Source organism: Aquimarina pacifica, assembly GCF_000520955.1.
GTDB lineage: Bacteria > Bacteroidota > Bacteroidia > Flavobacteriales > Flavobacteriaceae > Aquimarina > Aquimarina pacifica.
Genome location: NZ_JACC01000050.1, coordinates 1 through 47,733 on the forward strand (window position 1 = coordinate 1; position 47,733 = coordinate 47,733).

Sequence of the window (47,733 nt, forward strand, 5' to 3'; positions counted from 1 at the left end):
TTAGTAGTGTTACTGCTCCTTTAGGAGTCACAAGGGCTTGTGTTTCTTTAGTATATGCTTTCATTGTATTTATATTTTTTATTTATTATGCTTTTTTTGGTCGTAATTGAAAAAATTCGATATAACTCTTCGGATTTTCTATGGTCCCTCGCTCAGAAATTAATTGAATGTCAATATTTCTATTTGCGGCTTTTTCTGAAAAATCTTCGAGAATCTCAATAATATCATTATCTAGATATCTTGTTTTACGAACATCTAAAGTCAAGTACGAATCTTCAGGAAGTTTATCTAATTCTTTTAATATTGCACCTTTATTAAAAAAGGTTACCTCTTCTGCCAAGGTCATATTAATTTTGTGTTTCCCATTACTTTTATCTTCAATATGCAGAAAATGTGAATTTTGATAACTTTTAATTAATATAACTACGATACCAACCAGTAAACCAAGACCTATACCTACCAAAAGGTCAGTAAATACAATCCCAACTACAGTAACGGTAAAAGGAATAAACTGTTTCCATCCTAAATCATACATTTTCTTAAAAAGTGATGGCTTAGCTAACTTATACCCCACGATTAATAGTATTGATGCTAATACTGATAACGGAATCATGTTAAGTAATTTAGGAATTATTATTACAGAAATTAACAGTAAAAATCCATGAATAATAGCAGACATCTTTGACTTTCCTCCAGATTGAATATTTGCAGAACTTCGGACTATTACCTGTGTAATTGGCAATCCACCGATCATACCCGAAATTACGTTTCCGGTTCCTTGTGCCAATAATTCTCTATTGGTAGGTGTTACATTTTTTTCTGGATCCAACTTATCAGTTGCTTCTACACAAAGTAAGGTCTCTAAACTTGCAACTAATGCAATAGTAAATGCAGTAATCCATACATCTATTTGAAAAATAACTGCAAAATTCGGAAAACTAAATTGCCCTAAAAATGAAGAAAAGTTATCAGGAATTGGCACACTTACCAAATGATCTTTTGATATTGCAAGACTACCATGATTTTGGGTTACAATAAAGAAAATAATTCCTACGGCAACAGCAACCAGTGGTCCTTGAATAATCTGAAATACTTTTCCCTTTTTTGACAATACGTTGTTCCATAATATCAATATAGCCAAACCAATAAGAGCAATTAATGTCGCTCCTGGGCTTATAAAATTGATAGAATTAATGATTTCTGAAAATGTATTTTCGCCATCTACCTGAAAAAAGGCAAAATCTCCTTCTGGGTCTGAGTCATACCCAAAGAAGTGAGGGATTTGTTTTAAAATTATTATAATTCCTATTCCTGTAAGCATTCCTTTAATTACAGAAGACGGAAAATAATACCCAATAATTCCTGCTTTCAGAACTCCGAATACTATTTGTATTAAACCACCAAGAACTACAGCTACTAAAAAGTTTTCATATCCTCCCAAAGCCCCAATAGATGTCAATACTATCGCGGCTAATCCTGCTGCAGGACCACTTACTCCGATTTGGGATCCACTTAGAGCTCCCACAATAATACCACCGACAATTCCGGCTATTAGGCCCGAAAAAAGAGGTGCACCACTGGCTAGCGCAATACCAAGACACAATGGTAAAGCAACGAAGAATACCACAATACTTGCAGGTAAGTCATTTTTTAAATTCTTAAAAACACTCATAACTATATAATTTTTTTAATGCTCATGATAGATATCAAAGTAATATCTAATAAAAATTGATTTTAAAATATTTGCAATCTAAAATACTTGTAACTGATCAAAGGCTTTATCGTAGTGATTACCTTTATAGATTTTAATTAATCTAATTTTTAAAACTACGAATCTATAACTCTAATTAGCTATCTATATCGTAGTATTTATGGAACAACTTCTCAAAGAATATATGATAAAAAAACCAAGATGACCTATGATTGTCGAAGGATGCTTCTACTAAATTTTATCAAAAATTAATGAAATCAATTACACCAAATTATATTGGGGTGGAGGGGTTATGTGATCAAGATAAATAGACATATTGTATACATAATGTTCTGGATATTTCTTGACCACTATATTAGCCAAAACGCTATCATTATTGTCATAAAACTCTGAAATTTTATCCTTTTCCTTCTGATCATCTTTTTCTGATGTCTCTTTCTCTTTTTTTTCAGAATTTTCGGTTTCATCTAACACAAGAGTAGCCTTAGAGTCACCTGTAAATATACAGACCAAATTCACACTGTTATTGGCCAAATTTAGAAGAAAGCCCAAAACAATTAGAATCTTTAATATTTGAAGTCTTGTAATCACTAAAAGATTATTTTTCACACAAAAGTAATAGTATTACTTTCAATAGTTGTTAAATGAATGATAAAATTCTTTGAAAAATCGCATTGATAGTTTATATGCTACTCAGACATTATAATTCTTTGAGATCAACCGCAGGAATCCAACCTATTTTTCCATCAGAGAGTTTAATTTTCTTCCAATCATTAACCGTCTCCATTACTTTAACCTTGGTTCCTTCGTGTAATTCAAAAACCTCTTCACTACGTAGGTTAGGTTCGCTCTTTATAATTGTTTCTTCTGCAAAAATAATGGCATATTGGTTATTTTTAAAACCATTATACTGTCGAAAAGCAAAAAACACACTAAAAATTCCAAAAACTAAAAACAACCATGAACCCAAAAAAAACAACCTCTTCTTCACAGAAGTTAAAGAGGTATAATATCCTATAAATAAAAGCACAAATAGCACAATACAGATCACAGAAAACCACGCCCATCCATCAAAATCAAAAGTATTGGTCACTCCATTAAATGCTCTAGAGACAAAGCCTTCGGGAATGACATCTATTGCATCGATAGTGGCTTTTTGAGCAAAAGTCAAGTTGTTTTTTATGTCTTGATCATTGGGTGCTAATTTTAGTGCTTTTTCATAATAATATATACTTGCTCCTATATTACTAAGTTTGTATTGAGCATTTCCCAGGTTATAGTACAATTCTGCTGATTCCTGATGGTTATCCAAAATCGTTTTATATGCATCTATAGCTTCATGATACTTTTCTTGATTATAAAGTGAATTGCCTCTCTGAAACGCTTCTTCTCCTTGCGAAAACCCAATTGCTAAAGTGAGAAATGCACATATATGAACTATCCTTTTCATCTTCATACTTTGTTATAATTGTTTATCTATAGTTGCAATTACCCGTGATGCCTTATCATAATCCTGTTGCATTGCGGTACTTGAAGAAGGTGTATATCTTGCAAATTCACAGCTCTCTAATAGCGCAATAAACTCTATAGATACACTTTCTTCTAGCCCTCGTTCCTTTAATAATCGTTGTATCCTATCTTTGCTCATATCACTGGTCTGTATATTAAGCTTTGCTTTTAGGTAATTGTGCAATGCTTTTTCCATTGCGATATAAAACTCTTTTTGAGCCCCTAAATTCTTCTTAGCTTCAGAAAGGTATTTTCGAGCTAATTTATCTGCTTTTCTTACTCTATTCCCGCGAACATCATTTAATCGCTCTTGGCGCTTTTTACCGAAGAAAAGGAATAAAGGAATGGCTAGTAATGGAGTCGTTAAAAACACCCAATAAGTTGTAGACTTAAAAAAATACTCTTTTTTTATTGGTTCTAGATTTGCCTTCAGCTTAAGAAATCTGAACTGATTACCTATTTGTGTAACTAACTTCTTACCTGCGCTCTCTGAACCTGTATTGGGAGCATTAGCGCTTCCATCAGGACCGCTTTTTACATTAATAACAATTTCATCAGATGTGATTCTTTTATAAGATTCTGTTTTAAGATCAAAATATGAGAATGAAATCGAAGGTATAGGATATTTTCCCTTAAACTGAGGAACCAGGGTATAGACATCAGAAATATTACCTCCCATACCTGTCAAATTAGTTCTAACCTTTTCGCTATGTTGCGGTTCATATTGTTCTAATCCATTAGGTACATTAAGTTTTGGCAGATCAAATAGTTTAAGGTTACCTGTACCAGACACTAATACTTTTGCATCTAGAGATTCGGTAGCATCTAACTCTTTTTTGTTTGTAGTTACTTTAAAATCAAATGCTCCAACAGCACCAGAAAAATCATCGGGTTTTCCTTCTGTTGGCAGTGCTTTTACATTTATTACCCTATTACCCGCAGCAACAGTCTTATTTACCGTTGAATACAGTCTGCCGCCAAAAAAATCTCTCCTATTTGTGGGAACATCAACTGAAACCGTAAGGGTAAGTGGTTCAATATTGAGTTTTCCTGTTTTCTGTGGATATAAAACTGTTTTACGTAAAATCACATATCGATAGGGCTCTCCTTTATACTCGCCATTTTCAATCTTAAGTTGCTTCATATCAATAGCCTGACTCCAAAAGTCGCTGTACTTAGGACTATCTAATTCTCTCCAGTTACTCACACTGATTCTTGGACTAACATATAGCTTGTATACTACCGTTATTGCTTCATTGAGATAGGGGTTAGCTTTAGAAACCTCTGCTACCAGATGTAAATTTTCACTTGCAACAAAATCACTGTTATTGCCATCCTTTGGTTTTTGGACTGCTCCTGTAACTTCAATTCTTATAGGTAAGGTCTTATATGTCTGACCACCTATCTCTATTCTTGCCTGCTTAATAGTAAACTTACCTCTGGTTGTTGGCTCAAGAAAGTAACTATAGGTTTTGGCATAGGATCTCTTACCATTCACCCATGAATTACTAATCGACTGATTTGGACCACCGACTACCGTAAACCCCGAAAAAGACGGTGGTGTAAAATTGTCCCCGTCTTGATTCATTTCAAAATCTACTCGTAATCGTTCGTTTACACCAAGTTTTTTCTTGCTTACTTTGGCTTCAAACTTGACCTGAGCCATTGAAACTTGTGTAACCGCCAGAAGTAATGTTATAAAAATTAGTTTTAACTTCATTGAATTCTATATTTTACCAATCTTTATCTGTTCTTATTTTTGAGCCTTGAGCCTTTTTTGCATTTATTTTGTCCTGAACTTTCTTCTCCTGATTGTTCATTGCCTCTAACAAACTCTTAACTTGTTCGGGTGACAATTGACCTTGCACCTGTTTTTGATCTTTAGGCTGTCCTTCTTTTTCATCTTTCTTATCATCATCTCCTTCGCTTCCTTTATCTTTTTTGTCATCTTTAGGATCTTTTTCTTCCTTATCCTTTCCTTCTTCTTTTTCATCTTTCTTATCTTCCCCTTCATCTCCTTTATCCTTCTGATCCTCTCCCTTATCCTGATCCTTATCTCCTTCATCACCTTTCTTATCTTCCTTATCATCTCCTTCTTTCTTATCCTCATTTTCCTGATCCTTGTCTTGATCTTTATCTTGATTTTTATCGTCCTTGTTTTGTTCGTTTTCTTTCTCTTGCTGTTCTAACATCTTCTTTGCAAGTGCCAGATTATATCTTGTTTCATTATCCTTAGGGTTATTTCTAAGAGCATTTTTATAGGACTCAACTGCCTCTTTATATTTTTTTTGCTCCATGTAGGTATTACCTTGGTTATGAAAAGCCTTATGCTTTTCTAACTTGGTAGTGGCGTTTTCAGCCGCTTCTTTATATCGCTGTGTTGCTTCGTCATACTTTTCAGAACCATAATATGCATTTCCCAAATTATATTTTGGAATAGCATCTACTGGGTTTTTTGCTATAGCCTTTCTATACTCACCTTCGGCCTTAGGAAAATTACCATCTGTTACCAATAAATTATTCGCAATAGAGGTATATTGATTAGCTTCTTTACTTGATTTTTCGAGATTCTTATCTTGAGAAAAAACAATTCCAAACTGCAAGCACAAAATAATAACTCCTATTTTTTTCATTTCTTTTACTTTATTTAGCCAAAACTATAGTATACATATGGCCTAAACATCTATTATTCTTCATTAAACAGGTTTAATTTTTTTACCCAAGATGTTTTTCTTTCTAATAGAAAAACATCTAATAACAGTAATAATAACCCTGCTACCAAAAACCATTGAAATCGATCCTTAAAATCTGCAAATTGCTTTGCTTCAAATTCTTTTTTATTCATTCCCTGTAAAACCGTAGTAACTTCATCGACTACGCTTTTGGTGTTTTTACCATCTATATATACACCATTTGCCTCATTAGCTATTTCCTGTAAGGTTGCTTTATTTAGCTTAGTGACTACAGTACCACCTTGACTATTTTTCTTATAGCTTTGCACAATACCGTTTCTTTTTATAGGAATAGGTGCTCCTTTTTCGGACCCAACACCTATTGTAAAAATCCTAATACCTTCTTTAGAAGCTTCTTCTGCAATCGTTCCTACATTACCTTCATGATCTTCTCCATCACTAATAATAAACAGCACTCTATTGGTTTGTTCTTCATCATTATAATAGGTTTTTGCTAATTCTATTGCTTCATGAATAGCAGTACCTTGTGATGATAGCATATCTGTATTCATCGACTGAAGAAACATTTTTCCGGAAGCATAATCTGTCGTAATCGGTAACTGAGGAAAAGCACTTGCTGCATATGCAATAATACCAATGCGGTCACTTGCCAAATTGTTGATAATTTGGGTAACTAATTGCTTTGATTTTTCTAGTCTATTAGGAGCTATATCTTCTGCAAGCATACTTTTGGATACATCAATAGCAAAAACGACATCTACACCTTCTCTTTTTACTGTTTCTAGCTTGGTACCTACTTTTGGATTTACCAATGCCATGATAAGACAGGCAAACGCTAGACTAATTACCATAATTTTTAGAATAGACTTAAACACAGATTGATCCGGGCTTAATTTTTTAAGCAAAGGTGCATCTGCAAATTTTTTCTGTGTTGCTTTTTTCCAGACCAAAACCCCTACAAACACTAAAATTAGTAATGGGATAACCAATAACAACCAAAAATATATTTTCTCTTCTAGTAAATACATATATAAAATTATACTTCTACATTAATACGTTCAACTTATATTCTAAACATCAAATAAAGCTTCTAAACACTGTATATCTTAGTAAAAACTCGATGAAGATTAATAATCCTGCCAAAAGCACCAAAAACCTAAATTTTTCTTCATAATTATAGAATTTAAATTCTTCGATATCTGTTCTTTCTAATGTATCAATTTCCTTGTAAATCTCTTCTAATTTTTTGTTATTTGTTGCTCTAAAATACTTTCCTCCTGTTACAGATGCAATTTCTTTAAGCAGTTTTTCGTCTATTTCAACTTTTCCCATGCCATACTGAAAAGATCCATTAGGCAATATAGCTACTGGTGTTAATGCCATACCATTGGTACCAATACCGATCGTATATGTCTTAATCCCATATTCTACTGCCAACTCAGAGGCAATTTTAGGGTCTATAAAACCTGCATTATTAGAACCATCTGTTAGTAAAATTATAACTTTACTTTTAGCCTTACTATCCTTCAATCTATTTACAGAAGTAGCAAGTCCCATACCAATTGCAGTTCCGTTTTCTAAAACATTATCATACTTTATATCTTTTAGACTACTCAAAACGATTGATTTGTCACTAGTAATTGGTGTTTTGGTAAAACTTTCTCCTGCATATACCACCAATCCTATACGATCACTTACTCTATCTCTAATAAACTCTGCTGCTACATCTTTTAATGCTTCTAATCTATTAGGTTTTAGATCTTTTGCAAGCATACTAGCAGATACATCGATTGACATTACTATATCGATTCCTTTGGTGGTTTTCGTTTTTGTAGATACGTCTATTGTCCTTGGTCTTGCCAATGCAACAATTATCAGTGATAATGCAATGAGTCTTAAAACAAATAGCAATGGTTTTAATTTTGCTAACCAACTTCCTGAGACTTTAAATCCTGAAATGCTAGAAATTTTTAAAGCAGGTTGTTGTTTGTTGCGTTTCCAGACATACCATGCTATAACCAACGGTATTAACAAAAACAACCAAAAAAATTGTGGATTCTCGAATGTAAAATTTTCAAACATTATTATTCGCCGCTTTTAAGTTCTACTGAGTTGATTATTCGTTCGGCAACTCCCTTTGCATATCGATCCTCGATATCGTATACCAAAGTTATTTGTTGAAACCCTCCATTTTCTGCAAAATTGAGCATTAAATACTCGTTCTTTTGTGTTTTCTTGGTTACTTTATTTTCTACTTCAAGGTTTCCAAAAACCTTAATTCCTTTCGCTCCGCCTAAAGTTTCATACTCTTCATCTTTTAAAGAGATATTCTTAGCTCCCATTTTTTCAAAGGTTGTTACAACACTTTCTACAACTTTATCCAAATCTACTTCGGTAGGTTGATTATATTGCATCGTACTTACAACTACATAAAAACTACCTATGAGACTTCCGTAGACGAAGGTTTCATTACCCTTTAGGATTTGTTTTTGCTCCTCAGAAAGCTTATAATTATTACGAATTAAAACCTTTGGAGTTGCAATGGTCACTGGTGGTGATCCGTAGGCACTAGTAATCCATTCGGTTTCTGCTAATTCTTTTGTCGGATGACCTAATAATGTATCTTTAACGACATCATACCCTTTGACCAATATAAAAATGAATAGCGTTAGTGACACTATAAGAACAGCTCCTAAACTACCGAAAAGAATAGTTTTTTGTCGTTTTTTTTGAGCAACAGTTCTTCTATATTCTTCGTCAGCCAATAGTTCTTCTTCTGTGGGCTCGGGTATCGCGTCTTTTGTCTTATGAATTACTTTTTCGATAACATTACGATCTGCTTTTGCAGTAAGAATATCAGGCCTAGATTTGGCAAACTTAGCCATATCCGCAGTTTTTAAAACACTTTTTAGCTCTTCGATTGTGTTTATATCCAAATTAAGGCTTCCAGATTTTATTTCTTTATCTAATCGCTCAATCAGCTCATCGGTTGTACTTTCCATGGCATGATCATAGACTTCTTCGTCAATATATTTACGTGCCGTGTCACTTAGTTGAGAGTAATATTCTTTGTGAGAATCTTTTTCTAATAGGTCTGAATTATCAATTCTCTGTAGTGCAAGTATCGCTTTTTCATAAGGTGGCAACTCATTTTCTTTTTTAGAAATGCGTTTATTCCTTCCAAAAACAATAAGTGCTATCACGGCGATTAATACTAATGGAACTAGAATCCACCAGATCCATTTTTTCCAATCAAAAAAAGAAGCTTCTACCTCGACCAATGGCTTTATCTGATACATCTTCTGCTTAGTAGTATCGACTAGGATATCTCGAACTTCAATCTTTAGAGAATCTGTAAGAAAGACTTGATCTCCTACCATTACTTTTTGTTGGGGTATGGTATAATGTCCCGAATCAAATTGAGTCAATGCATACTCTTTGGTCAACTGAAAACGTTTCCCGTTTTTTGCTGTATCAATTTTTCGGGATTCTATTACCTCAAGAGGTGTAAACGTCTGCCCCTCAGGAAAAACAACGATCTGAGTTGAGTCTGCTTCAATCATCATTTTGTATCGAATCTCACTTCCTATCACGATTGAAGTCGAATCAATATCAGTTGTAACCTGTGAATATCCATCAAATCCTATAATCAGAAGTGCGATCAATACTAATGATCTAATATTTATCAATTTTATATTCTTGATTTGTAATTTATGATTTTTCATTCGTGCTGCTACTACCCTCTTCTTTTAAAATAACCTAATAACTTTTTTACGTAACTTTCATCGATTCTGCTACTTAATGAGCCAGCTCCGCTTCGGGTAAAACTATCTCTAAAATAATCTGCTCTCTCCTTATAAAACTTACTATAGTTTACTCGCGTTTTCTTAGAACCTGTATTCACTAATAAGAGTTCACCCGTTTCTTCATCCTCCATCTGCACCATTCCCAAATTAGGAATCTCCTCTTCTCTCCTATCATATATTCTTATACCTGTAACATCATGCTTTCCTCCAACTATTTTTAGAGTATGTTGATAATCATCAGCAATAAAATCAGAAAGTATAAAAACTATAGCTTTCTTTTTCATAACATTAGACAAAAACTTAAGAGCTTCTGTAATATTAGTTTTCTTACTTTTTGGTTCAAATTCTAATAACTCTCTAATAATTCTTAATACATGAGATCTTCCTTTCTTAGGAGGAATGAATAGTTCTATTTCATCGGTAAATAATATCAGGCCTATCTTATCATTATTCTGAGTCGCAGAAAATGCAAGAGTTGCTGCAATTTCTGTAACCATTCCTTTCTTAAATTGTTCCTGTGTACCAAATAATTGCGATCCAGAAACATCTACCATCAACATCATTGTTAGTTCACGTTCCTCTTCAAAAACCTTGACATAAGGTTCATTATACCTTGCAGTCACATTCCAGTCTATATTACGAACATCATCACCGAACTGATATTGTCTTACTTCACTAAAGGTCATCCCTCTACCTTTGAACGTAGAATGATACTCCCCGCCAAAGATGTGATCACTAAGACGACGTGTCTTAATTTCTATTTTCCGAACTTTTTTTAATAACTCTTTGGTATCCATAATTTTGTATCAGATGTATTCAGCTTATCAGGATTTCAAGTTTCTTTGCACAGAATTTGAAATCTATAACTTCAAACAATAAACGACTATGGCACTTCAATTTCATTCACTATTTTATTTATAATATCCTCTGAAGTAACGTTTTCTGCTTCGGCCTCGTAAGTAATACCAATACGGTGACGAAGTACATCAAGAATTACGGCTCTAACATCTTCAGGTATTACATATCCTCTGCGTTTTATAAATGCATAACATTTTGCCGCAGTTGCCAGGTTAATACTTCCACGAGGTGACGCTCCAAAACTTATTAATGGTTTTAATTCTTCTAGCCCATATTTCTCAGGATAACGAGTAGCAAAAATAATATCAAGGATATATTTCTCTATCTTTTCATCCATATACACTTCTCTTACCGCTTTTTGAGCACTAATGATCTGCTCTACAGAAACTACTGGATTTACTTGCTCAAATGATCCCTTGAGATTTGCTCGAACTATAAGTTGTTCTTCATCTAATTTTGGATAATCTATTACCGTTTTTAACATAAAACGATCTACTTGAGCCTCTGGTAATGGGTATGTTCCTTCCTGTTCAACTGGATTCATCGTTGCCATAACCAGAAAAGGTTTATCTAATATGAATGTCTCATCCCCAATAGTAACCTGCTTTTCCTGCATTGCTTCTAGCAGTGCACTTTGTACTTTTGCGGGAGCACGGTTGATCTCATCTGCCAAAACAAAATTTGCGAAAATCGGACCTTTTTTTATGGTAAAATCGTTTTCCTTCATATTAAAAATCAGTGTCCCAACTACATCTGCTGGCAACAAATCTGGTGTAAACTGAATTCTGCTAAAACTACCTTGAACAGCTTTAGAAAGGGTATTAATTGCTAATGTTTTTGCCAATCCGGGAACCCCTTCAAGCAAAATATGCCCTTGTCCTAAAAGTCCAATTAATAGGCGTTCTACCATATGTTTCTGGCCAACAATTACCTTGTTGATTTCCATAACCAGTAAATCTACAAAAGCAGATTCTTTCTCTATTTTCTGATTAATTGAAGCGATATCAATAACACTATTGTCTTCCATCTAATTATTTTTTAAAGGCGTGAATTTAATATTCCTAATCCAACAATGCAAATTGTCGAAATAAATTTATTTACCCCTGTTAATTCTGGGTTAAAAGTAATATTCATGATTAATTTTAAACACAAATTTTATTATATCTTTAAACTATTTTTCTAAAAAAATAGGCATACGTAGTCTTATCGTTTTTACGATGATATTATCAAAAGACGTATTAATAAACATCGTGTTGCATTTTTTTTATATTATATTTCTTTTTTATGAAAACAGCATTAATAACAGGAACTACCAGCGGAATCGGAAAATCTACCGCCATTGAATTATCAAAACATAATATGAACCTAGTCCTCTGTGGTAGAAGAGAAGATAGGCTTCGCCAACTCAAAGAAGAATTAGAAAAAAAAGTTAACGTTCATATTCTTTGTTTTGATGTTAGAAATCAGAAACAAGTATTTTCTTCATTATCAAACATGCCTCCTCCGTTTAGCACTATTGATATTCTTATTAATAATGCCGGCAATGCGCATGGTCTAGACCCTATACAAACTGGTAGTCTCGAAGATTGGGATGCGATGATTGACATTAATGTCAAGGGACTCTTGTATGTATCTAAAGCAATAATACCAAAAATGGTTGCTCAAAAATCTGGTCATATTATTAATATTGGTTCTATTGCCGGTAAAGAAGTTTACCCTAATGGAAATGTCTATTGTGCTAGTAAACATGCCGTAGATGCCATAAACAAAGGAATGCTAGTAGACCTTAATACGCATGGCATTCGGGTAGGAGCCATTCACCCCGGCTTAGTAGAAACTGAGTTTAGTAATGTTCGTTTTAAAAATAATGATCAAAAGGCTAATAATGTTTACAAAGGTTTTGATCCTCTCACTCCCGAAGACATTGCAGATATCATCGCATTTGTAGTTACTAGACCATACCACGTTAACATTTCAGATCTTATTGTATTACCCACAGCACAAGCAAATAGTACTGTCGTTAACAAAAGTTTTTAATTTCTTTATAATCAATATATTGTTGACCCAATAAAAATAGTTATGTTTATATTTAAAAAGTGCCCCGTTCTAATTTTTGTTAAAATTTAGACGTTAGTTTTTTGGAATAAAGAAATAACAAAACCCTGTCTTTTTGGAATGTAATTAAAAAGGTCTTGATTTTTTAAAAGATAGAATCAGACTCAAAGGCTATTTGCTAAAGGAATGATCAACAAACGTTTACTTATAAAAAATCTGCTCGCACATAACGACGAAAATAGTTTTTATGACAAAAAACGTAGACTAAATATTGGTGAAAAAGAAGGGAAAGCTAAATTTCTGAAGCATATATGTGCGCTAGCAAATTCTAATCCAAAAAACAACTCATATATTGTTATTGGTGTAGAAGATGAAGATAATGAAATTATAGGAGTAGATTTCTTTGATGACAGTAAAATTCAAAATCTTGTAAATGCATACCTATCAAACCCGCCACTTGTTGCTTATGAAAACATTCCTTTTCCGCATTTATCAAGTGACAAAGTTGTAGGTTTGGTTTCAATACGGCCACAAGGAAACAAAATATGTTCCCTCAGAAAAAACATTTGGAAATATTATGGCGGATCTGTTTTCTTTAGAGAAGGTAGTATTAGTATGCCTAAGGTATTTGATATTGAGATAAAAGATATTAACTCTGAAATCGTCAGTTCTATCGAGAGTCATGCTCAAAACAACATAGAACTTACCTTAGACGGTGTTTTTGATTTTATGAATTCTCGAAAAGACTATAATCCCAATTATAAAGTTTTTAAAGAATACTTTGTTGTTTGTTGGGCAGGTAAAGAAAAGAGACAGAATGGAGCCACCTATTATTCTAGAGTAGATATTGAGCTTGTAAATGAACACGTAAAACTCTTTTATTCTGAACTAGATGAAGTCAGTATATCATTGACGGATGATCAATTCAAAATAGTTGAATATGTGCAATTAGGAGTACAAGATACCTTCTCCTATTATCCCCTAGAAGAAGTTGTAATTACCTTTAAAAATAACGGCAGCTATGATATCGAAACAAAACTCATATTCGACCCTCCCCAATTCGACCGTAAAACGTTGCATCATTTATACAATAGCAATAACGCCCTATTAGAAAAATTAAAAAATCAAATCCCATTATCCAAAAACGACACAAAAGATATTATTAACCTACCTGCGACTTATTTGTTATGCTATTTTAATAATTTTATTGATGCAAAAGAAAAATTAGAGGAAGCAAAACCATATCTAAAAAAATATAATGACGCCACATATTTACTATGTAAAGAAAGTATTAGGATACTAAGAAAAGTAAAATACAGTTAATATGTAGTTGCAAGAGAACCAAAATTAAACATAAAACAAACCAACACCAAAAACCAAATATGGGCAGAACCTTAGTAATAGGAGATATACATGGTGCATTAAAGGCACTACAACAAGTTCTTGATAAAGCAAACGTAACAAACAGTGATACTCTTATTTTTCTAGGAGATTATGTTGATGGTTGGAGCGATTGTGCAGAAACCATTTCTTTTTTAATTAAACTAAAAGCATCTCATGATTGTATTTTTATACGAGGAAATCATGATGAGCTCTGTTACACTTGGTTGACGCAAAAGACCAACAATCCAGAGTGGGTAAAACATGGTGGCCAAGCGACTATGGATTCATATGCTAAATTAGCAGACTCAGTACTCAATACCCATTATGAGTTTTATGAGAATCTCACTAATTACCATATCGATGATAATAACCGTTTGTTTTTACATGCTGGTTTTACAAATCTCAATGGTCCTGACAGGGAATTCTTCAGCAAGCTGTTTTATTGGGACCGAACCTTGTGGGAAACAGCTCTATCAATAGACCCTAACTTAAAAAAAACAGACATAAATTACCCTAAAAGACTTTTACTTTTTAACGAAATTTATATAGGTCACACTCCTGTTACACGCATCAATAAAACGACGCCTGTCAAGGCTACCTGTGTTTGGAATTTAGATACAGGAGCAGCTTTCAAAGGACCTTTAACAATAATGGATGTCAATACCAAGGAATTCTGGCAAAGCGACCCAGCCTATACATTGTACCCGAATGAAAGTGGAAGGAATTAAAATTAATTTTTCTTCTACCATTTCTATTTTGTAGCTTTAGAACTCGAATTTTAAAACCAATTCATCAATGGGAATTTTTGACGAAATAAAAAAGAAACTTAGCCATGAGTTTATTGACATAATAGAATGGTTAGATAATACCAACGATACAATCGTACATAGATTCGAAAGGTATCAAAATGAAATAAAAAATGAAGCTAAACTTATTGTCAGAGAAGGACAAACGGCCGTTTTTATTAACGAAGGGCAACTTGCTGATGTTTTTACGCCCGGAACCTATACTTTAAATACACAAAACCTACCTATTTTAGCGACATTAAAAGGCTGGAAATATGGATTTAACAGCCCTTTTAAAGCTGAAGTATATTTCGTAAACACTCATCTTTTTACAGATGAAAAATGGGGGACTAAAAACCCAATTACCCTCAATGATGATCGTTTCGGATTAGTAGAAATTCGAGCTTTCGGAACCTACGCTTTCAAAATTAATGACCCCGGCAAATTTATTGTTGATATTGTAGGTACTGATGCCAACTTTACCAATTTTGAAATCAATGAACATCTCAAAAGTTTAATTGCAACACGATTTACAGATACGATAGGAGAAGCCAACCTGCCCATAGAATTGTACGCAGCAAATACTAGTGAATTATCAGAAACATGTCTCGATGTAATGCAACCTGAATTCAATAGTGTAGGAATTTCGTTAGAGAAATTCTATATCGAGAATGTTTCTATGCCGGAAGAATTAAAAAAAGAGATTTTTGAATATAGCAGAATTGACAAACTTGATCTTGATAAATTAACAAAATTCAAAACCGCAAAAGCCATTGAAGCTGCCGCCGCCAATGAAGGTGGTACAGCAGGTGCAGGAATGGGTATGGGAATGGGATTTGTTCTTGCCCAACAAATGGGTGGCATGATGAACCCAATGGCAGGGCAACCACAACAAATGCAACAAACTACACCGGTAACACCACCACCTATGCCAATACAAGTGCAGTATTTTTATGCGCTGAACGGTCAGCAATCTGGTCCCGTGTCATTTGACCAACTTAAAGCTTTATTTGCCAATCGAACTATTAATAAAGAGGTCTTAATATGGAAACAAGGAATGGCTAATTGGGCCGCATTAAAAGAAATTGAAGAATTAAAAATCTTTCTTGGTGGCAGCACTCCTCCCCCATTACCAGGAGCATAAATTTATTTCGTTTACATTCATGTAAAATTTTTGATAAGAATTATTTATCAAAAAACCAGAAATGATACTCGTATATGCAAGAAGAAAAAGCCGTTTCGGAACAAAAAAAATCCTGTGTTAATTGTGGTGCAGAATTAAAATATAAGCCTGGTACAACCACCATAACTTGTGAGTATTGTAACCATCAAGAAACTATTGTACAAGATCAAAATGGATTTAAAGAGTTAGCTCTGAAACCCTATCTGACAGAAATGGGATCCCAATCTCATTCTGAAGAAATTATGATGTTGCATTGTAAAAATTGCGGTGCAAACCAACACATTGAAGAAAATTATAAATCCTTGCATTGTGTTTATTGTACAATGCCCTTGATAATTGAAGATGCATATAAAGAAGATTGGATTTTACCAGGAGCCATCCTTCCTTTTCAATTTGATCAGAAAAAATCACATCAGATATTTTCGAAATGGGTTAAAGGATTATGGTTTGCCCCTAATAACTTAAAAAAGGCAGCATTAGACCCTCAAAACACCAAAGGTTTATATTTACCATATTGGACTTTTGACGCTCAATTATATGCAGATTATACAGGAAAGCGTGGAGATTATTATTACGTCAATGTTCCTTACAAAGCAACCGTAAATGGTAAAACTGTTACTAGAACCCGTCAAGAACGTAGAACAAGATGGACCTCAACCCGAGGAAATATATCAGGATTTGTAGATGACACACTTATTAAAGCGTCTCATCAACGAAAAAATCATATTCCGACCAAGATATCAAACTGGAATTTGAAAGCATTACAACCTTTTAATAGTAGCTTTTTAGCCGGCTTTGTAACTGAAAAATATACAATCCCTTTAAAAGACGGACATCTGTCCTCTACCAAAGAAGCAGAACATATTGCAAAATTATGGGCAAAAAGAGACATCGGGGGTGATACACAGCGCATAAACTCTATACAAATGCGATTAACAGATGAAACATTTAAACATATTTTGCTTCCCGTATATATCAGTGCATATCAATATAGTGGTAAGAAGTACAATTTTTTTATTAATGGTCAAACAGGTGCAATATCAGGAAAAAGACCATATTCTTTTTGGAAAATTTTCTTTTTTATTCTACTTATTTTGATCGTCGTAGCACTACTATTTTGGCTTTCTGAAAAAAAATAGTAATCCATAAATATAAAAAATTCTTAGTCTAATATCTTAAAAGAAAAGATCTCGTACAATTTTGTACCCATATCATCAGAGCAAAGGTTTTCTCTAGCCATAAAAGAAACTTCTGTGGCACTTTTTAATGACTCCAAATTTTTAGGAATTACTCCTATAAATCCCATTTCAAATTCCTGATCAGTTGAGAGCGCATTAACAATACCTGATCCCGTACTGGTTATTTTTCCTACTCTTATGATTGCACTAACTTTATAGTTTTTGCTACAAATAGTATTATTTTTTTTCAACTCTTTTATTGCTCCCAAAAACCCTACCGTATTTGGCGCTAATTGAACAGGCATTTTAGTAATTTCATTATCTCTGGGGTCACCAAATGCAGGTCTTTGTATTTTGCTTTTATTCAACTCTTCAGGTTTATCTGCTTCTTGCGCCACACTAGTTGCTTTACAAGATAATAAAGATACAACAATCAAAATGTAGAAAAAGTTATTCATCTTATTATATTAAATTGCTTTTTACTATTACTAGCAATGATTATGCCCAATTACTCCGAAATTAAAAATCATTCTAAAGTCACTATCAGAACCTATCATTATTTTAAAAACAAAAAAGGAGTTGAAATATTCAACTCCTTTTTATGATATATTTGACTACAAAATTATTGTTTTACCAATTTAAATGGCTGCATATTTGCACCATCAATCTGAAGGATATAAACCCCAGATACCAAATTGCTGGCATCCCAAATAACTGTAGATCTTTTCTCAACATCTGATTGTGTAAACACACGTTCTCCCAATAGGTTATAAACATTCATTGAAAGTGCTTTATCTGTATCTAAATCACCTATAGTAACCTCGAAAGTACTCGAAGATGGATTGCGCCCTACAGAGATTCCTTTTGACTCATCTAGTACCAGTAGTGGCTCATCGAATGCAGCAGAACTTGTATCGGTTGATTCGCTACTTATAACACCAAACACCTGAAATATCTGATCAATAGGTGGTCTTCCGAGTGATAAAGAAGCTGGAGTCCAATCAACTGCTCCTGTACCAAATAAATTTAAATTATCTCTAAAGAATGGTTCCTCTCCGATGCCTCCATTTTGAGAGGACCAAAACCATTGTGTAGCATCTGGGTTAAATGGCAAATTAGCATATACTGATAACCAATAGGTCCCTTCTTCTAATTGCGCTGCCTCATTTAATAACAAATTCAAATTCGTATCTGTAGCATCAGAAATAGGAGCAAGTTCTCCACTATTATATACTTCTTCTCCAGGTGCTCCCAAATTATCTTGATAAATTACTACGGTTGCACTGGTAAAAGTTGGTGTATTATTTGCTACACCAAATGCAACAATTCTTTCTATAGTCCAAGTATCACCTTCTGCTACTGTAAAATCGTCTGCTGTTTGGGCTAATCCACCAAAATCAGTAAAAAGTTGAGATGGCATTACTGTAATCGAAGCATCATTTTGTTCATACACTGCCTTCTCAGAAACACTAATAGTGAATCCTTCGGCAACTGTTTCTTCTCCACTTGTTGCCACGAGACTAATCGTTGCTTCATCTCCTATTATTAGTCGGTTATACACCAATTTTATTGTGTTCCCCTCTAAGGTTGCTGTTACAAAGTCAGGATTAGAATTTGAGAACTCTATATCAATCGGAGCCCCCCCAGAATGAACAAACAAATCAGTTATATCAATTTCTGCTTCTGTTTCTTCAGAATTTTGAAATAATGTAATATCAGATAGCAAATATGCTACACTTAATTCTGATTCTGGTAATTCATTGAACAATGGGAATTTTGCACTATACAAACCATTACCATGAGAAGCAACAGCTATAAATCCATCTTTACGTGTTTTTACCTCATCAGTAACCGCAGTACCGATTACAATATTTTCTTTTCTCCAAACGGTGTTACTTCCATTTAATCTAGTGGTATAGTAAAGACCAGTACTCGTAGCAGCATAGATTCTTTGTAATCTCGCTCCTAATACTCCTTGACTTCCTCCAAAAAATGCAGTGCTACGTACAGAAGGGCCATTACCTGATCCATCAGCATTTTGCTCTAAGTTACCACTAATATTCATCCAAGTATCTCCGCCATTTTCAGTAAGAAATAAACTTATCACTCCATAATTAGAAAAGGTAACAATCACTCTATCAGAATCAGATGGATCTACATTGATGTCATTTATGAAAGCTGCTGGCAATCCTTTTCCGGTAGAAATATCAATACCTTCCTGACCGTCAATATTTGCATTATCCATTTTGTAGATCTCTCCTGTACTCGTACCATAATATAATCTGTTTGCAACCGGATAGGTAGAAACATCTAATGCTAAAATAGCAGTTCCAACTGGGGTATTCCCGTTAGACAAATCTGTCCAATTTACTGTAGTACTTGCATTAGAAAAAAGTGGAATTTCATCTAAATTCCTATTTCTCCACATTGTATTACCTGCCGGCATATACATAATATTGTCGTTATTAGGATCAAGTACAAATGGTGCTACAAATGAAAAGCCACTTGCTGCAGCAGGCTGTACACGAGTAAATGATTGAAACTCTCCAGCTTCATTAAAATTAAACCTATATACACGTCCATTTTGTGAAGATACGTACCTAGTAAGTCCTCCATCTGCTATAGCATTATACGAACCATCACCTCCAAAATCTTCTATCCAAGCATCTGTAGTGTTTGTAGAAGAAGTAAACCAAGTACCATTATCCTGAAAACCTGCAACTAAATCATCACTATTAGCTTCTGGATCAAAAGAAACGTGGTAAGGTTGCGTTGTAATATACCCATTATTCAAAGAAGTCCAGTCTACTGGTTCTATATCATCAAGTGTCATTGTTATATCCTCAGTAACGAATACTCCTCCATCATTTCCTGATAGTGCTTTGTTTGGATTTGATGGATAAAAAATTAATACGTGCTGATCAGGGTGCTGATCAGTGTATACTGAAACATTGTTTAAAGGAGAGTATCCTGCAATCCAGCTTTCCTGACCTGCTGGCGTAGTAAATCCTGTGGTAGATCTATATAAGTTTGTACCTCCTACAAACATAAGGTTAGAATCTGCAGGACTAACTTCTATTACCATATTGTATTCTCCTTGTAAGTTAAGGTTTCCTACGCTACCGCCTATTGATGATAATGGTAAATTAGCAGTAAGGTCTGTCCAAGTATCTTCTGGTGTTGCTGCCGAAGCATCGTACTTACTTAACACTCCAGAACCTGCAGCATCACGTGTAAGAAAATATACAATATCTTCATTTGACGGATCTATTTCGATAACCGTTCTTCCGTAATCAGTACCAAAATCCGCTGGTGTAATATTTGTCCAAGTATCTCCATCTGTAGAGGTAAAAAAACCTGCGGGAGTACTACCAAAATCCATAGTGGCATATATTTGACCTGTTGAAGAAATTGCTACTTCTGCTTTGGTATCAAAACCACCTGGCAATACCTCGGTAAAAGAATTTCCTCCGTCTTGTGACCTTAGAACACCCGTTAATGTACCTAAATATAAGTCTCCATTAGTCGGATCAATGGCGATAGAATTTACAAGATCAAACGCAGAATCAAAAGAACCTGGAGTTTGGTTTACCGTTGAGTTAAGAAGTTCCCATGTACGCCCTCCATCTTGAGATTTATACACACCTGATCCTTGATAAAATGCTCCACCTGCCGAAGCTGAATTACCATATCTTTCTCCAGAAACATAATACCAAGTAAAACTTTTTGATGATCTAGGGTCTTGTATTATATCCGTAATACTTGGATCCTGAAAAGATCGTGTTACTTTTGTCCAAGATTCACCTCCATTTTCAGAACGCCATAATCCACCAGAAACACCTCCTGCTAGAATTACATTTTCATTAGTACGGTCTATTGCCAACGCTCTGGTTCTTCCTCCTACATTATAAGGACCTCTGTTTTGCCAATTAGAATATGTACTTGCTTTAGATGATTTTGCAGCAATGGCAAGTGACTTTTGAGAATCGTCTCCTGTACCTATTTTAGAAGAAAACTCAACCTCTGCTTTTCTAATTCCGTCAGGAATTTTACCTGAAGGATCAGCCAGTCTCATAAATTCAAAAGAACTACGGTCCTGAGCATTGTCAGGAACACGTTCGGCCTTTTGTAAATTGTCATATAACTTGGACATTTTATACACCTGATGTCCTTTATTATGGGGTGTTGCAGCATGATTAGCTGTGGGTTGTTGTGCACTAACTGACGCGGTAGCTACAACAAGAGATAATGCACAAACATTATGTTTGAGATAAAATAAAACTTTTTTCATTTTCTAAGTTGATTTGTGAGTAATTCACAAATATAACTTAAAAAATCGATTTTTTTTCCTAAAAATTAGGCAAAATCAGAAATTCATTGGCTTTTCACCAATAAAACCTCGACGCTTTCGGTAATTACATGGCATAAATCTTCTCCAACAACAATAGGGTCACTTGTAAAAGTATTATATCCTGATTTGGTTACAATTACTATGTAAGAGCCCGGTCTTTCATATGCTCCCAAAAACAAAGCACTACCAGAAAAGTTTTCTAATGATTCAGAATAATCACCTTCGGTTATTACTACTTGTACCTCTTCAATCAGAAGTGTATCATCTTCAGCATCTTTTACTGTTACCTCAATTCCTGGTCTTGCTTCTTCAGTGCAGAGAATGGGGTTCTCTGTTTTATCCTCATCATTCGAACACGCAAAAAGTAACGTTAGTATACCAATTAAAAAAAACCTATTCATCTATTTCTAATCTTATTATTGTATTAAGTAAGATGTACATCAGAATCGATGGTTGCGTTTTATTATCTTATTAAGAATGATTATAGATCAAATTTTATTCCTTGAGCTAATGGCAACTCGGTAGTATAGTTAATCGTATTTGTTTGTCGTCTCATATATACTTTCCAGGCATCAGATCCTGATTCTCGACCACCACCTGTTTCTTTTTCGCCTCCAAAAGCTCCTCCTATTTCTGCACCTGATGTTCCTATATTTACATTAGCAATACCACAATCAGAACCTACATGAGATAAAAAAAGTTCTGCCTCTCTTAGATTATTTGTCATAATTGCTGATGAAAGCCCTTGAGCAACTCCGTTTTGAATATCGATAGCGTTTTCTACGCTCCCACTATATTTTAAAAGATAAAGTACCGGGGCAAAAGTTTCATGTTGTACAATTTCGAAAGAATTATTAGCTTCTGCTATGGCAGGTTTCACATAGCAACCGCTTTCATAACCGTCTCCCGAAAGCACGCCACCTTCGACAATAATATTACCTCCTTGATCCACTACTTTCTGTAATGCATTTTTATATCCATTCACGGCATCCGTGTCAATTAATGGACCAACATGATTATTTTCATCTAGTGGATTTCCAATCTTTAATTGCTTATATGCGTCAACCACAGCATTTTTTACAGCATCATAAACATCTTCATGAATAATCAATCTACGTGTAGAAGTACACCGTTGACCTGCTGTACCCACAGCACCAAAAACGGCACCTATTACCGTCATTTTTATATCTGCATCTGGAGTAACTATAATGGCATTATTCCCTCCTAATTCTAAAAGAGATTTTCCTAGTCTTTGCCCTACTGTTGCCGCTACTATTTTTCCCATTCTTGTTGAACCTGTTGCAGAGATCAAAGGGATTCTTTTATCAGTAGTCATCATCTCTCCTACTTTATAGTTGCCGTTAATCAAACATGAAATCCCTTCTGGAAGTTGATTGTCACGTAAAACTTTAGCAATTATATGTTGACAAGCAATACCACATAATGGAGTTTTTTCGCTTGGTTTCCAAACGCATACATCTCCACAAATCCATGCTAAGGCAGTATTCCAAGCCCAAACAGCTACCGGAAAATTAAATGCTGATATTATTCCTACGATTCCTAGGGGATGATATTGTTCGTACATTCTATGACCTGGTCGTTCTGAGTGCATCGTAAATCCGTGCAACTGACGGGATAGACCTACAGCAAAATCACAGATATCAATCATCTCCTGCACTTCTCCCAAGCCTTCTTGATAGGATTTCCCCATCTCATATGAAACAAGTTTCCCTAATGGTTCTTTTAATTTTCTTAATGCTTCTCCGAATTGTCTTACTATGTCTCCCCGCAGTGGTGCAGGTTGTACACGCCATAACTTATATGCTTCTGCTGCAGTTTCAATTACTTTCTCATAATCATCTATAGAAGTACTTTCTACCTCTGCAATCAGTTTACCATCTACTGGAGAGAATGAAGTGATTTCTTCTTCTGAAGAATACCAAGTAGAGCCTGTAGAAGTCCCTTTATTATGCAATTCTATTCCTAATTGTTGTAATGCTTCTTGAATACCAAAATCTATAAGTGATACTGCCATGATATATTGCGTTTTTAAAAAGTAAAAGTACTAATTTTTACAAATATTTCAATTTATGATCTATTTGCAAGCTTTTTGTTGACTATTTATCAAAATTCAAATTTCAGAATTCATTCGCTCACATCTTTTCAGCATTTATGATTCTGATACAAATCGTTCATCTACAGACATAACACTATCACAATTAGAACATGTCCTTAGACTTTTACTACCATAAAAATCTTTGAAATGCTTGAGAAAATCTTTTTCTATATCATTAAGTTTAAAATATACTTCATGAAGCTTATTGTTACACTGATCACAAAACCAAAGTAATCCATCTTCGGCATCGAGATCTACTCGTTTTCTTTCAATCACAAGACCAATTGACCCTTCGTGACGTACAGGAGAATGTGGTACTTTGGCCGGATGTAAATACATATCTCCTGGACCTAATTTCATTGTTTTCTTTTTTCCTTCCTCTTGAACATGTACTTCAATAGTTCCTTCTAATTGATAAAACAGTTCTTCGGTTTCGTTATAGTGGTAGTCTTTTCGGGCATTAGGCCCTGCTACAATCATGACTATATAGTCACCGGCGTCTTTATATAAATTTCTATTACCAACAGGTGGTTTTAATGTATCTCTATTGTCTTCAATCCATTTTGTAAGATTGAACGGTTTCGGGATCGCCATTTATTCGTTTTTTTATGGAAGATAAAAGTACGAATAGTGTAATGCTTTTAAAAATTTAGTAAATAAAAAACAAAAATTAAGATTTGATTTCCTTGACACTTATTTTTTGAATGTTTTCTATAGTATTATTCACACTCTACATCATCATCCAAAAAAACAAGTACATCATGATTAATTTCCAGATCACAAACCTCTTGAGGGATAGTTGTTAGATTATTCGATTGCAGAAACAGTGTATTTAAATTAATCAAATTGCCAAGAGATGAAGGAATGCTACTGATGGCATTATAACCCAAAGAAAGATATTCTAAATTACTTAGGTTTCCTATTGAAGAAGGAATGCTAGTTATACTATTATTAAATACATAAAACTCTGATAACTCACCTAAATTTCCTATCTCAGAAGGAATACTGGTAATCAAATTGTCATTAAGATATAAATCTTCTAAATTGGCGAGATTGGCAATTGATGAAGGAATATCTGTAATAGCATTATTGTTTAAATGAAGATCCTTCAAATTGGTAAGATTGCCCAGCGACAAAGGAATGTTGCCTAGCATATTATGATCTAGGTAAAGTCTTTCTAAACTAGTTAGATTGCCAATCGATGAAGGAATTGAATTAATGTTATTCTGAGATAAATACAAAAATTTCAAGGTTTGTAAACTTCCTATCTCATTGGGTATATTATCAATATCGTTAGAGATCGCAAATAGAAATTCCAAATTATTTAATTCTCCTAACTCTGGTGGTAAGGTGGTGATATTTCTATCGTTCAATAATAGTAGTGTTACATTACCATTAACGTGAGATACTCCGTCCCAGGAATCCATAGTCTCATCATTAAGATCCCAACCTAAAGTATTCCCAGAATTCATTTGATAAAACAATACTAATATTTCTCTATCTGTTCGAGGTAGCACTATTGCTGTTATCAAATAATTTTGAGAAGTTCCATCTTCTGCTGTGACTTCATAAACAAGTGGATTAGTGAAATCCTGCACCTCTTGACTGTTAGGAGATACAGAAGCAACACTAGATATGTTTAACGACGGTATTAATGCAGTTAGTGATGTGCCAAAAGGAAAGCCCACTGTTACTGCATTAGTTTTCTTATCAATTACCCCAACAACATCCTTAGAAAGTCCAGGATTATCAGCCGCTGTAAATACAATATCCAGTAGTTCTTTTTCTGTGTTTTCTTCTATGGTAACATTTACCGTATAGCTTTGAGCGGTTCCATCTTCTGCGGTAACGGTATAAACCACAGGGGCCGTAAAATCATGAAGTTCCTGATTACCCGGAGACACTATAGCTTTGTTAGAGATTCTTATGGTAGGAATTAAATCCGTAAGAGCCGTATTATAAGGCACCAAAACAGTAATTGTATGGGTTTCGCTATCTATTACTCCAGTAATGTCTTTTGTTAACTCAGGATTATCTTCAGCCCTAAATATAAAGGACAAAAGTTCTTTTTCAGTACTTTCTTCTGTTGTAACGGATACCGTATAATCCACTCTCGAAGTATCTTCTGCTCTTACAGTATAGATAACCGATGTAGTAAAATCTTGATGTACTTGACTATCGGGAGATACTGTTGCCTTATCTGATAGAGAAATTACAGGAACTAGTTCGGTTAAAACCGTGCCATAAGGTACAGTAACAGTAATTATTCTATTTTCTTCATCAATCACTCCTCTAATATCTTCAGAAAGTTTTTCGTTTTCAGTAGTCGAAAATACAAAATCGGTAATTTGTTTCTCACTACTTAATTCTTCTACATCGTCTTCTTGTATTTCTACACCATTATCATCTTTGCTACAAGAGAACATTGACATACAAAACAGTATTATGGCAATACTATATCGAATCCATTCCTTGTAGCTTAAACTTTTCAATATCATATTATTTACACTTACACCTGTTTTCAATACTAGAAAACCTATTACAGCTTGAAACTAAGAAAACACCTAAGGTATATTATACTTACAAACCTCTTTTCTAAAGCTCGAAGACATCAACCTAATTAAAATTCATAGTGCAAAATTAAATATATAGCGGTCGACAAAAACCCCTGAATCCCGTGAAAAACAGCAGCTTAACAAGTTAAAATATCAGGCATGCATTACCGCCAATTTGGTGCTAAAACGCTTTTATTTTTAATACCTTTACTCTACACATTGTACTCCTTCATCTAGGTCTACATTAGTACCATAATTCGTTTCTAGATCACACACTTCTTGAGGAACCGTGGTTAGAGAATTAAAAGACAAAACTAAATAGTCTAAGTTAATTAGATTTCCAACTTCTACAGGAACACTCGTCAATGAATTAGAATACAATGTAAACTCTTCTAAATTCGTTAAATTACCTATCGTCTCAGGAAGACCTACCAATGAGTTATTGTTTAACAATAATGTTTTTAAACCTGTAAGTTGTCCTATCGTCTCAGGAAAATGACTAATCTTATTACTACTTAAATCGATATATTCAAGATGACTTAGATACCCTAATTCTTTCGTGAAACTTACAATATTACTATCACTAAGCTCTAATCGTGTTACATTTCCATCCTCGTGCGTTACGCCAGTCCATGAATTCATAGTTTCATCACCCAGATCCCAATCTAACACCCTATAATTTGCATCAAAAAAGAAGATTAATGATTCTCTATCTGTTGTCGGTTCGGCCCTTGTTACCGATATAGTATATTGCTGAGGTTCGCCGCTTTGAGAAGCTACTAAATACCGTACATCCGAAGTAAAATTATTCGGAACCTCACTAGCTGGAGATACCGACGCACCATCTGAGCTTTTTATCGTCGGTTTTAAAGAAAGATGCGACACTACTTCGGGAAAAGTAACTGTGACTGTATAATTTTCCTGATCCACCACTCCTACTACATCTTCAGAAAGTTCTGGGTTTTCTGCCGCTCTAAAAACGAAAGACAAAAGTTCGTTTTCACTATTTCTTTTTGGGACAACGGCTACTCGGTAATTTTGAGTAGAACCACTTTCGGCTGTTACCGTATAAACAACAGGAGTAGTAAAATCCTATGTTTCTTGGCTATCAGGAGATACCGTTGCGTTTTCTGACAGTGTTATTGTTGGTGTTAATTGATTTAGTTCACTACCATAAGGAACGCTCGCCTTAATCGAACCGTCATTGTAAAGTATACCTATTACATCTTGAGACAAGTCAGGGTTATCACTACTTCTGAAATTGAACGTAATTATTTCTTTTTCATTACTTAAAATTCCTGCACCACCATCATCGTCTTCTTCAATTATGTCATCATCGCCACCAGGAAATGATTTTTTATCATCACTACTACATGAAAACAGAAACATCCCTGTGAGTAAAAGAATCACTATTAGTTTTACTTTTTGTCGAAAATTTATTGTTCTAGTATACACTGTTGGTTGTTATTTCTTTTGTTTATAACAACCTACTATATAATTACGCAAAAACATTCACCGTTTTCAGTGAAAAACAAATAATTAACAAATATGAAGTTACTCATTCACATCTATTGAATTTGAGTAAATTCTCAATAAAAAAGAAATCGCTCAAACAAGATTTCTCTTGTAGAGCGATTCCCAACTAAATAACCAACCAAAAAGTTATAATTGTTTAAGTGCTAATTCACTTTTATTTTGAAAGCTTCAAAAAATCCGCTTTTTTAATTCGTTTTGTTTGATTTTGGGTCTGTTGACCGCTTTTCGCATTTTTAAATTGTATAAGACCTCGTCCTACAAATTGGTAAACGGTCTCAGAAGCAGGATGAAACAATTCTATTTTACTATCATTGATAACGGATAATTCGAAGAATTCATTGCCCAAATAATCGTAATCAAGTGTTAAAGTTTTCCCATAAAAATTATTTACTATATCATTTACTTCATAGTGACCTATGTAATCATAATAGATATCATCTATAGAAAATCCATTTTGATCTCTAGAACTTTTAAAATTTTCTCCTGAACCAAAATATGCGAATTTTAAATAGTTTTCATTATCAAATTCATTCAAAGCTCCATAATCACTGGTAAACACTTTTTCCCAAGTTTCATATTCTTGAAGAAAATAATGAATGTTATCATAAAAGACTCTATCATAGTCAAAGTTGTTGCGCTGATATCCTATTAAAAAATAACTTGTATTACTAATTCTATCATATACCTCGATTTCGTTATTAGAAATTTGGGTGATCACAAGCTCATAAGTTCCATCAATATCATGACTAATATCAAGCTCCATTCTAAATGTATCATAAAACCCTACATCGAGTCCGAAACCACCTCCATTACTTCCCATTCCTACCAAGTTATTATTGGCAAAAAAAGTTCCGTTTCTAAAAGATACCGTGAACGCACTTTGTAAAAAAGGAATTTCACCATTACCTCGTGTACGTTCTATATCTACATACCAGATTTCGTAATTGGTCAATAATGAATTCAAACTTATACTCGGTTCATCAAAAAAAACATCTTCTTCGATAATAACTTCTGCTACACAAGAAGTTAGTAATAGCGAACCTAAAAAAATGGCTGAAAGTAATTTTAAAGTCTTCATAAGGTATGTGCTTTATTAATTTTGAAATAGTAGTAACCAAAACGCATGCCAAACTTTTAATTAATTGATTTTCAGTTTTTTAATATGCTGTGTATTTTCACTATTTTTGAACTAACAATTACAATCATGGAACAAAATCCAAAATTTGCTGTTATAGGTGGAGGAAGCTGGGCTACGGCCATTGTAAAAATGCTAACCGAAAATTTAACCGAAATCGGGTGGTATATGCGCAGTAACTATGCTCTTGAACATATAAAAAGACAGAAACACAATCCTAACTACTTGAGCTCTGTAGAGTTTAAGATCAAACAACTAAAATTAACTAATGATATTAATGAAGCAGTAGCATATGCTGATTACCTAATTTTTGCTATCCCATCAGCCTTTCTAAACAGCGAACTTCAGAAGCTTACGGTCCCACTTACTGATAAAATCATTTTCTCTGCCATCAAAGGAATTGTTCCCGAAACAGGACTAATTGTTGGAGAGCATTTTAACGATATTTATAAAATCCCGTTTAACAATATTGGTGTTATAACAGGTCCCTGTCATGCCGAAGAAGTTGCTTTAGAACGCTTGTCTTATTTAACAATCGCCTCTAGTGATGAAGAAAAGGCTCAAATGATGGCCAACCAATTAAGTAGTTATTATATTAAATGTAAAACAAGTGATGATATTATTGGTACAGAATATGCCGCAGTATTAAAAAACATCTATTCTGTAGCTGCAGGAATTGCGCACGGACTAGGATATGGAGATAATTTTCAGAGTGTTTTAATGAGTAATGCAATTCGAGAAATGAAACGTTTTATTAAGAAAGTACACAAAATGAAGCGTAACATTAACGATTCTGCTTACTTAGGAGATCTATTAGTAACTGGATACTCTGTTTTTTCTCGTAATCGCATGTTTGGTAATATGATTGGTAAAGGATATACTGTTATGAGTGCACAAATGGAAATGAATATGATTGCCGAAGGATATTATGCTGCCAAAACTGCTTATGAATTAGATGCCAATAAAGCAACCAGAACACCTATAATCGATGCGGTACATGATATTTTATACGAAAACAAGAATCCTAAAAAAGTATTTAAAAAGCTAACCGAAAAACTAGATTAATTATTCTTATCTTCAAACTATTATTTTTCATCAAAAAAACATATCTAATGGAGGCACTTATTGAAACTTTTTATACTGCTTTAAATAATGGTGATGCAGAGACAATGGCATCCTGTTATCATGATGAAATCATTTTTGAAGATCCCGCATTTGGAACCTTAAAAGGAGAACGCGCAAAAAACATGTGGCGTATGTTATGTAAGAATGGCAAAGGATTTAGAGTAGAGTTTTCTCAAGTAGAGGCTAATGAAAATAACGGAAAAGCCCATTGGGAGGCTTGGTACACTTTTAGCAAAACTGCAAGATCTGTTCATAATAAGATTGATGCAAAATTTGAGTTCAAAGACGGAAAAATTATAAAACATACAGATTATTTTGATATACACAGATGGGCATCACAAGCGATGGGATGGAAAGGAAAACTATTTGGCGGTATGAATTTTTTCAAAAAGAAAGTAAATGAACAGAGTAATCTTACTTTGGACAAGTTTATAGGTTCTTGATTTTTTGAAAATTTGATCCATGAATACTCTTGAAATTACACAACCTCTTGTTTCTATAGATTGGCTTTCTAAACATCTGAATCACCCTAATCTCATAGTACTCGATACTACCATACCAAAGATCGCTTCGCAAAAGGCAGAACAATATTCAGGCCTTGGTATAAAAAATGCGCGTTTTTTTGATATCAAAAAAACATTCTCAAATATAAATACAGAGATCCCAAATATGCTACCTTCAACAGAACAGTTTGTAAAAGGATGCATGTCATTAGGAATATCTAATCATCATACTATTGTAGTTTATGACACCTTAGGAATATATTCTAGCCCAAGGGTATGGTGGATGTTTAAAATAATGGGGCATCATAATATTGCTGTTTTAGATGGGGGCTTTCCGGCATGGAAAAAAGCAGACTTACCTTCTGAACCTATTAATACAAATAAAAAAACATATAATATTGAGAATTTTGATGCTGAAATGAATCATGAATTAGTAATAGATGCCTCTTCGCTAATCAATCAAATTGACAATAAAAACAGCCTAATTTTGGATGCTCGTTCTCCTGGTCGATTTAATGCACTAGAACCAGAACCTAGAGCTAGCCTTACTGGTGGGCATATCCCAAATTCGATCAACTTGCATTATATGCAGTTACTTGATAACGGCAAAATGTTACCAATTCCTGAACTAAAGCAGATTTTTAATAAATTGAAGATCAAGGATACAAAACTAATATTTACCTGTGGATCAGGAATTACAGCCTGCATTCTTATGTTAGGTGCAGCATTAGCAGGCTATCATAATGTATCTGTATATGATGGATCGTGGAGCGAATGGGGACAGTTAGATGGTGTACCTATTGATTGCTAAAATTACCCTAACCTACTTAATCATACATTATGACTTATTTTTTTCGCTTAACTTTCTTTTTAACTTTATTCTCTATTGCTGGATACGCACAAAAAATTCCTAAATTCGGATTGCACGATTTTTACACCTATAACTCTGAATTAGAATATACTGTTGATTCTATTTTTAATACACTTAGCGATCGACAAAAAGTTGCTCAAATGATTATTACCTCTGGTGGTGAAATTGGCAAACCCGAAGCTACGGTAAAGAAATTGGCAGAGCAAGAGGCTATAGGAGGAGTTGTATACCTTAAAGGAAGTAAGTCAAAACATATTGAACACATTAATGTCCTCAATACTATTACAAAAAATAATAAATCCATCCCACTCCTATTCAGTATGGATGCTGAACCTAGTTTATTTGCAAGTAGAATTAAAGGGGCACGTGATGTTGGTAAAACTATAGACATCAAAACAGAAGCAAAATCTGATTCTGTTGTCAATATTATTAATAGTGAACTAAGAGAGATAGGAGTGCATCATAATTATGCACCGGTATTAGATATTAGCCCTAATAACGAAGCCATTAAATCCCGAAGTTATGGTAATGATAAAGAAGCTGTGGTTAAATTGGCAAATCAATTTATAAAATGCACACAAGAAGGAGGTGTTATAGCTACTGCGAAACATTTCCCTGGACACGGTTTGGTAAAGGGAGATACTCACAAACAAAGTGTATATATAGATGGACCTTTATTAGAAGTCGATAACTATAAAAAAATTATTGAAGATGGTGTATTATCAATAATGGTAGCACATATCACTATCAAAAATAATGAAGAGTATGCTACAGATGGAATTCCGTCAAGTTGTTCGAGAAAAATAGTAACGGATTTATTAAAAAAGAAAATGGGGTTTAAAGGTGTGGTTATTTCTGATGCATTAAACATTATGAAGGCAGTCACTATCCTTGATAATGCTCCGCTTCGAGCTTCAAAAGCGGGTTGTGATCTAATTTTGATGCCAAAAGACGAAATAAAAACTATTACATCTATTCTTACCGAAATGAAAATCAATGCTGATTATAAAAGGCAAGTAGTACAATCCGTAAAAAAAATATTGCGACTCAAGATTTGTGCAGGTTTAATATAGATGATCTGAGAATTTTGACTGGGTATCAGTTATTCTCATTGTTCTTGTCTTAACTTATGATGTAAAGCCATATAAAAATCAAAAACAGCCTCCCTAATCATATTATCATCCTTTAAATCAAACTGCTTTGCATAAGTACTTGAGGTAATATAATACCACTCGCATAATTGATCTGTCTGTTTCGTAAAACCCATAAAACCCAAAATAACTGCGCTCAATTCTATCGGATATGAAGACGTATCAAAACCTACGGTTCGTAATTCATTGATAAATCGAATCCCCAATAATTCATTCTTAATCAAGAATAATATTAAATCATGTTGTTTTGATAGTTTAAAATTAGGTAAATACTTAACATCACGGTTTACATCCATATTTGTAAATTTTATATTTAAAAGAAACAGGTGGTACACAATGCATAAAATACTTATGTACTGGTTTTTGATTACTCATCTATTCTAGAAATACGTACCTTTTCTGAAGAAAAAAGGCAAATAGAATTACAGGGATAGGAATCTATAATTCTGGTCTATCGGACTCTGATATTTTACACAAAATTCAGTATTGGCGTTATCTGATTGCACCCTTATACCAACAATGTGCAAAATATACTTTTATATTATTCTGTTATTTTTTTAATGTTCTTCTGTAGGCTGCTTTTTCTTCAGCTACTTTAAGCACTTCATTTGAGCAATCCATTTCGTAAATATGTTTTGCCAACCGATCACTTTTATACTCATTCTGCAATTTATCTATATTAAGATCAAAAGTGTCTGCTAATTTGCTAAGTCTCTTGTCATCAAAATCCCTTTTCCCATTTTCGATTTTACTAAGATTTGCAGCATCAAGATCTAATCGGGCTGCTAATTGTGTTAACGTGAGCCCTTTTTTTGTTCTTAGCATTCGAATATATTCTCCAAAAGTTTCTTTCATTTGACTTGTCAATTCATGACAAATTTAGTGATTTTTTATCATATCTAATCAAGACCTTCTTATAATTTAATTCCTTTTACCAAAAAAGTTGCTTTAATAGAGTCTTCCTTAAGATGTAAAAATTCTTTCCTTCTTTTATCATCACTAAAATTTTTAAAGTCTTGTTCTGATGCAAAAGAAATAAAGTGTATTTCATATGGAATATCTTTTTTTCTAGATATAAAAGTTTCTTTTGTAGGTCTTAGACGATATATTAATTCTCCTTGATAATCGTTAAGTATAGGGATCGCTAATTCTTCAAATTGATGAAAAACTTCTTCTTTTCCTTCTTTGATAAAAATCATCATTGTAATGTAAATCATATATGCTTGATCTAAATTAAACCACCTCAAACAGCTTCCCTGGCAAAGGTTTAATTACTCCCTTGAGTTCCATGTTTAACAAAACAGAAGCTGCTCTAAAAGTAGGTATCTGACATTGCAGGGCAATAACATCAAGTAATTCTTTTCCTTGTGATGTTAAAAAATCATGAATCTTTTTTTCTTCTTCATTTAATTCTATGAATAACTTTTTTTGTACGGGTTGTTGTTTTTGATCAAGTTCCCAATTGAGCATATAAATAAGATCTGCAGCACTAGTCAACATATGGGCACGATTTGTTTTTATCAGCATATTACACCCTTTACTAAGCGGGTCATTTGCACGACCCGGTACTGCAAATACATCTCTATTATAAGAATTTGCCAACTCAGCGGTGACTAATGAGCCTCCTTTGTCAGCACTTTCGATCACTATCGTAGCTTCACTCAATCCCGCAATGATTCGATTGCGACTCAAAAAATTCTTACGATCAAAGGTATCAGTACTCCAAAAATCTGTAAAAAACCCTCCGTTTTCCTCTATCTGAGCCACATACTTTTTGTGAGTTTTTGGATATATTTGATTGAGTCCGTGCGCCAGACATCCCACGGTTTGTAGATTGTGTTTTACAGCAGCGCATTGTGCTGTAATATCAACCCCATATGCAAAACCAGAGACAATTACCGGATCTAATGGTGCCAGAGTAGCAATCAATTCTTCACAAAACTTTACTCCGTACCGTGTAACTTTGCGTGTCCCTACTATACTTATTAACTTTCTGTTGGTCAGGTCAATATTTCCTGAACTAAAAAGCACTACCGGACTATCAATACAATGCTTCAATTTCTCAGGATACCCAGGCTGATCATATACTTGACACCTAATATTATTGTTTTCTATAAACTTTAATTCATTTTCTGCTGCATGACGATGGGATGGATTATGAAGATCCTTAATTTTTACGGTTCCTATACCATCAATTTTTAATAAGTTTTTTGGTTTTTCTTCGAGAACACCTTCTGCAGATCCTACTTCTCGTATTAATTTTTTAATAGAGTTATCCCCAAGATTAGCTACTTTTTTAAGGCTCAATAACGCAAGAAGAGTATCAGTTGTCATGTAATTCATTGATAAGTAGTGCAAGAAACAAAAAATATTAAACTGTTAATAAATTCGACAAAGATAGTTTTTATGAATTCCATTTTTTTATACCTTTGAGTAGACAGAAAACCTCACTATTACGGTAAATTTTGGGGATATTAATTTTTTAGAAGGGGCTATGAAAATGAATACTACAGCAGCATATATAAGTGAATTATTATATAGATACGAATGCGTAATCTTACCGGGATTTGGTGCTTTTTTAACAAGAAGACAACCTGCTTCTATTGAGGATACTACGAATGCTTTTTATCCTCCTAAAAAACTTCTGTCGTTCAATAGTCAGTTGCAGAACAATGACGGTTTACTTGCAAATTATATTGCCTCTGCAGAAAATATCTCTTATACAGATGCAGTAGCAAAAATTCAACGTTTTGTACTTTCTCTTACTGAGAAAATTGCAAATGGTGAACGTGTAATTTTAAGTAAAATCGGGGCATTTTATAGTTCTACAGAAAACACACTTCAATTTGAGCCTTCTCAAGAAGAAAACTATTTAAGTGAAGCTTTTGGATTAACCTCTTTTGCTTCTCCCAAAATTATACGAGAAATTGAAGTACAACGTGAAATTTACAAAGAAGAAGTTGAGGCAATTGAAAAAGTAACTCCTATTACCTTTACTCCAGAAAAACGTCGTGAACGACCTTATTTACAATACGCAGCGGCAGCAGCAATTGTTTTTGCTATTGGAGGATTTTTTGGATTGAAAGAAATTAGTAATAAAAACATAAGCTTTAATCATAACGAGTGGCAGAAAGCCAATCAGGAGATAGAAAACAAAATACAGGAAGCTACTTTCGAAATATCAAACCCATTACCAGCAATCAACCTGACTCTTGTGAAGGGTGAAACACATATAAATAAAGATATTGCTACTGATAATACGATAATATCATCTGTATCAAACGAAATTGTCTCCAAAAACTATCACGTCGTAGCCGGAGCTTTTAGAATAGTTTCTAATGCCAATAAAAAAGTATCCCAACTCAAAGAGCAAGGATACAATGCCAGAGTTGTGGGTATAAACAAACATGGATTACATCAGGTTGTTTATGATAGTTATGAGAATAGATTAGAAGCTCTAGAGATTCTTCGAGAAATTAAAAAAGAAAGTCCAAAAGCATGGTTATTGGTTAAAGAATTTTAACCCATCTTTTATTTCATTACCAAAATTATAAACTTTTAAGTCTTCATTAATAGCAAGATAATATTATATATTTAGGCATTCTAAATATACAAAATCAGGGTGATGAAACTTTCGATATTCAAAAAAACCGCATTAGCAGTTGTTCTAATTGTCACTTGTTTATCATGTAAGGTTGATGAAGATATTCATATTATAGTTTATGAAAATAATTTTATAGGAGAACAAGCCGGTCTTTTTTTTAAAGAGAAACTACATATTTCTGAATTAATTGATAGTATTAAAATATACGGAACCCCAATTCCGGCAAATAAAATCAAAACCATTATTGATACTAGTAGGGCAAATCAACTGCAAATACCTTTAGACCAATTAAAAAAATATACCGACTCGGTTCTCGAAAAAAATATAGAAAATCATGATTTGCAAATGGTACTTGCTACCTCTTATACTCTAAAAGACGGAAACAGAATTCCATTATCAAATATTGTTGATTTTTCATCCTACAGCGGATATCATGAACCTGAGATATTTATACCTGATCCACAAACATTTTACTACAATCAGAAAAAAGTAATCTATATAAAATTACTTCCTAAAAAAGGAAAAAAGAATTTGGTTATCGAACATATACATGAGCAATTGGGGCCAGAATTGAGAGAATCCTTGTTTACCATAGAAAAAATAACAGGTCCTTATATAAATTATCAAATCATTAAGAGCAAGCCTAGTACCCTTTAGATCTTAGACTAAATTCTTCTAAAAAAACAAACCTCTTTTTGAGTTCATAATTTTAGAATATACGTAATACCATTGCTGGTCTAAATTTACCCAATAAGAATTCATCTTTTTGTTTGATACCTCAAAATAAAGGAAAACTTATAGGTATTACAGAATATATCGCTAATCAACATTTTTAAGCATAACCATAGCCCTTTTACTCGTTTTAAATACTATGCTAAAGCATATAGGTGTTTTATTTTAGACCTACTAAAAACCCTCGTAGTTCAGACACTATGTATAAATCGAATTAAAAATTGAGTTAAAATTTGCCTGTATCTTAATTACTAATTTTCTAATTCCCCGAATTACCCCATATCTTTATATCTTTACCAAAAATTTAGAATTTCTATGAATGCTAAATCTCCTTCAGAATCTGTTGCCATACTTACTGATCTAGTTTTGCCAAGCGAGACTAACCCGCTTAATAATCTCTTCGGAGGTGAATTATTAGCTCGTATGGATCGTGCTGCCAGCATTGCTGCAGGAAGACATTCGAGACGCATTGTTGTTACTGCTTCTGTAAACCATGTAGCATTTAACAAAGCTATTCCTATCGGTAGTGTGGTCACTGTAGAAGCAAAAGTTTCTAGAGCATTTACTTCTTCTATGGAGGTGTTTATCGACGTTTGGGTAGAAGATCGCCAAAGCGGAGACAAAACAAAAGCTAACGAGGCCATTTATACATTTGTAGCAGTAAACGAAACCGGAACCCCTGTTGCTGTACCACCAATAAAACCTGAAACTACCCTCGAAAAACAACGGTTTGATGCAGCCTTGCGCCGTAAACAATTGAGTCTTGTTTTGGCTGGTAAAATGAAACCCGATGATGCTACAGAACTCAAGGCACTGTTTGTAAGATAATATCCTATCCTATAACAATTACATTTTATACACCCAGCTTTGAGGATTTAATCGCTGTGCATTTTGATAAATTAAAAATTTCATGATAGCTCTTCCCGTTATTGGATTGGTTCGTACTTGCCCAATTACTTGTTTGGTCGCTACTTTATCCCCTTCTTTTACATTAATACTTTCTATATTATAGTAGGTTGTTATGTAATTTCCGTGGCGTATCTGTATAAGACGACTAGCTCCTTTTAGTTTTTGGATAGCAATTACTTCTCCCTCAAAAATGGCTCTTGCCTTCTCTCCTGCCCTCGTTTCGATCTCTACACCACTGCTGTTAATTTGTATATTAGGAAGCGTAGGATGCGGCTGACGCCCGAATTTTTTGGTTATTCTTCCTGTCCCAACAGGCCATGGCAATTTTCCTTTGTTCGCAGTAAAATTATCTGCCAGTATTTTGGCCTCTGCTGTAAGTGCAAAAGTAGTCGCTGATCCTTTTTTGGTCACCTTCTTACCCGCTTTTTTATTTGCCTTTGCAATCGCATCACGAATTAACTTTTCTATTGCTTTATCAATAGCACTCGCTTTTTGTTCTTTTAATTTTATTTGTTTGGTGTACGTCCCTTGTTTTTTACGAATAGACGCCATCAAAACTTGTTGTTCTTTCTTCTCGTTAGTGAGCTGTTCTTGTTCTATTCGATTTTCTTCTATTAATCCCTCTTTATCCTTTCTTTGCTTAGACAAGTCTGTATTTAAAACTTCTAATGCTCTGGTACTTTCTTCTATCTGGTCGGCCTGCTCTTTTCTGTGTTCATTATATTGTTTCATGTACTGCAGCCGCTTATAAGCCTGTGCAAAATCAGATGAAGACAAAAGAAACATAATCTTACTTTGATGGGATTTACTCTTATATGATTTTGAAATCATTTTTGCATAATCTTCCTTCAACATAGTAAGTTCTTTGCGATATGCATCCATTTTTTTGAAATTGACATTGATTTCTCTAGTCAATAAATTAGCCTGTTGATTGGTAATCTTTATAAGGTTTTTACGAATACTAATTTGAGAATTAATAGTCTCTACCTCATCGAGTACAGAACGTTCTTTGAGTTTATTATCTTCTCTCAGCTGCTTCATTTGTTCTATTTCCTCTCGAAGTCGTTGCCGTTCTTCTTCAAGCTGTTGTTGCTTAGTACTTTGAGAAAAAGATGGATTGCAAAACAGGAGGACGCCAAAAAAAAATGTACTTATTAAACTTCTCATTGAATAGTAACTTGCTTATTTCCTGATGGTATTGTAAACGGAAAACTTACCTTTGAATTGTAATCTACGGTTTTATATTCTATATCGATTATCGTTTTTTCTTGTCCCTGAAGTGCTTCTATATAAATCTCTTTGGGAAAATATTGATTTCCAATATTTTGGTAACTTTTGTATAGAATTGTGAGGTCTCTATTTTCCTTTGGTTGTTTGAGTCGCTGCTGTAACATCTTAAAAGAATCAGATCGTATTAAAAAAAGGCGTTCAAACAATTCTAGTTCCTTTTTGGGCTTGAGTTCATACCCAGTATCTATCACGGATGATTTGTAACTGTCTTTTCTAAGATTAAAAAGTGATTGACCCAATAGTAATTGCTGTACTTTTTCAAAATCCAACTCTGTTCCTAACCACTCACTCAATAATTGAAAATCTCCTTCAAAATAAGTGCTATTTATTTTTTCGTAATAGCTCACTTTCTCTGGGGTAATTAGTGCTTTAGCCAATGTAATACCCAATATTTTTACACTAACCCAAATAGTTTCATCTTTGGCCATTCTTAGGCTTACAGAAGGACTTACGGATCTTGTGCCATCATCATACCTAATTTTAAGCCTCGCACTAAGCGTTTCAAAATTAAACGATTGGTTATAATGATTCGCTATGATTTTTTCTGTGCTTAATTTTTTAACTCTAGTATCCCCGATTGTCTTAGTTGACTTACAAGATGTAAGTATTACTAAACAAAAACATAATAGACAGCCTATCTTATTCATTAATCGTTATGATTTTTTTTGAAGTTCATGTACCTTTTGCTGATACTCTAGTGCCTTTGTTGTATCTCCTTTTTTTTGGTATCCACTACTAATTTGCTTATAAAAATCAGCTTCCATAATCTTATCATCAATTACATAATCTATACCTGTATTAAGAATTTCGAGTGCCTGATCTACTTTTCCTAAATTTAACAAAGAGACTCCATTTACCAAATAAAAAATAGGCTGAGCAGGAAACAATTCTAAAGCTAAATTACTCCCCTCAAGAGCTTTTGAATATCGTTCTAAATCTACTTGCAAGAATAAAATTCTTTTCAGTAATTCAAAATCAGTAGCGGTCTCCTTTATGCCTCTTTCATAAAAATTAAGAGCCTGTTCTTTTTTATTCTTTTTATAAAAATAATTACCTAATTCTGTAAAAATCTTTGCCGTATTATCCTGACTTGAGAATCCTGACAGCACATCTTCTAATTGTGATTCATATTGTGGATTTATATCCAAAAAACTCAAAAAATCATTAATAACTTTATACTTAGAATCTGGATCAACTGCTTCACCTTTTAACGCAATTTTCATTGATGTAATAGCCTTTTCTACTTTTCCTTGATCAAGATAGAACTTGTATAATGCCAAATGTACCAATTCGGATTTTGGTTTTTTCTCTAAGAGCAGTTTGGCCGTTTCGAATGCTTTTTGTTTTTTATTATCCTGACTATAGAGATAGATGAGATTGAGATAGTTCTGTTCTACTTTGGGTTCATCTTTTATCTTTTGCTCTAATTTACCTATCTGATTATTAGGATTAGTAAGCTTCGAAGTAATCCGTCTTCGTATACTATCTCTATAGCTATCCCTACCGAATTCTTCATCTAACTCATCAAGTACTGTTAATCCATCATCATATCGTTCTTCAATGATATACAGATTTGCCAATTGTTCTTTGAACATAGAATCAAAGGTCACTAACTTCTCTACCACTTCTATAGACTCTTTGTATTTATGTTCTTGAAAATAAACAGTAAACAGGTACTCTAAAACGAACTTATCTTCTGGCCTTACTGCTATTACTTTCTTAAAGTTTTCTTCGGCCTTTTGAAACAGTTTGAGTTCAAGATAATTCTTTCCTAGTTCTAAATACAAATAATCAGGTTCTGAATCAATGGCAACACATTTATTTAATGCTTCGATTGCTTTATCATAATTGGTAATAGCTCTTTGCTTAAGTGCCTCAAAAAATAACTCCTGAAATTCATCAGAAACATTTCCCAAATCGTCGATATTAATCTCTTGTTTTGGTTGTATTTCTTGAGCAAACATATGACCAGTTCCTATTATAAAAAACAGAAATAGCAGATACATATGTTTGCTGTAAGTATTCATTTATCTTGTGTATTAATTATTCTAAAACAGAATAATCTCCTATACTTATTGTAGAGAAGTTTCCGTCATAAATAGCATTATTACCTATCATTGCATTGTCTAAGGTAGCATTTTTTATTACAGTTTTGGTCTGTACCAAGCTATTTTTGATGGTCGTATTCTCTATTGTGCATCCATTTCCGACAGAAACGTTAGGTCCGATTGTTACATTTTTTAATACCACATCATCTCCTATATAGCAGGGAGCAATGATTGTTGTGTTTTCTTTTATTACAGTTTTACTGATAAGTTCTTGCCCTTCGTCTTGCAAAAATCCTAACATTCGTGAATTCGTTTCGACGGTCACATTTTTATTTCCGCAGTCCATCCACTCATCAACTTGTCCCGTAACGAATACCTTGCCATCGTTCATCATTCTTTTAATTCCGTCATTAATCTGATATTCTCCCCCATTAATAATATTATTATCTAGTACGTGTTGTAACTCTTTTTTAAGAACAGCAACATCTTTAAAATAATATATACCTATAACGGCTTGATCAGAAACAAATTTTTCTGGTTTTTCTACCAGTTCTACGATCTGATTTTTATCATTAAGCTTTACTACACCATATGCTTCTGGTCTTTCTACTTGCTTTACCCAAATTACTGCATCTGCATCTTTGTCCAAATTAAAATCTGCACGAATTAGTGTATCTGCATAAGCAATTACTGCGGGTCCAGATAACGAATCTTTGGCGCTCATTATTGCATGGCCTGTTCCTAAGGGTTGATCTTGCCTATAGATAGATGCTTTTGCTCCTAGACTTTCTGCTAATTCTGTTAAACTAGCTACTACATCATCTCCAAAAAAGGCGGGATCCCCTAATATAAATGCTATTTCATCTACTGGCTCTCCTAGAACCTTAGCAATATCTAACACCAATCTATGTACAATTGGTTTTCCTGCTACTGGAATTAGCGGTTTAGGTACTGTAAGTGTATGAGGTCTTAATCTAGAGCCTCTTCCTGCCATTGGTACAATGATTTTCATTCTTAATTTCTTTTTAGTTTGATTGATTTTGTTTTCTTATCCCTTTACTCGGTACTTCTTATTTAACTCCTGTGCTTCCGAAACCACCTTCACCTCTAGAAGTTTCAGAAAGGGTATCTGCAGCAATCCATTCTGCTCTTTCGTGTTTGGCAATTACTAGCTGCGCTATTCTTTCTCCATTCTCGACCACGAATTTTTCATTAGAAATATTTACCAAAATCACGCCTATTTCTCCCCTATAATCTGCATCTATAGTTCCTGGCGCATTAAGAACCGTGATTCCTTTTTTTGCAGCTAATCCGCTACGCGGCCTTACTTGCGCTTCATATCCAATTGGTAATTCTATAAATAAACCGGTTTTAATAATTGCACGGCCTAATGGTTGCAAAGTTACAGCTTCTGATAGGTTAGCCCTAAGATCCATTCCGGCAGAGGCTACGGTTTCATAATTGGGTAAATCGTGTGATGATTGATTAATTATTTTTATTTGCATATATATTTTGGCTATAAAATTCTGAAGTAATTATTTTTTTAAAATCTGTTTCAACTGGTTCTTTTCAGAAGCGTATAAAATTACTAAAAACGCCAATAACAATGGGATAGAAATCAGATAATTGCTCTCAAAAATATAAAATGATAGTATTGAAAAACTTATTGATATTATAAGGTACGCACCTATTTTCTTTAGATTATAAGGAATAGGGTAGTATTTTCGACCAAAATACCATGACAATATCATCATACTCCCATAGGCAACTAAAGTTGCGATTGCTGATCCGACATAACTGTATTTAGGAATCAGTAAAAAGTTAAATAATAGCGTAAGTATTGCTCCTATCACTGATATAAAAGCTCCAAACTTGGTTCTATCTGTGATTTTATACCATACAGATAAATTATGGTATATTCCTAAACAAAAATTAGCGAGAAGAATAATAGGTACCACAACCATAGCCTCCCAATATTCTGGTTTTCTAATCATAAATTGCTTCAACAGGTCCGAAAAGGTAACGACGGCAACCAAAATAAAAGATCCGAAAACCACAAAATATTGTGTTATGGTCGCATAGGTTATTGGAGCATTTTTTTCTTTAGCATGACTAAAAAAGAAAGGTTCTATCCCCATTCTAAAAGCAGTTGCAAATAATGTCATAAACAAGGCTAATTTATAGCATGCTGCGTATGCTCCTGAATCTGATAGTCCTTTTTCTTCACCTAAAATCCATTCTAGAAGTATTTTATCAAAGCTTTCATTAATTGCAAATGCAAGTCCCGAAATCAATACCGGAGTACCATATCGTATCATTTTGTCCCATAATTCTTTATCTAATCGATACTTAATCTTAACATAAAAAGGGAGCATTACCAGTAGTGTAAATCCGCTGGCGATCATATTAGCGATAAAAATATATTGCACCTGAAAATCATCTATATATATACTCGCAAAGAACTCTGAATACGTTGCCAATCCTGGCAAAAAAATTAGGAAGAAAATATTAAAAACTACATTAATAATAACGCCTACCATTTTGAGTAGCGCATACCGCATAGGTCTTTCCTTGGCTCGTAAACTAGCAAACGGAATAATAACCAAAGCATCAAAAGCAAGAATTAGTACCACATATACCAAAAACTCTCTATCAATTTCTAACAAGGATAGTATCGGGTTTTGGGCAAAAAAAGAAATGAAAACAAACAGTAGTGTCGATATTAGTATCGATAGGGACGCTGTACTTATCACTTTGTCTTTGTACTTATCAATATTCCAAAATCTAAAAAATGAAGTTTCCATCCCATAAGCAAGGATCACATTAAATACTAGAATCCATGAAAATAAAATGCTAACACGACCAAATGCAACACGACCACCAATAAGATATTTGGTATGTACAATTATTAAAAGGAAGGAAAACAAGCGCGGTAACACCGTGGCCAGTCCATAAATAAAAGTTTGTTTAAAGAGTTTCTGAAATATTCCCAATTGATCTCTATTGTTAGGTCAAAAGTACAATTTTTATTTCCTTAACTGTTTCTTGAGCGTTATTCTTTCTTCTCCTTAATGGTATCGAGTTTGAAATGTGCTTCTTCACTATTTTTGGTATAACAAACAACTGCTTCTCCGCTTTTAAGCTCAAAAGGGATTTTTTCTTTTTTTTCTGGTAGTGTATTTCCAAATTCTTTTTTGGGGTCACCACTCATGATTATATCAGGTTTGGGGAACGAAGTATACTGACCAACATAGACTAATTCATTTTGATCATAGGATAGTTGGAGTTTTTTACCTTTAAAATAGACATGATTTAATACGATATCCTCTTTATTTTTTTCAACAGGCAAATATATCATAAAATCCGCTTGCTTGATTCCTTGTCCGGATTGTACATAATATGGGCTATTTATAGTAATTGGCGCCACTTTTTCTAGCTTTTTGCAGGTCGCGCATTGTGTAAAAAATAATACTAATACTGAGATCGATAAAATGTTTCGTAAAGCGCTGCTATATACCATTAGTTCTGTTTTGATTCTGGAAATTATAAAACTGATAGTAAAAATACTATATCCATTTAATTTGAGAACAAAAAACCTCATTCTTGTTATTGAATGAGGTTTTAGTTTTATGAATCGGTTTCTTGTAAGAATCAATAGATTACTGAAAATTCATATATACCTTTCCCAAAATTTCATTTTTTTCTGTTCGATTGGATATGCTGAGATAATAAACACCGGACTCTAAACCAGTATCCGATATCTCACCTGAGCCATTTTGTATAGTAATGTTTTCACCATTACTATTGTATAATGCAAGGATTGCCTCACCCTGCGCAGTAAAGGTATAGTCGATGGTTTCTAACGTTTCAAATTTATACTCGATACTATCATCTCCTTCATAGCCAACTATATACTCAAAAGAATATTCGAAAGGTGCCTCAAGAATGCCTAAATCTTTGTTACCTCCATAGGTGTCATTGATACCAAATGTTATATTCCCAGAACTGGAAAAGTTCGTAACCTCTAAGTAATATGTGGTATCCGGATATACATAAATTTCATCATCATTAGATAGGTTTTCTCCTGGGATTTCATTTTCATTAGAGATCAAGATGGTACCATCTTGATCTTTTAGCGTTAATGTAGCTTCGGTATCCGATGAAATAGAATAATCTCCAAAACTTGAAACCGAAAAGGAATAAATCTTTTTTTGATTGCTTCCATTTTTAGTATCGATAAAAGGTATATTTTTTCTAAAAGGAACTGCAAGTTCTCCTAAATTTACTTCGCTTTTAGTAAAATCAAAACGTTCTTCAATTTCTGACTCTCCTCCTGATTCATCTTTGGCTACAATTCTTATACTAATTTGCTCAGTTAGATTATCTTCGAAATTTTTATTGTAATATACTTTCCCAATATTATCATAGGATTTTATTTTATAATTCGTGCTTATGGCGATATCATTAAAAAAGACATCGTATGATATTTCGTCTCCATCACTGTCTGAAGCCCCACTCCAATAAACTTCTATCCAATTATAGGTATCTATATCGAAGTTAATAGCTGTAAATTCGAATTCTGTTGGCGGTCTGTTCAGTGTTACACTTCTTATTGCTTCAGCGCGTTCAGAAACTCCTCCTTTGCCATCATAGGCCATGATTTCAATTTTTAATTGGAGTTGCGTTGATTTGGCAAAGTTTTCCTGATGAATACTCTTTTGACCATCATTCATTTTATCCGTCAAAATAAATTCGCTGGCATCAAACTCAATGGACGTTTGGTCTACCTTTGTTCCTTGCATTTTGTCATTAATAATAATGTCATAGGATAGTTCATCTTCATTTGTATCTATTGAAGAATCCCAATAAACTCTTACCATTGTCTCATTAATAATTTCTGCTTGTATATTAGTTACTTCTGATGGTGGAATATTGGCTTGATTTCCGTTATCATCATTACTGCAGGATCCTAGTAATAGAAATGTGCAAATTAAACAATAAAAGTTACCTACTTTTTTCATGACTGTTGTTGAGTTTTAAATAAAGATTGAATATTACTAAATTGGATTAATATGTTTGCCCTAAAAGTTTATAAGTAGTCTTTTCATATAAGATATAATTTTGCTATAATCTCTAAAAATAACCAATTATAACAATTGTTTTACGACACAATATTAAAAGATAATGTGTAATTGAAAAAGCTCCTGCTATGACTATTACAGGCGCTAATTTACTATTATTCATCTATATTTAGTGTGTCAAGTGATGAAAATGTTACTTGATATGATCTAGTTAGTAGTAATTTTTTTGATGGCATTTTAACGGGTTAAAATAGAACCCACGAACTTTATTTCTTATTTGAAATGAAAATAGGTCCAGATTGTTTTCAATACTATTTATTAAAGATTTGCTCTATTCCTATGAATTAGATTTACGGCATAAAAAATCCTATTACAATTTGTAATAGGATTTTTGTAGTTTTTGGGATATCTACAAGGAATTTTTTAGTCTAAAATCAAAGAAACTAATTTTTCGGCACTCTCATTTGTTACCTCTTTTAGTTTATGATACATTTCCTTTTTTTGTTTTTTTGCAAGTCCTAATAACTTTTCCTGAACTTTAATAATTGTACTCAAGTCTTTTTTCTCTAAAAAATGTTTATTTATAGTTTTATATGCATCATAAATAACGTGACATTTACCGCTCTCCCATTTTGTTTTTGCAAAAACAACAGCATTTAACGGATAATAATAGCAAAAATCATCGTACAATTTATCATGATTATCTCTTCGAACATATTCAGACTTATCAACCTTGATCATAAATTTTTCTGATTCTAAAAACACTTTAGATTCTTTATATTTTTTTCTAGTACCACCGCTACTAGTAAACTCATAACCATCTTCAAAATAACCAACAACAATAATTTGACGCGTTATTGGTTCGTCATTTGTGCTTTCTAAATGGCTTGATTGACGCACCATATAATGTTCTTCGCCGTCCGTTCTGACCATAGTAGCTTTTATTGCCTTTAGTCCACCATAATTATCTTTAAAACCTGGCTCTTTGGGATAAAATACTAAGGGATCGAATTTATGACCATAAGCCCTCCCAGAAGATCCACTGGCATGATTAACCAGAACAAAAACGGCTATTTGATCATATTTTAAAAAAGTCTCATCGACAGGGATTTTAAACATTAATTTCTCTATTTCTTGAGCGGGCATATTCAAATTTACTTGAGTGGTGGACTTAAAGTCATCTTTAGAAAATTGAATTTGTGAAAATGTAGTAGTACGTATAAAACTAAATACAAGAAGGGCAATCACTGCAAATTTTGACATTGTAAGGGTGTTTTAAATTAATCTTACAAAACAACGATATCTAATGATCACATTTGGGTCATTCTAGAGCACAAACTGGTCAATTGGTCATAAAAACAAATAGTTTTTAGTCCCCCTAATTCACTCACTCCTATTTTAATAATTACATATTAAAACTGACATGTACTTATTCTTATCATCGGCAAAAAAGATGCCTATTTACTGGATTAATTTAGACCAAACTACTTTATAAAAAAACCTCATAAGTTTCCTTATGAGGTTTTTTATTATTTGAAATGTCTTGTCCTGAAATAGCGTTACAA

At 33.6% G+C, this 47,733-nt stretch carries 44 protein-coding genes; 12 read left to right on the forward strand and 32 right to left on the reverse strand.

The features are described from left to right. Positions 1–85: 85 nt before the first annotated feature. The 10 genes from DZ60_RS0119460 to DZ60_RS0119505 form a co-directional block, all read right to left on the reverse strand. Positions 86–1,672, reverse strand: coding sequence for a SulP family inorganic anion transporter (locus DZ60_RS0119460; RefSeq protein WP_025743688.1), 1,587 nt, complete (start codon positions 1,670–1,672; stop codon positions 86–88). Positions 1,673–1,972: 300 nt separating this feature from the next. Beyond that, a complete protein-coding gene (locus tag DZ60_RS0119465; RefSeq protein WP_025743689.1) occupies positions 1,973–2,302 on the reverse strand; it encodes a hypothetical protein in 330 nt (109 codons plus the stop codon). A 109-nt stretch (positions 2,303–2,411) separates the two neighbouring features. Further along, on the reverse strand, positions 2,412–3,161 hold the full coding sequence (locus tag DZ60_RS0119470) for a tetratricopeptide repeat protein (RefSeq protein WP_025743690.1): 750 nt from the start codon (positions 3,159–3,161) through the stop codon (positions 2,412–2,414). A gap of 12 nt (positions 3,162–3,173) precedes the next feature. After that, positions 3,174–4,940, reverse strand: a complete 1,767-nt coding sequence (locus tag DZ60_RS0119475; protein ID WP_025743691.1) for a BatD family protein — start codon at positions 4,938–4,940, stop codon at positions 3,174–3,176. 13 nt (positions 4,941–4,953) lie between these two features. Then, positions 4,954–5,853, reverse strand: a complete 900-nt coding sequence (locus DZ60_RS0119480) for a tetratricopeptide repeat protein (RefSeq protein WP_025743692.1) — start codon at positions 5,851–5,853, stop codon at positions 4,954–4,956. A gap of 53 nt (positions 5,854–5,906) precedes the next feature. Next, positions 5,907–6,941, reverse strand: coding sequence for a VWA domain-containing protein (locus DZ60_RS0119485; protein ID WP_025743693.1), 1,035 nt, complete (start codon positions 6,939–6,941; stop codon positions 5,907–5,909). Between the two features lie 49 nt (positions 6,942–6,990). Continuing rightward, positions 6,991–7,995, reverse strand: a complete 1,005-nt coding sequence (locus DZ60_RS0119490; protein ID WP_025743694.1) for a vWA domain-containing protein — start codon at positions 7,993–7,995, stop codon at positions 6,991–6,993. A gap of 2 nt (positions 7,996–7,997) precedes the next feature. Next, a complete protein-coding gene (locus tag DZ60_RS0119495; protein WP_025743695.1) occupies positions 7,998–9,638 on the reverse strand; it encodes a hypothetical protein in 1,641 nt (546 codons plus the stop codon). Between the two features lie 11 nt (positions 9,639–9,649). Next, entirely contained in the window at positions 9,650–10,516 is an 867-nt protein-coding gene (locus tag DZ60_RS0119500) for a DUF58 domain-containing protein (RefSeq protein ID WP_025743696.1), read from the reverse strand. Positions 10,517–10,602: 86 nt separating this feature from the next. Beyond that, positions 10,603–11,604 (reverse strand): AAA family ATPase, encoded by a 1,002-nt coding sequence (locus tag DZ60_RS0119505; protein ID WP_025743697.1) that lies wholly within the window; start codon positions 11,602–11,604, stop codon positions 10,603–10,605. A gap of 257 nt (positions 11,605–11,861) precedes the next feature. Here DZ60_RS0119505 and DZ60_RS0119510 point away from each other — a divergent pair, with 257 nt between their 5' ends. From DZ60_RS0119510 to DZ60_RS0119530, 5 genes are all read left to right on the forward strand, one after another. After that, the gene (locus DZ60_RS0119510; protein ID WP_025743698.1) at positions 11,862–12,614 is read left to right on the forward strand and encodes an SDR family NAD(P)-dependent oxidoreductase; all 753 of its coding nucleotides are present in this window, start codon (positions 11,862–11,864) and stop codon (positions 12,612–12,614) included. Between the two features lie 204 nt (positions 12,615–12,818). Next, positions 12,819–13,955 carry an ATP-binding protein gene (locus tag DZ60_RS0119515; RefSeq protein WP_025743699.1) on the forward strand — a complete coding sequence of 379 codons (1,137 nt, stop codon included), beginning with the start codon at positions 12,819–12,821 and terminating at the stop codon, positions 13,953–13,955. Positions 13,956–14,014: 59 nt separating this feature from the next. Beyond that, on the forward strand, positions 14,015–14,743 hold the full coding sequence (locus tag DZ60_RS0119520; protein ID WP_025743700.1) for a metallophosphoesterase family protein: 729 nt from the start codon (positions 14,015–14,017) through the stop codon (positions 14,741–14,743). 67 nt (positions 14,744–14,810) lie between these two features. After that, positions 14,811–15,944, forward strand: coding sequence for an SPFH domain-containing protein (locus DZ60_RS0119525; RefSeq protein ID WP_025743701.1), 1,134 nt, complete (start codon positions 14,811–14,813; stop codon positions 15,942–15,944). Between the two features lie 74 nt (positions 15,945–16,018). Further along, positions 16,019–17,122, forward strand: a complete 1,104-nt coding sequence (locus DZ60_RS0119530) for a hypothetical protein (protein ID WP_025743702.1) — start codon at positions 16,019–16,021, stop codon at positions 17,120–17,122. A gap of 23 nt (positions 17,123–17,145) precedes the next feature. On the opposite strand, the gene DZ60_RS0119535 is transcribed toward DZ60_RS0119530, so the two are convergent. From DZ60_RS0119535 to DZ60_RS0119575, 9 genes are all read right to left on the reverse strand, one after another. Continuing rightward, positions 17,146–17,619, reverse strand: coding sequence for a hypothetical protein (locus DZ60_RS0119535; protein WP_025743703.1), 474 nt, complete (start codon positions 17,617–17,619; stop codon positions 17,146–17,148). Between the two features lie 164 nt (positions 17,620–17,783). Then, on the reverse strand, positions 17,784–21,452 hold the full coding sequence (locus tag DZ60_RS24475) for a T9SS type A sorting domain-containing protein (RefSeq protein ID WP_025743704.1): 3,669 nt from the start codon (positions 21,450–21,452) through the stop codon (positions 17,784–17,786). Between the two features lie 83 nt (positions 21,453–21,535). Continuing rightward, the gene (locus DZ60_RS24480; RefSeq protein WP_025743705.1) at positions 21,536–21,913 is read right to left on the reverse strand and encodes a peptidase associated/transthyretin-like domain-containing protein; all 378 of its coding nucleotides are present in this window, start codon (positions 21,911–21,913) and stop codon (positions 21,536–21,538) included. 80 nt (positions 21,914–21,993) lie between these two features. Further along, positions 21,994–23,547: an L-piperidine-6-carboxylate dehydrogenase gene (gene amaB, locus DZ60_RS0119550; protein ID WP_025743706.1), complete on the reverse strand. Its 1,554-nt coding sequence runs from the start codon at positions 23,545–23,547 to the stop codon at positions 21,994–21,996. A 135-nt stretch (positions 23,548–23,682) separates the two neighbouring features. Beyond that, positions 23,683–24,222 carry a 3-hydroxyanthranilate 3,4-dioxygenase gene (locus DZ60_RS0119555; RefSeq protein ID WP_025743707.1) on the reverse strand — a complete coding sequence of 180 codons (540 nt, stop codon included), beginning with the start codon at positions 24,220–24,222 and terminating at the stop codon, positions 23,683–23,685. Between the two features lie 125 nt (positions 24,223–24,347). Continuing rightward, the gene (locus DZ60_RS24485; protein ID WP_081740539.1) at positions 24,348–26,126 is read right to left on the reverse strand and encodes a DUF5018 domain-containing protein; all 1,779 of its coding nucleotides are present in this window, start codon (positions 26,124–26,126) and stop codon (positions 24,348–24,350) included. Positions 26,127–26,390: 264 nt separating this feature from the next. Then, positions 26,391–27,173, reverse strand: coding sequence for a leucine-rich repeat domain-containing protein (locus DZ60_RS24490; protein WP_025743709.1), 783 nt, complete (start codon positions 27,171–27,173; stop codon positions 26,391–26,393). Between the two features lie 102 nt (positions 27,174–27,275). Beyond that, positions 27,276–27,593: a hypothetical protein gene (locus DZ60_RS0119570; protein WP_152537476.1), complete on the reverse strand. Its 318-nt coding sequence runs from the start codon at positions 27,591–27,593 to the stop codon at positions 27,276–27,278. Between the two features lie 280 nt (positions 27,594–27,873). Beyond that, entirely contained in the window at positions 27,874–28,797 is a 924-nt protein-coding gene (locus DZ60_RS0119575) for a hypothetical protein (protein ID WP_025743711.1), read from the reverse strand. Between the two features lie 126 nt (positions 28,798–28,923). On the opposite strand from DZ60_RS0119575, the gene DZ60_RS0119580 reads away from it, so the two are divergent. The 4 genes from DZ60_RS0119580 to DZ60_RS0119595 are packed head-to-tail and all read left to right on the forward strand — an operon-like array spanning position 28,924 to position 32,426. Continuing rightward, the gene (locus tag DZ60_RS0119580; protein ID WP_025743712.1) at positions 28,924–29,919 is read left to right on the forward strand and encodes an NAD(P)H-dependent glycerol-3-phosphate dehydrogenase; all 996 of its coding nucleotides are present in this window, start codon (positions 28,924–28,926) and stop codon (positions 29,917–29,919) included. 47 nt (positions 29,920–29,966) lie between these two features. Beyond that, positions 29,967–30,422: a nuclear transport factor 2 family protein gene (locus tag DZ60_RS0119585; RefSeq protein WP_025743713.1), complete on the forward strand. Its 456-nt coding sequence runs from the start codon at positions 29,967–29,969 to the stop codon at positions 30,420–30,422. Positions 30,423–30,441: 19 nt separating this feature from the next. Beyond that, positions 30,442–31,293: a sulfurtransferase gene (locus DZ60_RS0119590; protein ID WP_025743714.1), complete on the forward strand. Its 852-nt coding sequence runs from the start codon at positions 30,442–30,444 to the stop codon at positions 31,291–31,293. A 29-nt stretch (positions 31,294–31,322) separates the two neighbouring features. Beyond that, complete coding sequence (locus DZ60_RS0119595) at positions 31,323–32,426, forward strand: glycoside hydrolase family 3 N-terminal domain-containing protein (protein ID WP_025743715.1); 1,104 nt, start codon at positions 31,323–31,325, stop codon at positions 32,424–32,426. Positions 32,427–32,461: 35 nt separating this feature from the next. On the opposite strand, the gene DZ60_RS0119600 is transcribed toward DZ60_RS0119595, so the two are convergent. From DZ60_RS0119600 to dprA, 4 genes are all read right to left on the reverse strand, one after another. After that, entirely contained in the window at positions 32,462–32,800 is a 339-nt protein-coding gene (locus DZ60_RS0119600) for a hypothetical protein (protein ID WP_025743716.1), read from the reverse strand. 253 nt (positions 32,801–33,053) lie between these two features. Further along, positions 33,054–33,359 carry a helix-turn-helix domain-containing protein gene (locus tag DZ60_RS0119605; protein ID WP_025743717.1) on the reverse strand — a complete coding sequence of 102 codons (306 nt, stop codon included), beginning with the start codon at positions 33,357–33,359 and terminating at the stop codon, positions 33,054–33,056. A 59-nt stretch (positions 33,360–33,418) separates the two neighbouring features. After that, positions 33,419–33,721: a hypothetical protein gene (locus DZ60_RS0119610; RefSeq protein WP_025743718.1), complete on the reverse strand. Its 303-nt coding sequence runs from the start codon at positions 33,719–33,721 to the stop codon at positions 33,419–33,421. Between the two features lie 16 nt (positions 33,722–33,737). Further along, positions 33,738–34,838, reverse strand: coding sequence for a DNA-processing protein DprA (gene dprA, locus DZ60_RS0119615; protein WP_025743719.1), 1,101 nt, complete (start codon positions 34,836–34,838; stop codon positions 33,738–33,740). Positions 34,839–35,004: 166 nt separating this feature from the next. Here dprA and DZ60_RS0119620 point away from each other — a divergent pair, with 166 nt between their 5' ends. The 3 genes from DZ60_RS0119620 (at position 35,005) to DZ60_RS0119630 (ending at position 37,668) form a co-directional block, all read left to right on the forward strand. Then, complete coding sequence (locus DZ60_RS0119620) at positions 35,005–36,027, forward strand: HU domain-containing protein (protein ID WP_051477691.1); 1,023 nt, start codon at positions 35,005–35,007, stop codon at positions 36,025–36,027. A gap of 102 nt (positions 36,028–36,129) precedes the next feature. Then, positions 36,130–36,765 (forward strand): hypothetical protein, encoded by a 636-nt coding sequence (locus DZ60_RS0119625; protein WP_025743721.1) that lies wholly within the window; start codon positions 36,130–36,132, stop codon positions 36,763–36,765. 390 nt (positions 36,766–37,155) lie between these two features. Next, positions 37,156–37,668 (forward strand): acyl-CoA thioesterase, encoded by a 513-nt coding sequence (locus DZ60_RS0119630; protein ID WP_025743722.1) that lies wholly within the window; start codon positions 37,156–37,158, stop codon positions 37,666–37,668. An 18-nt stretch (positions 37,669–37,686) separates the two neighbouring features. Here the strand turns inward: DZ60_RS0119630 and DZ60_RS0119635 are convergent, their stop codons facing one another. From DZ60_RS0119635 to DZ60_RS0119675, 9 genes are all read right to left on the reverse strand, one after another. Next, a complete protein-coding gene (locus tag DZ60_RS0119635; protein ID WP_025743724.1) occupies positions 37,687–38,916 on the reverse strand; it encodes a murein hydrolase activator EnvC family protein in 1,230 nt (409 codons plus the stop codon). Further along, positions 38,913–39,686: a DUF4292 domain-containing protein gene (locus DZ60_RS0119640; RefSeq protein WP_025743725.1), complete on the reverse strand. Its 774-nt coding sequence runs from the start codon at positions 39,684–39,686 to the stop codon at positions 38,913–38,915. Before DZ60_RS0119640 ends, DZ60_RS0119635 begins: the two co-directional genes overlap by 4 nt. A gap of 6 nt (positions 39,687–39,692) precedes the next feature. Next, positions 39,693–41,066, reverse strand: coding sequence for a tetratricopeptide repeat protein (locus DZ60_RS0119645; RefSeq protein ID WP_034230191.1), 1,374 nt, complete (start codon positions 41,064–41,066; stop codon positions 39,693–39,695). Between the two features lie 16 nt (positions 41,067–41,082). After that, positions 41,083–42,099 (reverse strand): sugar nucleotidyltransferase, encoded by a 1,017-nt coding sequence (locus tag DZ60_RS0119650; RefSeq protein WP_025743727.1) that lies wholly within the window; start codon positions 42,097–42,099, stop codon positions 41,083–41,085. A 58-nt stretch (positions 42,100–42,157) separates the two neighbouring features. Continuing rightward, the gene (gene dut, locus DZ60_RS0119655) at positions 42,158–42,592 is read right to left on the reverse strand and encodes a dUTP diphosphatase (RefSeq protein ID WP_025743728.1); all 435 of its coding nucleotides are present in this window, start codon (positions 42,590–42,592) and stop codon (positions 42,158–42,160) included. A 30-nt stretch (positions 42,593–42,622) separates the two neighbouring features. After that, positions 42,623–44,080 (reverse strand): lipopolysaccharide biosynthesis protein, encoded by a 1,458-nt coding sequence (locus tag DZ60_RS0119660; RefSeq protein ID WP_025743729.1) that lies wholly within the window; start codon positions 44,078–44,080, stop codon positions 42,623–42,625. Positions 44,081–44,139: 59 nt separating this feature from the next. Continuing rightward, the gene (locus tag DZ60_RS0119665) at positions 44,140–44,514 is read right to left on the reverse strand and encodes a hypothetical protein (RefSeq protein ID WP_152537477.1); all 375 of its coding nucleotides are present in this window, start codon (positions 44,512–44,514) and stop codon (positions 44,140–44,142) included. A 232-nt stretch (positions 44,515–44,746) separates the two neighbouring features. Further along, positions 44,747–46,108: a hypothetical protein gene (locus DZ60_RS0119670; protein ID WP_025743731.1), complete on the reverse strand. Its 1,362-nt coding sequence runs from the start codon at positions 46,106–46,108 to the stop codon at positions 44,747–44,749. Positions 46,109–46,591: 483 nt separating this feature from the next. Beyond that, on the reverse strand, positions 46,592–47,431 hold the full coding sequence (locus DZ60_RS0119675; protein WP_025743732.1) for a hypothetical protein: 840 nt from the start codon (positions 47,429–47,431) through the stop codon (positions 46,592–46,594). Positions 47,432–47,733: the final 302 nt, after the last annotated feature.

Excerpts from the sequence above, each read along its gene's own strand:
- DZ60_RS0119650 (WP_025743727.1), bottom strand. The coding sequence starts at position 42,099 with ATGAAAATCATTGTACCAATGGCAGGAAGAGGCTCTAGATTAAGACCT.
- DZ60_RS0119500 (WP_025743696.1), bottom strand. The coding sequence starts at position 10,516 with ATGGATACCAAAGAGTTATTAAAAAAAGTTCGGAAAATAGAAATTAAG.
- DZ60_RS0119530 (WP_025743702.1), top strand. The coding sequence starts at position 16,019 with ATGCAAGAAGAAAAAGCCGTTTCGGAACAAAAAAAATCCTGTGTTAAT.
- DZ60_RS0119640 (WP_025743725.1), bottom strand. The coding sequence starts at position 39,686 with ATGAATAAGATAGGCTGTCTATTATGTTTTTGTTTAGTAATACTTACA.
- DZ60_RS24485 (WP_081740539.1), bottom strand. The coding sequence starts at position 26,126 with ATGATATTGAAAAGTTTAAGCTACAAGGAATGGATTCGATATAGTATT.
- DZ60_RS0119600 (WP_025743716.1), bottom strand. The coding sequence starts at position 32,800 with ATGGATGTAAACCGTGATGTTAAGTATTTACCTAATTTTAAACTATCA.
- DZ60_RS0119645 (WP_034230191.1), bottom strand. The coding sequence starts at position 41,066 with ATGAATACTTACAGCAAACATATGTATCTGCTATTTCTGTTTTTTATA.
- DZ60_RS0119585 (WP_025743713.1), top strand. The coding sequence starts at position 29,967 with ATGGAGGCACTTATTGAAACTTTTTATACTGCTTTAAATAATGGTGAT.
- DZ60_RS0119610 (WP_025743718.1), bottom strand. The coding sequence starts at position 33,721 with ATGATTTACATTACAATGATGATTTTTATCAAAGAAGGAAAAGAAGAA.
- DZ60_RS0119460 (WP_025743688.1), bottom strand. The coding sequence starts at position 1,672 with ATGAGTGTTTTTAAGAATTTAAAAAATGACTTACCTGCAAGTATTGTG.
- DZ60_RS0119535 (WP_025743703.1), bottom strand. The coding sequence starts at position 17,619 with ATGAATAACTTTTTCTACATTTTGATTGTTGTATCTTTATTATCTTGT.
- DZ60_RS0119520 (WP_025743700.1), top strand. The coding sequence starts at position 14,015 with ATGGGCAGAACCTTAGTAATAGGAGATATACATGGTGCATTAAAGGCA.
- DZ60_RS0119575 (WP_025743711.1), bottom strand. The coding sequence starts at position 28,797 with ATGAAGACTTTAAAATTACTTTCAGCCATTTTTTTAGGTTCGCTATTA.
- DZ60_RS0119590 (WP_025743714.1), top strand. The coding sequence starts at position 30,442 with ATGAATACTCTTGAAATTACACAACCTCTTGTTTCTATAGATTGGCTT.
- DZ60_RS24475 (WP_025743704.1), bottom strand. The coding sequence starts at position 21,452 with ATGAAAAAAGTTTTATTTTATCTCAAACATAATGTTTGTGCATTATCT.
- amaB (WP_025743706.1), bottom strand. The coding sequence starts at position 23,547 with ATGGCAGTATCACTTATAGATTTTGGTATTCAAGAAGCATTACAACAA.
- DZ60_RS0119470 (WP_025743690.1), bottom strand. The coding sequence starts at position 3,161 with ATGAAAAGGATAGTTCATATATGTGCATTTCTCACTTTAGCAATTGGG.
- DZ60_RS0119475 (WP_025743691.1), bottom strand. The coding sequence starts at position 4,940 with ATGAAGTTAAAACTAATTTTTATAACATTACTTCTGGCGGTTACACAA.
- DZ60_RS0119510 (WP_025743698.1), top strand. The coding sequence starts at position 11,862 with ATGAAAACAGCATTAATAACAGGAACTACCAGCGGAATCGGAAAATCT.
- DZ60_RS0119630 (WP_025743722.1), top strand. The coding sequence starts at position 37,156 with ATGAATGCTAAATCTCCTTCAGAATCTGTTGCCATACTTACTGATCTA.
- DZ60_RS0119480 (WP_025743692.1), bottom strand. The coding sequence starts at position 5,853 with ATGAAAAAAATAGGAGTTATTATTTTGTGCTTGCAGTTTGGAATTGTT.
- dut (WP_025743728.1), bottom strand. The coding sequence starts at position 42,592 with ATGCAAATAAAAATAATTAATCAATCATCACACGATTTACCCAATTAT.
- DZ60_RS0119555 (WP_025743707.1), bottom strand. The coding sequence starts at position 24,222 with ATGGCGATCCCGAAACCGTTCAATCTTACAAAATGGATTGAAGACAAT.
- DZ60_RS0119505 (WP_025743697.1), bottom strand. The coding sequence starts at position 11,604 with ATGGAAGACAATAGTGTTATTGATATCGCTTCAATTAATCAGAAAATA.
- DZ60_RS0119490 (WP_025743694.1), bottom strand. The coding sequence starts at position 7,995 with ATGTTTGAAAATTTTACATTCGAGAATCCACAATTTTTTTGGTTGTTT.
- DZ60_RS0119625 (WP_025743721.1), top strand. The coding sequence starts at position 36,130 with ATGAAACTTTCGATATTCAAAAAAACCGCATTAGCAGTTGTTCTAATT.
- DZ60_RS0119515 (WP_025743699.1), top strand. The coding sequence starts at position 12,819 with ATGATCAACAAACGTTTACTTATAAAAAATCTGCTCGCACATAACGAC.
- DZ60_RS0119495 (WP_025743695.1), bottom strand. The coding sequence starts at position 9,638 with ATGAAAAATCATAAATTACAAATCAAGAATATAAAATTGATAAATATT.
- DZ60_RS0119595 (WP_025743715.1), top strand. The coding sequence starts at position 31,323 with ATGACTTATTTTTTTCGCTTAACTTTCTTTTTAACTTTATTCTCTATT.
- DZ60_RS0119620 (WP_051477691.1), top strand. The coding sequence starts at position 35,005 with ATGAATACTACAGCAGCATATATAAGTGAATTATTATATAGATACGAA.
- dprA (WP_025743719.1), bottom strand. The coding sequence starts at position 34,838 with ATGACAACTGATACTCTTCTTGCGTTATTGAGCCTTAAAAAAGTAGCT.
- DZ60_RS0119635 (WP_025743724.1), bottom strand. The coding sequence starts at position 38,916 with ATGAGAAGTTTAATAAGTACATTTTTTTTTGGCGTCCTCCTGTTTTGC.
- DZ60_RS0119525 (WP_025743701.1), top strand. The coding sequence starts at position 14,811 with ATGGGAATTTTTGACGAAATAAAAAAGAAACTTAGCCATGAGTTTATT.
- DZ60_RS0119675 (WP_025743732.1), bottom strand. The coding sequence starts at position 47,431 with ATGTCAAAATTTGCAGTGATTGCCCTTCTTGTATTTAGTTTTATACGT.
- DZ60_RS0119670 (WP_025743731.1), bottom strand. The coding sequence starts at position 46,108 with ATGAAAAAAGTAGGTAACTTTTATTGTTTAATTTGCACATTTCTATTA.
- DZ60_RS0119605 (WP_025743717.1), bottom strand. The coding sequence starts at position 33,359 with ATGAAAGAAACTTTTGGAGAATATATTCGAATGCTAAGAACAAAAAAA.
- DZ60_RS24480 (WP_025743705.1), bottom strand. The coding sequence starts at position 21,913 with ATGAATAGGTTTTTTTTAATTGGTATACTAACGTTACTTTTTGCGTGT.
- DZ60_RS0119580 (WP_025743712.1), top strand. The coding sequence starts at position 28,924 with ATGGAACAAAATCCAAAATTTGCTGTTATAGGTGGAGGAAGCTGGGCT.
- DZ60_RS0119485 (WP_025743693.1), bottom strand. The coding sequence starts at position 6,941 with ATGTATTTACTAGAAGAGAAAATATATTTTTGGTTGTTATTGGTTATC.